General features: G+C 47.6%; 38 protein-coding genes (1 of these 38 running past the window's edge). 13 read left to right on the top strand and 25 right to left on the bottom strand.

The window, feature by feature from the left end; translation table 11 throughout:
- The first annotated feature begins 175 nt into the window (after positions 1-175).
- Together L21SP3_RS08900 and L21SP3_RS08895 are read left to right on the top strand one after the other, a co-directional pair.
- Positions 176-544, top strand: a complete 369-nt coding sequence (locus tag L21SP3_RS08900; protein ID WP_077540735.1) for a hypothetical protein — start codon at positions 176-178, stop codon at positions 542-544.
- A 188-nt stretch (positions 545-732) separates the two neighbouring features.
- Positions 733-3,948 (top strand): glycoside hydrolase family 2, encoded by a 3,216-nt coding sequence (locus tag L21SP3_RS08895; protein ID WP_077540733.1) that lies wholly within the window; start codon positions 733-735, stop codon positions 3,946-3,948.
- Between the two features lie 837 nt (positions 3,949-4,785).
- Here the strand turns inward: L21SP3_RS08895 and L21SP3_RS08890 are convergent.
- From L21SP3_RS08890 to gltX, 3 genes are all read right to left on the bottom strand, one after another.
- The gene (locus L21SP3_RS08890; protein WP_077539482.1) at positions 4,786-6,408 is read right to left on the bottom strand and encodes an IS1634 family transposase; all 1,623 of its coding nucleotides are present in this window, start codon (positions 6,406-6,408) and stop codon (positions 4,786-4,788) included.
- A 622-nt stretch (positions 6,409-7,030) separates the two neighbouring features.
- Complete coding sequence (locus tag L21SP3_RS08885; RefSeq protein ID WP_077540731.1) at positions 7,031-8,155, bottom strand: YibE/F family protein; 1,125 nt, start codon at positions 8,153-8,155, stop codon at positions 7,031-7,033.
- Between the two features lie 72 nt (positions 8,156-8,227).
- A complete protein-coding gene (gltX, locus tag L21SP3_RS08880) occupies positions 8,228-9,862 on the bottom strand; it encodes a glutamate--tRNA ligase (protein WP_161488163.1) in 1,635 nt (544 codons plus the stop codon).
- A 267-nt stretch (positions 9,863-10,129) separates the two neighbouring features.
- Between gltX and L21SP3_RS08875 the strand changes: the two genes are divergently transcribed.
- Genes L21SP3_RS08875 through L21SP3_RS08860 form a run of 4 tightly spaced genes read left to right on the top strand, consistent with a single transcriptional unit; the run spans position 10,130 to position 16,531 of the window.
- Entirely contained in the window at positions 10,130-10,801 is a 672-nt protein-coding gene (locus L21SP3_RS08875) for a CerR family C-terminal domain-containing protein (RefSeq protein WP_077540726.1), read from the top strand.
- Positions 10,802-10,824: 23 nt separating this feature from the next.
- Positions 10,825-12,192 (top strand): efflux transporter outer membrane subunit, encoded by a 1,368-nt coding sequence (locus L21SP3_RS08870; RefSeq protein WP_077540724.1) that lies wholly within the window; start codon positions 10,825-10,827, stop codon positions 12,190-12,192.
- 36 nt (positions 12,193-12,228) lie between these two features.
- Positions 12,229-13,428 (top strand): efflux RND transporter periplasmic adaptor subunit, encoded by a 1,200-nt coding sequence (locus tag L21SP3_RS08865; protein ID WP_077540722.1) that lies wholly within the window; start codon positions 12,229-12,231, stop codon positions 13,426-13,428.
- On the top strand, positions 13,421-16,531 hold the full coding sequence (locus L21SP3_RS08860; protein WP_077540720.1) for an efflux RND transporter permease subunit: 3,111 nt from the start codon (positions 13,421-13,423) through the stop codon (positions 16,529-16,531). The genes L21SP3_RS08865 and L21SP3_RS08860 overlap by 8 nt, the downstream gene beginning before the upstream one ends.
- Positions 16,532-16,632: 101 nt before the next feature.
- Here L21SP3_RS08860 and L21SP3_RS08855 read toward each other — a convergent pair whose 3' ends face one another.
- From L21SP3_RS08855 to darT, 9 genes are all read right to left on the bottom strand, one after another.
- Entirely contained in the window at positions 16,633-21,285 is a 4,653-nt protein-coding gene (locus L21SP3_RS08855) for a right-handed parallel beta-helix repeat-containing protein (protein WP_077540718.1), read from the bottom strand.
- 28 nt (positions 21,286-21,313) lie between these two features.
- A complete protein-coding gene (locus L21SP3_RS08850; protein WP_077540716.1) occupies positions 21,314-22,933 on the bottom strand; it encodes a right-handed parallel beta-helix repeat-containing protein in 1,620 nt (539 codons plus the stop codon).
- A 14-nt stretch (positions 22,934-22,947) separates the two neighbouring features.
- Entirely contained in the window at positions 22,948-24,465 is a 1,518-nt protein-coding gene (locus tag L21SP3_RS08845; protein ID WP_077540714.1) for a sulfatase-like hydrolase/transferase, read from the bottom strand.
- Positions 24,466-24,469: 4 nt separating this feature from the next.
- Entirely contained in the window at positions 24,470-25,966 is a 1,497-nt protein-coding gene (locus L21SP3_RS08840) for a sulfatase family protein (RefSeq protein WP_077540702.1), read from the bottom strand.
- Positions 25,967-25,969: 3 nt separating this feature from the next.
- Positions 25,970-27,844 (bottom strand): LamG domain-containing protein, encoded by a 1,875-nt coding sequence (locus L21SP3_RS08835; RefSeq protein ID WP_077540700.1) that lies wholly within the window; start codon positions 27,842-27,844, stop codon positions 25,970-25,972.
- 280 nt (positions 27,845-28,124) lie between these two features.
- On the bottom strand, positions 28,125-29,126 hold the full coding sequence (locus L21SP3_RS08830; protein ID WP_077540698.1) for a type II secretion system protein: 1,002 nt from the start codon (positions 29,124-29,126) through the stop codon (positions 28,125-28,127).
- A 408-nt stretch (positions 29,127-29,534) separates the two neighbouring features.
- On the bottom strand, positions 29,535-30,017 hold the full coding sequence (locus tag L21SP3_RS08825; protein ID WP_077540696.1) for a 3-isopropylmalate dehydratase small subunit: 483 nt from the start codon (positions 30,015-30,017) through the stop codon (positions 29,535-29,537).
- Between the two features lie 92 nt (positions 30,018-30,109).
- Positions 30,110-31,156 carry a type II toxin-antitoxin system antitoxin DNA ADP-ribosyl glycohydrolase DarG gene (gene darG, locus L21SP3_RS08820; RefSeq protein WP_077540694.1) on the bottom strand — a complete coding sequence of 349 codons (1,047 nt, stop codon included), beginning with the start codon at positions 31,154-31,156 and terminating at the stop codon, positions 30,110-30,112.
- A gap of 12 nt (positions 31,157-31,168) precedes the next feature.
- Positions 31,169-31,804: a type II toxin-antitoxin system toxin DNA ADP-ribosyl transferase DarT gene (darT, locus tag L21SP3_RS08815; protein WP_077540692.1), complete on the bottom strand. Its 636-nt coding sequence runs from the start codon at positions 31,802-31,804 to the stop codon at positions 31,169-31,171.
- A 149-nt stretch (positions 31,805-31,953) separates the two neighbouring features.
- On the opposite strand from darT, the gene L21SP3_RS08810 reads away from it, so the two are divergent.
- The 3 genes from L21SP3_RS08810 to rplU all read left to right on the top strand — a co-directional run bounded on the left by L21SP3_RS08810 (position 31,954) and on the right by rplU (position 34,392).
- The gene (locus L21SP3_RS08810; protein ID WP_077540690.1) at positions 31,954-32,949 is read left to right on the top strand and encodes an NADH:ubiquinone reductase (Na(+)-transporting) subunit F; all 996 of its coding nucleotides are present in this window, start codon (positions 31,954-31,956) and stop codon (positions 32,947-32,949) included.
- A 25-nt stretch (positions 32,950-32,974) separates the two neighbouring features.
- Complete coding sequence (locus L21SP3_RS08805) at positions 32,975-33,913, top strand: tyrosine recombinase XerC (RefSeq protein ID WP_161488162.1); 939 nt, start codon at positions 32,975-32,977, stop codon at positions 33,911-33,913.
- A 125-nt stretch (positions 33,914-34,038) separates the two neighbouring features.
- The gene (rplU, locus tag L21SP3_RS08800; protein ID WP_077540686.1) at positions 34,039-34,392 is read left to right on the top strand and encodes a 50S ribosomal protein L21; all 354 of its coding nucleotides are present in this window, start codon (positions 34,039-34,041) and stop codon (positions 34,390-34,392) included.
- 204 nt (positions 34,393-34,596) lie between these two features.
- Here the strand turns inward: rplU and L21SP3_RS08795 are convergent, their stop codons facing one another.
- The 10 genes from L21SP3_RS08795 to L21SP3_RS08750 all read right to left on the bottom strand — a co-directional run bounded on the left by L21SP3_RS08795 (position 34,597) and on the right by L21SP3_RS08750 (position 47,616).
- Positions 34,597-35,940 (bottom strand): IS5 family transposase, encoded by a 1,344-nt coding sequence (locus L21SP3_RS08795; protein WP_227806747.1) that lies wholly within the window; start codon positions 35,938-35,940, stop codon positions 34,597-34,599.
- A gap of 200 nt (positions 35,941-36,140) precedes the next feature.
- Positions 36,141-37,571 (bottom strand): bifunctional folylpolyglutamate synthase/dihydrofolate synthase, encoded by a 1,431-nt coding sequence (locus tag L21SP3_RS08790; RefSeq protein WP_077540684.1) that lies wholly within the window; start codon positions 37,569-37,571, stop codon positions 36,141-36,143.
- Between the two features lie 407 nt (positions 37,572-37,978).
- Positions 37,979-38,827, bottom strand: coding sequence for a 3-methyl-2-oxobutanoate hydroxymethyltransferase (gene panB / locus L21SP3_RS08785; protein ID WP_077540682.1), 849 nt, complete (start codon positions 38,825-38,827; stop codon positions 37,979-37,981).
- A gap of 3 nt (positions 38,828-38,830) precedes the next feature.
- Positions 38,831-40,216 carry an argininosuccinate lyase gene (argH, locus tag L21SP3_RS08780; RefSeq protein WP_077540680.1) on the bottom strand — a complete coding sequence of 462 codons (1,386 nt, stop codon included), beginning with the start codon at positions 40,214-40,216 and terminating at the stop codon, positions 38,831-38,833.
- A gap of 17 nt (positions 40,217-40,233) precedes the next feature.
- Positions 40,234-41,289 (bottom strand): site-specific DNA-methyltransferase, encoded by a 1,056-nt coding sequence (locus L21SP3_RS08775; protein ID WP_077540678.1) that lies wholly within the window; start codon positions 41,287-41,289, stop codon positions 40,234-40,236.
- 7 nt (positions 41,290-41,296) lie between these two features.
- Positions 41,297-42,076, bottom strand: coding sequence for a restriction endonuclease (locus tag L21SP3_RS08770; protein WP_077540676.1), 780 nt, complete (start codon positions 42,074-42,076; stop codon positions 41,297-41,299).
- A gap of 74 nt (positions 42,077-42,150) precedes the next feature.
- Positions 42,151-44,427, bottom strand: coding sequence for a Tex family protein (locus L21SP3_RS08765; protein WP_077541917.1), 2,277 nt, complete (start codon positions 44,425-44,427; stop codon positions 42,151-42,153).
- An 85-nt stretch (positions 44,428-44,512) separates the two neighbouring features.
- Positions 44,513-45,148, bottom strand: coding sequence for a metallophosphoesterase family protein (locus L21SP3_RS08760; RefSeq protein WP_161488161.1), 636 nt, complete (start codon positions 45,146-45,148; stop codon positions 44,513-44,515).
- Positions 45,149-45,170: 22 nt separating this feature from the next.
- A complete protein-coding gene (gene argC, locus L21SP3_RS08755) occupies positions 45,171-46,184 on the bottom strand; it encodes an N-acetyl-gamma-glutamyl-phosphate reductase (RefSeq protein WP_077540671.1) in 1,014 nt (337 codons plus the stop codon).
- A 451-nt stretch (positions 46,185-46,635) separates the two neighbouring features.
- Positions 46,636-47,616, bottom strand: a complete 981-nt coding sequence (locus tag L21SP3_RS08750) for an alpha/beta hydrolase family protein (RefSeq protein ID WP_077540669.1) — start codon at positions 47,614-47,616, stop codon at positions 46,636-46,638.
- 235 nt (positions 47,617-47,851) lie between these two features.
- Here L21SP3_RS08750 and L21SP3_RS08745 point away from each other — a divergent pair, with 235 nt between their 5' ends.
- The 4 genes from L21SP3_RS08745 to L21SP3_RS08730 are packed head-to-tail and all read left to right on the top strand — an operon-like array spanning position 47,852 to position 53,726.
- A complete protein-coding gene (locus L21SP3_RS08745) occupies positions 47,852-49,471 on the top strand; it encodes a sulfatase-like hydrolase/transferase (RefSeq protein WP_077540667.1) in 1,620 nt (539 codons plus the stop codon).
- Positions 49,472-49,490: 19 nt separating this feature from the next.
- Positions 49,491-50,888, top strand: coding sequence for a sulfatase family protein (locus tag L21SP3_RS08740; protein WP_077540665.1), 1,398 nt, complete (start codon positions 49,491-49,493; stop codon positions 50,886-50,888).
- A gap of 2 nt (positions 50,889-50,890) precedes the next feature.
- Positions 50,891-52,291 carry a sulfatase family protein gene (locus L21SP3_RS08735; protein ID WP_077541915.1) on the top strand — a complete coding sequence of 467 codons (1,401 nt, stop codon included), beginning with the start codon at positions 50,891-50,893 and terminating at the stop codon, positions 52,289-52,291.
- Between the two features lie 22 nt (positions 52,292-52,313).
- Positions 52,314-53,726 (top strand): sulfatase family protein, encoded by a 1,413-nt coding sequence (locus L21SP3_RS08730; protein ID WP_077540663.1) that lies wholly within the window; start codon positions 52,314-52,316, stop codon positions 53,724-53,726.
- Between the two features lie 80 nt (positions 53,727-53,806).
- Here L21SP3_RS08730 and L21SP3_RS08725 read toward each other — a convergent pair whose 3' ends face one another.
- The 3 genes in view from L21SP3_RS08725 to L21SP3_RS08715 are tightly spaced (at most 22 nt apart) and all read right to left on the bottom strand, a layout consistent with a single transcriptional unit that may run on beyond the window.
- Complete coding sequence (locus L21SP3_RS08725) at positions 53,807-54,895, bottom strand: MalY/PatB family protein (RefSeq protein ID WP_077540650.1); 1,089 nt, start codon at positions 54,893-54,895, stop codon at positions 53,807-53,809.
- A complete protein-coding gene (locus L21SP3_RS08720; protein WP_077540648.1) occupies positions 54,892-56,190 on the bottom strand; it encodes an alkaline phosphatase family protein in 1,299 nt (432 codons plus the stop codon). Before L21SP3_RS08720 ends, L21SP3_RS08725 begins: the two co-directional genes overlap by 4 nt.
- 22 nt (positions 56,191-56,212) lie before the next feature.
- Positions 56,213-57,671, bottom strand: partial view of a S41 family peptidase gene (locus tag L21SP3_RS08715; RefSeq protein WP_077540646.1) — the 3' portion only. 791 nt of this gene lie beyond the right edge of the window; only the last 1,459 of its 2,250 coding nucleotides appear in the window; the start codon falls outside the window, past its right edge; the stop codon is at positions 56,213-56,215.

Here is a 57,671-nt window from a genome sequence, read left to right as displayed (position 1 = left end):
ATAAAATCATTTTTATTCAAAATCATCCGTAAAAACTTTAATAGCAGGGCTTTATAGCTATACAAAATATTCTCAAATCCTGCCATAAAAATTCTTCGTGCCATTGGTGTCCTTCGTATTTTAAAACAAATTACCCGCCCAAAAAATTGTATTTATTTTACAACCTAAGTGAGAAATGGGGGTTAAGAAGGTTGAGGAATTTACTGCATACTGCAGCCCCGTAAATACTGCAAAGGCCTGCATTAAATCCTACAGTTTTTTCAGCAGAATATACAAGGCAAAAACAAAACTGGAAAATGCTAAAGCAAACGGAAACTCAGAAGATAGTAAAAAGCTTCTGGAGGAACTAACTATCCTTGAGGGGGCAATAAATCTTGATAAGATAGACCTTCAAACATCTAAGCAGCTTTTAAATATAGCAAAGAAAGACTTGAACGAAGCAATTGAAAAATTAGGCTATGACCGCCTTGAGTTTATTGAGCCTGGAGAAACCTCCCAAAACGTATATGACATAACAAGCCAATTTAATTATATATTAAAATAATAGCTGGTTTCTTATTCGGGAGTATTGTGGCTCGGCTACATCAGCGGGCTTACAAGCTTTTGGGACGGGTATTTTTTTTCTATTTTTTCCTTTTGCAATTAACCGTTCTTGACAATTACAAGAGGGGTAATAGAATAAAACTGTTTATATCCGTTAGTATAAAAGTTACTTTTTTCGTGAGGTGTTACATGAGACGGTTTGTCATATCCGCATTTATCCTTTCTTTTTGCATTGCAGGGTTTGCCGCTGAAGACTGGCAGAATCAGAAGGTTTTCTCGGTAAACAAAGAAGCCCCCCATTCCACGATGACCCCATTCAAAAACCGCTACGAGGCGATGTATATGAGCCCGGAAAAGGCCGTTTACACCAAATCGCTCAACGGGTTATGGAGGTTCAAATGGTCTGGAAATCCATCCGAAAGACCTAAAGAATTCTACAAGCTGCCATACGACGCAAGCGGCTGGGATTTTATCAATGTGCCTTCAAACTGGCAGCTCGAGGGCTACGGAACTCCCCTTTATTCCAACGTAACATATCCTTTCAAGAAGAACCCGCCTTACGTAATGGGAGAGCCGGACAAGAAATACACAAACTACGAAAACAGAAACCCTGTGGGCTCATACAGAAGGACTTTTACCGTCCCGGAAGGCTGGCAGAACAGAAAAATAGAAGTCTGCTTTGACGGCGTTGATTCAGCGTTTTATCTCTGGGTAAACGGCGAGAAAATCGGCTACAGCCAAGGCAGCAGAACGCCGGCAGAGTTTGACATTACCAAACACCTTCAGGCAGGCGAGAACGTTATCGCAGCGGAGGTTTACCGCTACTGCGACGGGTCTTACCTCGAGGATCAGGATTTCTGGCGTTTGAGCGGCATCTTCCGCGATGTAACGCTGTATTCTGTGCCTCTGGTGCATATCAGCGATTTCTGGGCAAAGCCCGAGCTCTGCGAAGAATACAAAGACGCTACGCTTAATGTAAGCGTTGATGTGGCAAATGAGCTGGGCAGAAAAGCCGAAAAAGCCACAGTAACCCCGATGCTCTTCGACGAAAACGGAGAGATGATATGGTCTGCAAGCCTTACCGCAGAAAATATCACCAAAAACGGAACGTATCTTAGCTTCACAGGCGAGCTGGAGAATCCCGCGAAATGGTCAGCAGAAACTCCAAACCTCTACAATCTCATAATTGAGCTGGAAGACGAAAACGGCAAAGCAGTTCAGGCTGTCCGCTGCAATGTGGGCTTCCGCGAGGTTGAAATCAAAGACGGCCAGCTCTGCGTGAACGGCCAGCCGATATACGTCAAAGGCGTAAACCGCCACGAACACGACCCGCATACAGGCCATTACGTGAGCGAAGAGTCTATGATTCAGGACATCAAGCTTATGAAGCAGTACAACATAAACACTGTACGCACAAGCCATTACCCCACTCGCCCTCGCTGGTACGAGCTCTGCGACGAATACGGGCTGTATGTAATAGATGAGGCCAATATCGAATCGCACGGTATGCATTACGGCAAAGACTCCCTCGCAAAAGACCCAAGCTGGGGTCCTGCCCATATGGACAGGATCAAGAGCGTAGTAGAGCGGGATAAAAACCACCCGAGCATTATTATATGGTCTATGGGCAACGAAGCCGGCGACGGAATAAACTTCGAAAAGGCAAGCGCATGGATAAAGCAGCGTGATGATTCAAGGCCGATACATTACGAACAGGCGCATCAGAAGCCGCATACCGATATCGTTTGCCCGATGTATTCAAGAATACACCAGCTGAAAGAATATGCAGAAAACAACGACGACCGCCCCCTGATTATGTGTGAATATGCCCATGCAATGGGCAACAGCGTTGGAAACCTGCAAGACTACTGGGACACAATCGAGAGCTACGATGTGCTTCAGGGAGGTTCAATCTGGGACTGGGTTGACCAGGGGCTCTACAAAGAAACCGAAGACGGCGAGCCTTTCTGGGCCTACGGCGGCGACTACGGCGACTACCCCAACGATCAGAATTTCTGCTGCAACGGCCTCGTTCTCCCGGACAGAAAGCCTCACCCGCACGTATTCGAGGTGAAAAAGGTTTACCAGAATATCAAGGTGAAAGAGAAGGACGCAGACAAGGGCATTTTCACCGTTCACAACAAATACTTCTTCCGCAACCTTGCTGATTTTGTGAACGCTGGATTCACCGTTACCGAAGACGGCAAAAAGATTGCAGGCGGCGAAATAGAGCTTAAAGACATCCCCGCTCAGAGCAGTGCAGATATAGCCCTGCCTCTAAAGAAAATCAAAATGGCTCCCGCTAAAGAATATATGGTGAAGATCAGCTTCACTCTCAAGAAAGATATGAGCTGGGCAGATAAGGGCTATGAAATCGCCTGGGATCAGTTCAGCCTGAAGAGCGGAAGCTATAGGGCACAAGACCCGGAGCAGTTCCCGGAAATCGAAATGGCAGAAACCGACAAGGAGATTCATTTCTCATCAGATAAGTTCAAGGCGGTATTCTCCAAGCAGACCGGCTCTCTCACCGAATACATCGCAGGCGGTATGAAAGTGCTCCAAGGCGCGCTTGAGCCGAATTTCTGGAGAGTTCCAACGGATAACGACGGCGGCTGCAACGCAGGCGGAAGCAAGATGCCCGAGAGGCTCGGAATTTGGAAAGACGCAGGCAAAAACCGCGAGCTCGAGTCTATAACATACGCCAAACTCTCCGAGACCAAGTTTAGAGTGTCTGCGGACTGGAATCTGCCCGTTAAGAATATCAAGCTCTCTGCGAGATACTTCATCTACGGCAGCGGCGATATAATCGTGGATGCAAACCTTTCACGCAGCAATCAGAACATCCCGAATATACCGAGAATCGGTATGCAGGTGAAGGTTAAAGACTGCCTTGAGAATATGACGTGGTACGGACGAGGGCCGTGGGAAACCTATTGGGACAGGAAAACCGGTATGCCAATCGGAATACATACACAAAACGCTGCCGAGCCGTGGCACGAATATATCCGTCCGCAGGAAAACGGCAACAAAACTGACGTTCGCTGGGCTGCCCTGACAAACAAAAACGGCAAGGGGATTATGGTGCTCGGAATGCCCGAACTGAGCGTAAGCGCTTGGCGGTATTCCATGCAGGACCTCGCAGATGCATCCGAAGAAGGGCATCCGTATGCCCTGCCGGACAGAGACTTCATCACGCTCAACATAGACTACAAACAGATGGGCGTTGGCGGAGACAACAGCTGGGGCGCAAGGACACATCCGGAATACACCATGCCGGGAGGCAATGGGTATTCGTACCGCTTCTGCATTAGGCCTTTCAAGGCATCAAAGAAATTCTTCAGCAGCGAATTCGATGTTAATTCTTTCATAAAGGCATCTCAAACACTGCCTGAGGGAAGCAAGTAAATCTCAAAAAAATAGCAATCGCAAAGGACGCCTCAAAACGGGGCGTCCTTTTTTTATGCTCGGATTCAAATGATTGACATCAAAGATTTCGCAGATTTTAACAAATAGGGGACAGTTACCAATTTTTACTCCGCAGATTCCCGCAGGTTTGTTTGATTTACTACGAAGGCCTTGAAACACACGAAGGGGATATGGTTTTGATGAAATTATTATCCACAGATTCCCGCTGATGCCACAGATTTTATTTGGATTATACCACGAAAAAATGATATTTTATTGGAATTAGTGAAGATTAGCGGCGAGTGGCAAGTGGCGAGTTGCGAGTGGCAAAATCATAAGCGAAAAATCTTTTCTAAAAGAATGCTTAGCGGGTCCGCCACGGCGAACGGTGCTGTAATATGAAGAGTCTATTCGTTGTGTCGGCTTAGCGGGCGGCTTGTGCCGCACCGCTGTAATATGAAAAATCATCCCTCAACGCAATAAGCCGGCGGCACACAGCGGAGGAGCGCAAGCTCCCCGCTAGGATAGCGAAACGTGAAGAGCCGGCGGTAAGCGAAAAGAATGCTAGTGGGTCCGCCGCGGCGGACTCCGCTGTAGTACGGGGGATGTTAAACATTGAGCCTGTCCGCCGCAGGCGGAGAGGTATCGGAGTTATCGGAGAAATGCAAGATATTGGACAGGATTAACAGGATTCGCAGGATGAGATGGAGAAACAGCAAACGTTTTGTGGTTTCCTGACTTCGGCGGTAAATTTTCATAAGTCCATGTCAATAAAGGACTCGATTTTTTGCGCAGGCACTACAAACCCTATTTCGGAAGGTTTTTCGGCGGGTGAAATTACATTTTGTAAGGCGTTGTATTGGTGCTGAGATTAACTGTTTTATAGAGTTTTCTTGCGTCCTCGTTAATCTTTGATGGCAGGACATATCTGCACTCTGTTTTCTTATCCCAGAGTATGCTCAGCTGCACGTGGTTGAGGGCATTTACAATCCTCGCCACAGACATCGGCTCAAATCTCAGCCGAACCCTGTAGGCCAGATTTCTCGCGCAGGTTAGAGCGATAAAGCATATCAGTATATGGGCTTTGATTCGTTTCGGCGTCCAGTGGTATATCGGCCGTATCTTCAGATCGTGCTTGCTTATCCTGAAGCACTCTTCAATCAGCCAGAGCTGCCTGTAATGATCTACTACAGCCGAATCATCCATATCCTTAACATTCGTTATAACACCGTGAAGACCATCAAAATTCGCAGCCTCTTCATATTTCTCTTCATCTATCCGGCAATCTATATCGCCGGTAACACGCATAAACTTCTTGTAGCCGTAGTTGCTTATAAGTGATTTGGGGTTGCTGCTCTTTTCAAGCTTCTCCTGGAGCTTTCTTATAGCTTCATCCCTGTCGTGCTTATTCTTTTTAGCGAGTTTATCGCTGTAGGTAACAATAAGCCTTGTATCTTTGCCGTAATCAAAGCTTCTAAGCGGGGCATTGGATTCTGTAACCTTTGCTTTCCATTTATCAGTGAGGCTTTTAAGCCTCGCTGCCACAATATACTCAACTCCCTGCTTTTCAAGGTAATCAAGATTAGCCTTGCTAAGCATTGCGCTGTCTGCGGTGAAGATAACACGCTTGAGGTTGTATTTCTCTTTGATCTTAGGGATTACAGTATGCAGCGTATGCCCTTCATACTGATTGCCGGGGAATACCTCATAACCTACTGGAAGCCCTTCTGATGTGGACAGAAGACCAAGGACAACCTGCGGCTGATTGAACTTCATATCCTTGCTGTAGCCGTTCTTTTTGAGCTCATCTTCTGTAAATGATTCAAAATAAAGCGTGGTGCAGTCGTAGAAAAGAAGACTTATCTCTTCGCCGAGAAGGCCTTTAGCAGCACTGTGAGCACAGTTTTGAGCCTTGCTGATAATATCATCTGTGATATTATCCATCATACGGTAAACGCTGTCTAAAGAAAGGTTAATGCCGAAGTCTTTGGAGAGATCCTGAACGCTGCTGCGTTTGCTCACTGGGTTTGCAAGCCTTGCCATTGTGATATGACGAAGGTTTTTGCCTGCAGACTCTTTGCGTCTATCGAAAAGATTGTTAAAGCCAAGCTCATTGTAGATGCTGCCGAATACCTCATGGATGCCTGTAGTTATGCGTGCCTGTTCCCTGAGATTCTTTAGATTGACCCGCAAAGGCTTATCATCAATGTTTTTGCGGGCAACTATTGCAGCTTCTGCAAGATGCTCAGGCTTGAAAAGTGCCGGCGTTTTCTCGGCCTCAAGCTTGGCCTTCTCGAATTCGGCAAAATCCTTGAGCCGCTTAAGCTCTTCTTCTGTGAAGGCTGTGCCGAGATGACGAACTATACGCTGACGAGGCTGGTTCTTCTCGTTGCGATAACTCTCTACAATCTGTACCGACTGCTTCGGACTGTTTTTTGATGTCTTTACTCGTATAAACATAAATGCAGATTATACGAAATCAAAACATTGTGTCAAAAAAATAAAAAATTAGGCACTACGAGCGAACCGAACTTAACAAACCCTCATAACAGCCTCAAAACCCACTTTTTGCAGAGTTTTCCACAATCATACCGCCGAAGTCAGGAAAAAGGTCTCAGATTACCGGCGAAGAGGAGCTTTAAGATGTGCTGAGGAATTACTAACCACTAATTCACGCTAATTCTCACTGATGATTTTGCCACTTGCTACTCGCCACTCGCCACACGCCACTTGCCACTCGCCACTTGCCACGAATCTGTCCGCTTGTTCTCCGCCTTCGGCGGACAGGCTTGGCAAAACCATTTACCGCAGTCGGAGAGTAAACGGAGGAAGATTTTTTGGGCGGGTAATTTGTTTTGAACCAAGTGGGATTGGTTTAAACCGCGAAGGGCTCGAAGGGCAGGAAGTTTTGTTATAAATTGTTTTATCGCAAGCTCTTACACTCATAAAAATATCTGTGCCATCAGTGCCATCTGTGGACAAAAAATCAATTGAAACCATATCCCCTTCGTGTGTTTCGAGTGCTTAGTGGTAAAAACACAATAAAGACTGCTCGATCGGGTTTATCATCCCCTATACGGCATTACTCCATCTGTGGTTTGGGTTTGTCTGTTTTGAAAAGCAGCCCTGCGACCACAGCGGTAAACGGGGCAACAGCCACAAGCCCGAAGCTGCCCACGAGCACGTTGAGGATCTCTGCTGAAACGAGCTTCAGGTTGAAAAATTCAATCAGCGGCGTTCCCTGCCCCATATAATACATCAGCATAGTTGTATATCCGCCGGAATAGGCGAGCAGGAGGGTTGTTGTCATAGTTCCGATAACATTCCTGCCCACTCTCATACCTGATATGATGTGCTCGGTGAAGTGAATATCGGGTCTTTTATGCTTGATCTCGTGCATAGCGGAGGATATATCCATCGCCAGATCCATCACCGCTCCGGAGCAGGCTATGAAGATTCCGCAAGTGAATATGGCGTTTAAATCCAGCTCCGGGAAACCTGCATAAAGCAGCGATTCAGCAAACGGACGCACCGCCCCGTCCACACTGAACAGATTCGTGAATACCACCGCTAAAACGCTTGCAAACACCAGCCCTGAGAACGAGCCTGCGAATGTGGCAAGGCCGCGTTTGTTCAGCCCGCCCACGAGGAAGCTCACCGAGGCTGTAAGAGCTGCCACTGTAAACACGGAAATCGGGTATGGATTCCAGCCCTTGAGCATGGCGGGGATAAGCAGCTTCCATATCATAAGGGCAGCAAATATAAACGACAGCAAAGCCTTTGTGCCCGTCCAGCCTGCAACGGAAATCAGAAAAGCAGCAAACATCACAGCAAGCACGATTTCCAAATGAATGCGGTAGTGCCCGCGGGTGTAGGTGGTGGTGGAGTCTTCTTTGTAGCGGTATTCGATGAGGATTGTATCGCCTGTTTCGTATATCTCATCAAACTCCATCCTGCCCTGAAGCTGATTTATTGCCTGAAATATCTCTCCCTTATGCTCCCCTGAGAGCACTTCCACCTCAAGCCGCTGGCTTCCGGTGAGCACGATTGAGAACTGCTGGAGATCGCTGTCGTCAACGGAAAGCACCTTTGCCCTGGCATGCTTTGAGCCGCGGTCTGTGTTGGTTTTGAAGCCTGTGGGCACAAAAAGCAAAGCTGCGCAGCACAGGATGAATTCTATTACGGCAGTTAAGTCTCTATTTTTCATTGTTACCTTTCCAAGAGTTTATGGAAATATACACAACTGCCGCAGAAAGCAAAATTAGAATAATGTTTGTGCTCAGAGCTGATAATCTTCAAGCTCTGCAATTGCCTTGTCTATCCTCTCCAGAACGGCAGATTTCCCGAGCACCTCGATCGAATCGAATATTGCAGGGCTGACGGTCCCGCCGGATAGGGCAGCCCTCAGAGGCTGGGCAATGTTCCCGAGCCCAAGCTCATTTTTCTCGCCGTAATCGCGGAGTGCGCATTCGATCTTATCCGCAGTGAACGGCTCTAAAGCTTCAAGCAGCCCGCGCATATCTCGCAAAACGCCAAGCCCCTGCCAGTCGTTTTTCGCTATCACCTTCTTAACGGCTTTGGGGTCGTATTGGATTTCATTTTTATCAATAAAAAAGAGCCTGCATTTGTCGAGAACGTCTCTGAATGTTTTCGCTCCTCTGCTCAGATCAACCGCCTTTTCCAGCAGCCAGTCTTCCTTTTCCAGCAGGGGGCTTGAATTTTTCTCGAGGAAAGTTTTGAAGTGCCTGAGCAGGGTCTTGCTGTCTGTGCGATTTATGTGCTCTGTGTTGAAGGATACAAGCTTGTCTCTGTCGAAGAAGCTGTTTGCCCTGCCGAGCTTATTGAGCGTGAAGGCGTCTTTTATTTCCTCTTTGCTCATAATCTCCTTATCACCGCCAGGATTCCAGCCCAGAAGAGCAACAAAATTGAGCACAGCCTCAGGCGTGTATCCGCTTTTCACAAAATCACGCACGTTAATCTCCGGCAGCTTAACGCCGAGGAAATCTGCAATCTGGTTTACAGCATCCTCATCGGGCACGGCCTTCTTCTTGAGGAATCTCTCAAGTTCTTCTTCGCTTATCCCGCCGGCAGCGGCAATCTCTGCTTTGCTTTTTTCGCTCGCTTTAACAGCTTTCCGAAGTGCGTTCGGCCTCTCCCGCTTGCTGAGCTTCCCGCCGGTATCGCTTACGGTGAGGGAGATATGGGCATACTCCGGCCTGTCAAAGCCGAGAGCCTCCTGCAGGAGGATATGCCCTGGGGTGTTCATAAGGTGTTCCTGCCCTCGGATAATATGGCTTACTCCCATAAGCGCATCATCAACCACAACAGCAAAGTGATAGGTGGGGAAACCGTCGGATTTGCGGATTATGAAATCTGATATCTCCGAGGGATTAACAGACACTGTTCCGCGCACCCTGTCTTCAAACACGATCTTTTTATCCTGCGGGACAGCAAACCGCACAGTAACGGGCCTTCCCTGCTGGCGCGCCTTTTCAGCATCCTCTTCGGTTGGCAGTTTCTCGGGGGTTTTGTATATAAACCCGCCGCTGTCTTTCTCAGCCTTCTCCCGCATTTCTGCGAGCTCTTCAGAGGTTTCAAAGCAGTAGTAGGCCTTTCCAGTTTCCAGAAGACGGGCAAGGTGTTTCTGGTATATATCCATACGCTCGCTCTGGAGGTAAGGCCCGTTTTCACCGCCCGCTTCGGGGCCTTCGTCCCAGTCTATACCAAGCCAGCGGAGGTCTTCGAGAACCTGCTTCATAGCTGTCGAGGTATTGCGTTTCTGATCGGTATCTTCTATGCGGAGGATAAATTTTCCGCCTGTCTTTCGTGCGTAGAGCCAATTGAAAAGAGCGGTTCTCGCTCCGCCTATATGTAAGTAGCCCGTTGGAGAGGGGGCGAATCTTGTAACTGTCATAATAAAACCTGCAAAATACAATAAAATTCCAGCTGCTTTGAAAAAGGGCATTATATTCAAAAAGGTCTGTTTGGAAAGTGCGTAAAGGTTGGAGGGGGGTTATATGTTAGAGGCACTTTTGCGCAACGCTTTATTAAACCGCTGAATAGACTGATTTCCCAGTAATAGATGCTTTCTGCGATTTTTTTTAAAATAATTTGAACAATTTCAAATCAAACGCATAATTCAAATAAGCATTTGAAACAATCGTTTAATCGAAAGAAAAATATGTCTAAGGATCATAAAGAGGTTAAAGAAAGGCTGATAGAGGCCGGAATGGAAGAGTTTTCCGAAAAAGGGTATCGCAACGCCACTATAGCCCGGATATGCAGCCAGGCGGATGTGAATATAGCTTCGGTAAACTATTATTTCGGCTCTAAAGACCGCCTTTATCAGGAGGTTTGGCGGAGGGCTTTCGTAATAGCCCTTGAGAAATACCCCCTCCACGGCGGTCTCGGCGAGGACGCCCCTGCCGAGGAGCAGCTCCGGGCATTTATTCAGGCAAAGGTTTATCAGCTGCTAAACCCGGGCAAACTCGGGGCTGCGGGAAAGATACTCTCAAACGAGCTCAGCCAGGAAACCGAAATCCTGAAAGAAATAAAGCACGAAGTAATCCTGCCCATGGCAGAGCTGCTTGAAAGCATAGTACGCAAAATTCTTGGCTCAAATGCCAATGAGAGTCAAGTTAAGCTCTGCGCAATGAGTATAATCAATCAATGTATAGTTCTTGGCGTAATGAATGCAAAAGGGGCTTTCGGCCCTAAAAACATATTCTCCGGTGTAATACCAGACTCCCAAAACCGTGAGGAAGGGCTTGAGAAAATTGCCGAACATATTTACCAGTTTTCCCTTGCCGGCATAAGAAAGATTGCAGAAAATTGCCCAGAGCATAAAGATTAGTTTCGTTAAACCGGAAAGCAAATATGAGAATAACAATTTTATCTCTGCTCGCCGCTGTTTTTATTCTTGCAGGCTGCGCAGTAAAATCTGCGGATAAAATAGAAACCAGCGGGCAGATTCCAACGGAATTCAGCAGCAGCGGGGGAGCAAAGCTGCCTGAGAAATGGTGGCAGCATTTCAGCGATGAAAGGCTTAGCGGACTGATAGAAAACGCACTGAAGGATAGTTTCACCATACAAGCCGCCTACTCGCGTATGGAACAGGCGAGGCAGGCCGCTGTCAAAGCAGGCGCGGGGAAGCTGCCGGAAGTGAGCTATTCAGCTCAAGGCTCGCGAAGCAGGAGCGAGGCAATGGGACAAACTGCTTATTCGAATCAGTTTTCCGCAGGGCTTCAGGCCTCCTATGAAATAGACCTCTGGAAACGAATTGATTCAGCTCAGAAGGCAGCTGAGAAAAACTTTGAGGCAAGCAGGCAGGATTTGATTGCCTCAAAAATCAGCCTCACCGCTGATATCGCACAAACTTGGTATGCCCTGAAGGCGGGGATTCTCGAAAAGCGGATCATAGAAGAGCAGGTTCAAACCAACCGCAAATCACTGGAAACTGTGCGAATGCAGTATCGCCAAGGGATGGCAAGAGCCTCCGATTTGCACAGCCAGGAGAGGATCCTTGAGGCCGCTCAAGGCAGGCTGATAAATGCAGAGAAAAACGTTAATCTTCTGGAAAACCAGCTTGCTGTTCTGCTTGGCAGAGAGCCGAAGGAGTTTTCCGCTGCACCGGATGCAGAAATCCCCGAGCTCCCGCCGATTCCCGAGGCCGGAATACCCGCTGAGCTTCTCAAGAGAAGGCCTGATCTAATCAGCTCACTGAATGCGGTTCGAGCGGCAGACTATTCAGCCGCCGCAGCTATCGCTCGCCAGTATCCCTCGCTCACTCTAACCGGCTCGGTATCCGGAGCAGACAGCGATATTGAAGATGTTTTCGACAACTGGCTCGGCTCGATTGCCGCAGGGCTTACAGGGCCGCTCTTCGATGCAGGCAGCCGTGAGGCAGAGGCCAACAGGGCAAGGGCTGTGCTGCAGGAGCGAATCAGCATATACCGTCAAAACGTGATTAGAGCTGTGAAAGATGTGGAAGATGCGATTGAAACCGAACAGCGGGAGAAAGAGTATTTCAGGAGCCTGCAGAGACAGCTCGAAATAGCACAGAAGAATACAAAATCTGTAAAGCAGCAGTATATAAACGGACAGCAGGGATATATATATCTGCTCAATGCAATCGAAAACCAGCAGGAACTCGAGGTTTCGCTTGTAAATTCAAGGCTCAATCTTGTTAAGGCAAGGATCTCTTTATGCAGGGCACTTGCTGGAGGCTGGGAGCAGAGCAGCTGATAATTTGGCAAAATCAAACAGGGACATAAGAAAAATATGAAGAAAATACTTAACATCTCAATCAATCTGATACTTCCTCTTTTGATAATAGCCGGCGGTTTGCTGATAGCGAAATATCAGCTCGATAACAAGCCTGAGGCGAGAAAAAGAAAACCCGAGAAACAGGCAAGACTCGTAACGGCTGAGAGCTTCAGCAAGGCGGATTACCCCGCTGAGGTTAGGGCTATGGGAACCGCCCAGCCGGCAAGAACAGCCTCGATCAGGCCTGAGGTTTCCGGAAAAGTGGAATGGACTGCCGAAAGGCTCATACCGGGAAGCTTTGTTCAGGCTGGAAGCGAGCTTGTGCATATTGAAAAAACAGACTACCTCAGCGAGCTTGAGAAAGCCAGAAGCGCTCTTAGCTCTGCAGAGGCCGATTTAGAGATTCAGAAGGGTAATGTCCGCGCTGCAAAGAGCGATTATGAGCTGATGGGCGAGCAGCTCAGCGAACAGGACAGGGCTCTTGTGCTGAAAAAGCCCCAGCTTCAGAAGGCAGAGGCGAGTGTAAAAAGCGCTCAGGCCGCCCTTGCAAGGGCAGAGAAAAATTACGAAAGATGCATAATTCAGGCACCGTTTGATGCGAGGATAAACGAGAAAAACGTTGAGCTCGGGGAGCTTGCGAATACATCAGCCAGAGTTTTCGAGCTTGTGGGCACAGAAGCGGCTTGGATTGAAGTTCTCGTGCCGGAGAAGCAGCTCAAATGGATTCTGTTCCCGAAAAACACCAGGGAAACAGGCTCAAAGGTTGAAATCTACAACGACTCTGTATGGCCCTCGGATGCATCCAGAGAGGGCAGGGTGCTCAGGCTTATCGGCTCGCTCGAAGAAAATGGGCGAATGGCAAGGGTGCTTGTGGAGGCGGAAGACCCGTTCTGTTTGGACAGGCAAAACAACGGCGGGGAGGAAATCCTCTTCGGGGCTTATCTGAGGTGCCGGATTCACGGAAAGATGATTGAAAACGTTTTCCGCCTGAAAAGAAAATACATCCACGACAACAATACCGTCTGGGTAGTGAACGAGGATAATAAGCTTGAAATCAGAAAGGCAGAGATCGTATTCAAAGAACACAGCTTCGTTTACGTTAAGAGCGGAATCACCGAATCGGACAGAGTGGTTACATCAGACATCGCAGCACCAGTGGAGGGTATGCCTCTTCGCATAAGCGAGGCAGCAGCCGAGGAGAACGCCTATGAATAACCCGCAGACCAAACTTACCGGACCGATCGCCTGGATGGCCAAAAATCATGTAGTGGCCAATCTTTTGATGATAGTTTTCCTCGTAGGCGGTTTTCTGCTTTCCTCGCAGATAAAGCAGGAGGTGTTTCCTGAATTCGATCTGGACAGGGTTACAATCACCGTTCCGTACCCGGGCGCAAGCCCTGAGGAGGTTGAACAGGGGATTGTGCTTGTGGTTGAAGAGGCCGTGCGCGGCCTCGACGGGGTAAAAGAGATCACCGCCACCGCTTCTGAAGGTGTGGGCGTGGTAACTGCCGAGCTCCTTGAAAGCGCAGACCAGCAGAAGGTGTATCAGGATATCCAGCAGGAGGTGGACAGGATTATAACATTTCCGGACGATGCTGAGGAGCCGGAGGTAAACCTGAATGTAATACGCAGGCATGTTATCGACATGCAGATCTACGGAGACAGCTCCGAGTGGGTGCTTCGAGAGGTTGCAGAGCAGGTGCGCGACCGGCTTCTCAACAGCGAGGGCATAACGCAGGTAGACCTTTCAGGCGTTCGCGATTATGAGATATACGTAGAGATAGACAAAAACAAGCTTCGCGGCCTCGGGCTCAGCCTCAGCGAGGTATCGAGGATCATAGACACAAACTCTCAGGAGATCCCCTGCGGTACACTTCGCACAAAGTCCGGCGATATCCTCGTGCGGATTATGCAGAGGAAAGACTGGGCGGAGGAGTTTGCCCGGATCCCGATTGTTACAAATGATGACGGGTCTGTTCTTTATCTACGAGACATTGCCGAGGTAACAGACACATTCGAAGATACAAAAAAAGAGGGCTACTTCAACGGAAAACGCGCTGTTGGGATAAACGCTTTCAGAACCGGAAAACAGACACCCATAAGCGTTTCGGAAAGCGTAATGGAGGCAATGCATTCTATAGACAGCACTATACCGCCAGGGATAGACTGGGTTATTACCAGAGACCGCTCTGATATCTACCGCCAGAGGCTCGAACTGCTCCTGAAAAATGCCTTCATCGGCCTTACACTCGTCCTTTTAACGCTGGGTATATTCCTCGAGATAAGGCTCGCTTTCTGGGTAACGATGGGTATTCCGATCTCGTTTCTCGGCGGACTGCTCTTCCTGCCCGGGCTCGGGGTAACGATAAATATGATATCGATGTTCGCATTTATCGTCTCTCTTGGTATTGTGGTTGATGATGCGATTGTTGTGGGCGAGAACATATACGAATACCGAAAACGCGGCGGGAACTTCCTCGAAGCAGCAGTCAAAGGTGCAAGGGAAGTGGCAGGGCCGGTAACCTTCAGCATTATTACAAACGTGGTGGCGTTTATGCCGCTTATGTTTGTCCCGGGATTCGTGGGCAAGATATGGAAGGTGATTCCGCTGGTGGTTTCAACGGTTTTTATAATATCGCTGGTTGAGGCGCTTTTCATTCTCCCCGCGCACCTCTCCCACAAGCACAAGCGTGAGGGCTGGCTTATATCCAAAATTCACAAGTATCAGCAGGCATTCAGCAGGAAATACGAAAAATTTATCACCAATCATTTCGGCCCCCTGCTCAAATTCCTGCTCAGATGGCGTTATGTGGTTATAGCGGCAGGTATAGCTATTTTTGCAGGGATACTCGGCTACGTTCAGAGCGGACGAATCGGGACAATCCTTATGCCTCGTGTGGAGTCTGATTATGCCTATGCCTCCGCAAAACTTCCCTTCGGCGCTCCGCTGGAAGATGCAAGAAAGGTGCAGAATAAATTGGTGAAAGCGGGAAGAGAGATTGCTGAAGAAAACGGCGCAGACAAGCTCTCCAAAGGGCTGTTTTCCGTTATCAGAGGAAACAGGGTTTCTGTGCGTTTCTTTCTTACCGATGCTGATGAAAGGCCGGTCTCAACCACACAGGTTACCCGCCTCTGGCGTGAAAAGACAGGAGAAATACCCGGGCTGGAGATGCTGCGTTTCGAAGCGGACAGAGGCGGGCCGGGCTCGGGAGCCGCGATTACTGTAGAGCTTAGCCACAGTAATATAGACATCCTTGAAAACGCAGGCGAGGCCCTCGCAGAAGAGCTCTCTGAATTCGGGCATGTAAAAGATGTGGACGACGGACATACCCCGGGCAAAAGACAGTACAACTTCAGGATCAAGCCGGAGGGAAGAAGCCTCGGGCTCACAGCAGCAGGAATCGCCTCGCAGGTGCGGAATGCATTCTATGGAGCTGAAGCCGTAAGGCAGCAGAGAGGCAGGAATGAGGTGCAGGTGCGAGTGAAGTATCCCGAAAGACAGCGAGTGAGCGAATACGACATAGAGCAGTTTCTCGTTAGAACCCCTTCAGGCACGGACGTGCCTTTGCTGCAGGTAGCAGATTATTATATCGGCCGGTCGTACACTACCATCGACAGAAAAGAAGGCAGGCGGGTGATTCAGGTTACCGCAAACGTTGAGCCGATAAGCGAAACGAGCAAAGTGCAGACCTCGCTTATGGAAGATATCCTGCCCGAGGTTAAAAAAGACTTCCCCGGGCTCTCTTACGGTTGGGAAGGCCGCCAGGAAGACTTCAACGAAAGTATGAAGGCACTTTTCCTCGGGCTCATAATGGCGGTGCTGTGCATTTATGCAGTGCTTGCTATCCCGTTCCGAAGCTACTGGCAGCCGATCATTGTGATGATGGCTATCCCGTTCGGGATTATTGGAGCGGTTCTCGGGCATATACTAATGGGCTACTCGCTGAGCATTATGAGTATGATGGGGGTGGTTGCCCTTGCGGGGGTTGTGGTGAACGATTCGCTCGTGCTGATCGATTTTGCAAACAACCACAAGCTCGAAGGCTCTACGCCTTTGCAGGCCGTGCACAGGGCTGGGCTGAGAAGATTTCGGCCCATTATGCTCACAACACTCACAACGTTCGGAGGGCTTGCACCGATGATTTTCGAAACTTCCCGGCAGGCAAGGTTTATGATTCCAATGGCTATCTCGCTGGGCTTCGGTATCGTCTTCGCAACCGTGATTACATTGGTTCTTGTGCCATGCCTTTATGTGATGCTGGACGATGTAAAAATCTTGGGCGAAAAGATCAATCGATTCCGCTTTGCAGAGGAATAAAAACCGTGTAATCGTGCAGTTTATGTGGATTAACTTCGATGCGGCTTAAATCGGAGCCGCTTTTCTCAGGCAGTATGTTTCTGCAGCATAGAAATATCCTATTAGCTTCCCATCTCGAAAGCGCCTAAATCCGGCAGGCCTATGATGGGATTGCCTCTGAAATCTTCCTGCACCTCAAGGCCTATTTCAAGGCCAACGCTGTCGCCGGGGAGTTTGGGGATTTCGATACCCGCATCCTGCACTGCATCTGTGTTTGTGGGGATATAATCGAGCGGGTCGGTTCCGCCGAGATTGGTAAATACAGGCCAGCCGTATATCGGAGCTGAATCCTGAATCGGCATACTTGCCGGCCATATATCCTCATAGATATACATATTGTTTTCAAAAATCACATTGCTCACCTGTCCTGAATCCCCGGAATCGTGCGCAGTTTCTCCGTACATGCAGAAGATGTTGTTTGCGATAAGAAGCCCGTCTGCTGTTTTTTCAATCCTGAAACAGGATCTTCCATCACCCTGAGTGTATATCGTATTGTTGTAGATGTAAGTATTAAAAGGGCCTGTCTTTGGATTCCCTGAACCGACATAACCTCCTGCAAATATGGTTTTCCCTTCCTGTAAAGCCCCGTTTTGCCCCTTTACCCTGAAGCCGTCATTAACGCTTACGTTATACCGGTAGCAGCAGTTGTAGTTGTTGCCGAGGATTTCGATGAAACCGCCTTCGTTGTCCATGCTGAAATTGTACTGAACTACCACATCTGAACAGTTAAAATCTATATGCGCTCCGCAGGAATCTGCCTTGCCTCTTGCATGCATAAAACTGTTCTTCTCTATAAGCACATTGTGGCAGCTCCAAGGCCAAATCCCGCTCCCTCTGCCGTGCATTCTCGGGTCAACGTACGCTCCGCTCGCATCAACGGTGTTCCCGCGAACCAGCACATCCCTGCACCTTCCCGGCTGAATTCCCGGTCCGCCTATATCAGTGAGCGTGTTGTTCAATATCTCTACATCCCTCGTATAGCGGCTCTGGTCGCTGGTTTGTCGTGTATGTAGGCCCAGAGCGTAATGGCCGGTTCTTTCTATCTCGCAGTTTTCTATTAAAACACCTTCGAAGTAGGGTTCGCCCCAGCCTTGCGCCATCACTTCTATGCCTTTGCCCATATTCGAGGTTGGATTTTTCCCTCCAGCACTGATTGGCACTTCTGCGAATATATCGTGGATGTAGAGGTCAGAGAGTCTGATGTCTTTCCGGATTTCAGAGCCGGAAGCTGATGCATAAACACCGTATCGCTCTTTCTCTGCGCGGGGGTCTATAGCCTGACCGCCGTCGGAGGTGATTTCAATCCCGCTAACCTCAACAAAGCTTGAATCTATAATTTCTATTCCCGCAAAGAAGCCTTTTGAATCAATTACCGGCTTTTCGCCTTCTCCCCACGAGGATATCTTAATCGGGGCTTTTTCGGTTCCGCTGGAGGTTATCTGGAACGTGCCTTCGAAAGTCTGGCCGGATTTAAACAGGACAGAATCGCCCATATCAAAACTTTGCGTGCTGGCTTTCGAGAGAGTTTTCCAAGCCGACTGCGGGGTCAGCCCGGAATTTGAGTCGTCTCCGTTTTCGCTGTCTAAATAGTATTCCGTGCCCGGGGCAAAGATAAGCCAGCTTTCAGCGAGGACTGAAAAATCCAGCAGATTCACAAAATCGTCTCCGTTTTCCGGAGCGATATCAGCAGAAGGCCTCATTGGAGGCCCGAGCCACTGATGAACCATCATCATAAGATCGGTATGGTCAACGAAGCCGTCCTCATAGATATCAGCATCGCTGTTTTGGCTTGCCTTTATCGTTAGCAGTCTAACGCTGCCTGCCGGTACAGTAATCTCGAGCGAGTCCGGCGGCCTTCTGATTTCGCCCAGAGGCTGCTCGGAGCCCAGCTGGTCGTAAACTTCCCACGCCCCTGATTCGCTGCCCAATCTCAGCCTAACCTCCCGCTCTTTCGGGCTCAGAGTTGCCGAGTCCATCAAAAGCGCATAATATGTCTCCGGCGAATCCTCGCTTTGAATTACCTGCCAGAAGCATTCGTTTTCCACATAAAAAGGCATATTGGTTCGCTGAGTGAGAAGCTCGGAGCTTATCTCTGATTCAGCAAGCATAAGTCTATCGAAGCTCTCCCAGCTTACCCCGTCTGTTTCAAAGGCCTTTTTGCACCAAGGCATTGCCTCAAGCTGCTGCTTGGATTTATACGGCACAGCGAGCGCAAATCCTGAGGGTGAGGTTGGGAAGAAATTGTCCCATCTTCGCTTTGTGTTGAAGAATATGGAGGTTAAGTCGTATTCGGGCACGTCTTTATATGCGTTCCAGCATTCGAGGTTGTTAATTACATAGGCTGAGCTGTCCGGCGAATAATTATTCCAATCGTGGTTTACATCTTCCTTTCTCAGGTGCTCATAATCGGGCTCGGGAAGTGCTGCTGCCACAGGCGAGATCCCCTTTATCTGCTGTCTTGATGGCGTTGACGGGAATGCCCCAGATTCCACTATCTTGAGAAAATTCCACATTCCCTGCCTGTATGTATCGCTCCACCACTGGGTGTTTGGGTCTGTGCCTCTTTGATAAAGCGGGTTTTCCAAGGCGGTAACAGAATTAAAACGGAACACCTCAGCCCCCATGGCGAGCTGCGAAAGCAAATGACGCAGAACGATATGGCCGTTCCGAAGGCCGCCCCATTCGGCCGCTCTGTTTGAAGCAAGCCAGTCTCCGGCGAGATTGCAGCCCCATGATTCAACCTGTTCGGACATCCATAGGCCTACCCTTTCGGAAAAGCTCCAGTCAACAGCATTAACGTTGGAATTTTCTACGCCCGGCATCAGGATGTCCTTGTATGCAGGGAAGTAAGTCGAGGCCTGAGAGGGTGTCATAGCAGAAAAGATTGCCCCTTTCCCGCAGAGCATTATCTTAGCGGGCTCTTCGCCGATCTGCTGGGATCTTTGAAGCACTGCGTCCATGTGAGGCTTATAGGCATCGATTGTATGAAGCTCCTTTGTCCTGGCCATCATATAACATTCGCCTCCAACCACTGAGGCCTCATAGCAGTCTGCAAGATTTTCCGCAGACATATAGAGATTCTGGCCGTGGCCGATTTTGAGGCAGAAATATATCCCTCTGGATGCAAGCTCTGCGCAGTAGGCCACCATACCTTCAGGTGTTATATCCGGGTCGCCTCCGTTTGGTCCGATAACATTTGGACTATGGCTTGCAGCAAAGACAACCCTCTGCGGATTGCCTCCGAGCGTATTCTCCCAAGATTTTATCGCATCTTCAACCATCTGCCCGTGAGTTTCAATGTTTTCCGGAGTCATCTCCCAGCCCAGCCAGCTGGAGAAGTAGTGAATGAACCATATCGGCTTTTGGAAAGAGGCCTGCGAGCCTGAGAAACCCTCTAAATCGTCCCAGAGCTGATCGAGATTTGAATCCACCTCACCCAGCACTCCTCTTCCGTCTATTGTCTGCGCCTGCTGTTTCCAGTTATCGCCTGATAAATCCACTGTGTAGAAATGGTCGTCTCCGGTGATCGGGCCTGCAAGCACGATTTTATCGAGCCCGCCGCTTCGGTCTTCGAGCCTTGCTGCATCGGTGAAGTGGTAGAGCGGGTGAGCGTTTGTGTAGTCTGAAACTTCGCATCTGTTTGTTTCTGGGCTTTTGGACGTGTCGTAATTTACGAGATACAGATCATCGCCGTAAACAGTAAAAAGCTCGGTGTCGGGGTATTCCGCGCCGCCTTTAAAATTTCCCGGAATGCCCTGCTGAAGGAGATATTTGCCTGTGGGCGTAGTCTCATAGGCGTTTTCATAGTCCTGGCCGAGATAGAGAAGTTCGCCGTCATCAACGAATTCTGAAAGCCTCGTCTCTGTAGAACCTGATTCGGGATGAAGCACTCCCCAGTGCGCAGCGATTTCCTCGTCTCCGTCCCCGTCCATATCATAGGCCCAGGGTGTCTGCTTGTCTGTCCAGCCCATTCCTGTATGTCCCCATGCTACCGTCGGGCCGGCATCGTCGTAAAGCGGTTCTTCAATTTGCAAATATGACGGACGCTCGAAAGTGTCGAGGTCGTAAAATTCGATATAGCGGTTCCCTGCAAAGCCCTTCTGAATATAGAACACCGCAATCTCATCACCGCCCGTGCCGTCGAAGTTCCCAGCCGCAATTCGTCTTACAATGCCCTTGTTCGCAGGCGTTTTCGCAGCAAGCTGACTGCCTGCCTCGTCAAGGAAATATACGCTCCCGTCAACTCCGCCTGCTGCGATTATTATCTCGCCTGAGCTGTTTTTGCCCGTCTCGGCGCAGTACATAGCTCCCGAGCCAACAGGCTTTTCGCTTAGAAGCTCACCTTGGCTGGAGAGTATTCTGAGTTTGCCGTCTGTTCCCGGGATTAAAATCTCCTCGCCCGGGCTCTGGCTGTTTGCCTGCGCTGCCTTTATCATAATATTAAAGCTTACGGGCGTTGAGTATTCCCAGAGAAGCGGGCTGCTGCCCTGCGGGTGAAGAGCGGGGCGGTCGTAGGCCTTGATCTTGCCCTGAACGGACATACATACAACGTAATCCTTCGCCCCGACGCCGTCGAAGTCTGCGGCGGTAATGTGGATTATATTATCGCTGCCGGTATTGTAAGGCTGGAATGCGGACTGCGCCATAGCCTGAAAACCAAAAACGCACAACAATAAAAACACAACCCGCTGATTTGGTAAAAAACGCGAGAGCATAGCAATTCCTCAATAAAAATAAGTAAGGTTAATCGATTTCAAAAGCGCCTATATCCGGCCTTCCTTTTATTTCTTTTCCGGCAAAATCGTGCGGGGGCTCAAGCCCTATCTCAAGGCCTGTTTCATCGCTTGGGAGTTTGGGGATTTCAATGCCCTTATCCTTTATCAGCCCTTTGTTTTGAGGAATGTAATTCTGAACCTGCCAGCCTCCGGGCTGCTGAAAATCAGGGCTTCCATAGATTGGGTTCGAATCTTTGATGCCCAAATCTTCCGGCAGGATATCTGGGCTGCAGTAGATGTTGTTCTTGAAGACAACCGGTTCAAACGGGTTTTCCGAACGAGCCTTTTGATTGTCCTGATCGCCCAAAACGTTTACCGTCTTTCCGTTCAGGCAGAATATATTGTTCGCAATCAGCAGTCCCTGAGTGGTGGGTGAGATGGAAAAGCAGGATCTGCTCCCGGGCTTTGTATAGATCGTATTGTTGTAGATATAGGAGTTGTACGGCCCGTGCTTTTCTCTGTTTCGTCCTACGTATCCGCTTGTCCAGAGGATTTTGCCCTCTTGATGTGCGCCTTTTTTGCCTTTCTCGCGGAAGCCGTCATTAACGCTTACGTTGTAGCGGTATGCGCAGTTGTGGTTGTTCCCGAGGATTTCGATAAAACCGCCGGCATTGTATGCGCTGTAGTTATACTGTATAACCACATTCCGGCAGTTGAAGTCTATGTGCATTCCGCAGGAATCGGCCTTCCCGCCTGCCTGAGTGAATTTATTTTTCTCTATAAGCACATCGCTGCACGACCATGTCCAGATGCCGCTGCCTCGTGAATGCATCCTCTTATCTGCAGTTGACCCCGAGCGGTAAACCTTATTGCCCTGCACGAGCATATCTTTTGCCCTGCTGGGCTGGATGCCAGGCCCGCCGATATACTGCAGTCTGTTTTTCAAAACGCGAATGCCGGTGTTGTAGTATTTTTCTTCTTTGTTATTGCAGCTGAAGCTTATGCCGGTGAATCCGGTTTTCCTGATTCGGCAGTTTATTACAGTCAAATCAGAGAGAAATGAATTCGTGTTTCCGCCGGACGAGAACAAAATCCCTACTGCTCTGTTTGATGTTTTGTTTTTGCCGTCTGAAGGTCTCTGTTTGGCAGCGAAGATATCGTGTATATCCAGCTCTTCCAGACGGATCGATTTATGCACCCCGCCTTTATCCGCTTCCACAAGCACAGCGTATCGCTGAGTTTGATTGAATTTCTCCTTCGGTTTGCCGGCGTCGCCTGTGATTTCGATCCCCTTAAGCACAACTCCGCTGGAGTTTTTTATATGCACGCCTGCGAGGTATCCTGCGGCGTCTATAACAGGCTCTTGTCCTTTGCCGTATGGAGCTATCACAAGGGGATTTTCCGCAGAGGCGTTTGCTGAGATTTTGAGCGAGCCGTTAATTTTGCTGCCCCGCTTAATCAGGATTTTATCGCCTGATGCAAATGATTTTGAGTTCACCTTTTCAAAGCCTTCAAGCGGAGAGCTTTCCGAAAGGCCGGAATTGGAATCGCTGCCTTCTTGGCTGTCTATATAATACGTTTCTGCTCTGGCCTGCGATAAAGCAAACGTCAGCAAGACCGCTGCGGTAAAAAATGTTTTAACTTTCAAAGTTTTCTCCGTTTTTAAGACATCTTTAAATTGCCGTTTTTGAGCATAGGCTCTTCAAATTTTTTCATCTGCTCAACAATCGCTTTTTTGAATCTCTGTGCAACGCCTGCATATTCTTTTTTATTGTAGAAATTAATGAGCTCGTCTGGGTCTTTCTCAAGGTCGAAAAGCCAAGGCCTGTCAACAGTAGATAGCACCAGCTTGTATCTGCTGCTAACAGCTGCAGCCCAATTTTCGTTTGCATGGCGGAAGTACACGATTCTCTCAGAATCGACAATCTTCTCATGGCTTGTGAAATCTTTAGAGATGTCCTCGCCGTGGCAGCCTTTGAGCTCGCCTTCAAAACCCATCAGCGAAAGGATAGTAGGTGCGAAATCGGTGTTGGTGTTTGCCTTCCTGACGATTTTGCCCGGCTTAATCTTTCCCGGATATTTGATAACAAACGGTATTCGGGCTGATGTTTCGTATGGCAGGCCTTTGTTGTGGCGGTTGTGCTCGCCCATGAGATCGCCGTGGTCGGAGGTGAAGACAACGATTGTGTTTTCCTCGAGACCTGTGCGTTTGAGGTAAGCGAGGATCTTGCCAACATTATCATCGATGCACTTTACCATGCCGAAATATTCAGCGAGTCCGTTCCTCTGACTCTCAGTAAAACCGTCTGTCCAATTTTTCCCTTTGCTTAACCAGCCGGGAAGGTTTTTGCCTGCATCCAGTGTTCGGGGCTCTTCGAATTTATCCTTATCATACATCTTATTGTAAGGACTTCGCACTTTATCCGGTCCGTGAGGATCGGGTATTGAGCACATAACGCAGAACGGCCTGTCTTTATCGCGTTCTATCGCCTGTATTGTGCGGTCGCAGAGAAAATCTGTGGTGAAGGATTTTTCGTCACCGATTACGCTTTCTTGTGAGGGCAGTTTCCACATCATTGTCAGCTTGCCGTCAACATAGTGCTCCGGCGGCAGTGCACCACCGTTATCTTTAACAATTAGTTTTTTCCAGTGGCCGCGGTTGAACATATACCGATTATCCTGATAGCCGAAATTCCGCTTAGGGTCCCACTGAGGCTTGCCGTAACCGTCCAGATGCCATTTGCCAAGGTACGTTGTTGCGTAGCCCTTTTCCTGCAGCACGTTTGCGAATGTTTTTACGCTCGAGAGCATTGGGATATTGTTCTTTTTAACTGCTGTAGCCTGCGGATACAGGCCTGTCTGCAGAGATGAACGTGAAGGTGAGCATACCGGAGAGCTGGAGTAGCAGCTTGTGGCGATAGCTCCCTGTTTTGCGATGGAATCGATGTGAGGCGTTTCAACCTTGAGCCCCTCGCCCCACATATACGCCTGTTCATTGCTGAGCATATCACGGCAGCAGCCGAGGGTTCTGAAATTGTGCTCGTCGGTGTGGATTATAACCAAATTCGGCCTGCCGGTTTTTCTTGCGCCTAATGTCTTTCCTGCAAGAGCCAGCGCCGCAGCGGAGCACGCGGCTGAACCAATAAACTGTCTTCTTGTAAATCGCCTGTTTTCAGGCATAGCTTTAGCCTTTCCTTGGATTCTTCCATTCTTCAAAAATATATTTATCCGTTGTAACCGGATCTCTCATTTCCTCCTGCCATGCGAGAAGCTCATTTTTCAGCTTGTTTTCAATCTGGCTGTAGGCGGGATTCCCGCTGAGGTTGTTCCGCTCCCAAGGGTCTTTGGAGTAGTCGAACAGTGCTGTTTTGTTCTCTGCGTAATGCACTGCGTATTTGTAGTTTTTGCTTCTGATTATTCGAAGCGGCTGAACTGCGCCGAGGAAGTAGTATTCTATAAATACGTATTCCCTTCCCGCAGGGGCAGAAGTTTTTATCGCCTTAACAAGGCTCCCTGCATCTGATCTGCCCTTGTTTGGCTTCTCAGCTCCAGCCAGCTCGCAGATTGTTGCCGCAAGATCCGCCTGACTCGCAATATCTTTGATCTCTCTGCCCTTGGGTATCCCGGGGCCTGCCAGTATAAGCGGTATGTGCATTTGGGCATCGAATGGCACAGGCCCTTTATACTTGAGACTCTCATGCTCGCCGCTCATATCTCCATGGTCTGCGGTGCGAATTATGATTGTGTTCCTGAACTGCTCGGGATAATCTTTTTTCAACACATTCAGCAGATCGCCTATCTGCTCATCCACCATCTCGTGCAGGCAGTAGTACAAAGCGCGGTATTTCTTCCAGTATTCGAGTTTTTCCCTGCGGGAGAGCGTTTCGTACTTGCCGCTGTTGCCGTAGGGGTATGCCCAGTCTCCCTTTGCAGGCGGAATGCCTTCTATCTTTTTGTCCCAGCCGGGAGGGGGATTGAGCTTATCGCCGAGCCTTTTTAATATCCTTTCAGCTCTTTTTTCCTCCCCGGGCACCCTTTTTATTTTGTCTTTGAGCCATTTTGTTGCTTTATCGGGATCGGGCAGCTCTTCACCTTCGAAGATATAGTTCATATGATAGATATCGTGCGGATTTAGGAAATGCGCCTGATAAAACCAAGGCTTTGATTCATCCCTGATCTTCATAAATCTTTTGAAGTACTCATCCTGACCGGCGTCATCCGTTCCGCCCATCACCTTTCCAACGCCGAGCCTCTTCTTTGGCTCGAGCAGATGCCATTTTCCGCCGTAGCCGTTGAAGTATCCAGCTTGCCGCATCTTATTGCCGAGAAATTCCACGCCTTCTGGGATATGTGCGCAGTAGGTTTTGTTAGTGTTGGCAACGTGCCGCGTCTGGTGGGGGTAGAGCCCTGTCTGGATTGTGCTCCTTGCGGGCGTGCACTGTGCTGTGGTGCAGTAGAAGCTGGAGAATGACGTTCCGTTTTCATAAAGCCAGCGGTTTGCGGGCATATCGAGCAGATCTCTTGTCTGCTCGTCAATCCAGCTTTCCTGATCGGTAACTATAAGCAGTATGTTTGGGCGGGCATCTTTTGCGTTAGATGTTGCCGCCCCGCTGAGCGCGATTGCTGCTGCACTGCTGCCCGCAGCCCTTAAGAAATCTCTTCTTGTAAAACTTTTCTGCATAGTTTATCCTTGCTGTTCGGCTAAACTTTCCGCCTCAGCCTGCTTCAGCGGCCTTGTCCAGACGGATATATCATCCATCATCCCGATAAACGGGCTCACGCCGAGCGAATCGAAGGCCTTTTTGCTGTATCCGAGACCGCCGAAGGAGAGCCTCACGGCCTGATTGAAATATAGCTTTGTATCAGCCCCTTTGAGCTTTGTTTCGCACTTCTTCCCGTCAACATAGACAAGAACCTCCGATAGTTGGCAGCCGTCTTCCGGCATAACAGCAGCTATATGATGCCATTTGCTGTCGTTAAGCCGTTCAGAGCGGGCTAACAGGCTGGATGATTTGCTCGCTTCCACCTGGACGAGCCCATTATTGAGGTTCAGGTTGAGAAAATTCCTTACATTACTGCCCCATATTGAACCTGTGTTTATCAGCACCATTTTTTCGGGTGATTCGGTTTTCACTCTCACCGCATAGCTCACGGCGTGTTCATTTTGAAGTGGCCCCATACCGTAGCAGGCCATCCTGCTTTTCTCTGTGAACCTGCCGGCTTTACCGCTGTATTCGGTTTTCTCAAGGCTTACGTTTGCCTGCACCGCATCGTACTGAACGCCGAATTCGCCTTTGTTCGGTATGGTTTCGGTTGTAGTTTTTATCCCCCTTATCTCTCTGTCCCGAAGGCCGAAAATCGGTCTTTCGTGCAGGTTGCTGAGCTCTTCGAAATCGAAGTGGAATAAGCGGGCATCGATATCAACAAAATCGAGCATACCTTCGCCTTTGAATCTTGTTTTTTCGTCTGACTTATCTATAACGAGGCTGCCGGCTTTTGAATAGCTGCCTTCAAGCACGTTTCGCTTGGGGTTTTCATAGAGGTTTATGTCGATAAGATCATCTGTAATATCGAGCGTGAGGAAGTTCGTGAAAAAGTTCCCTCTGCTCACAAGCTGGATCAGGTCTGATTTACTGTCTTTGGTAACGGTATTGGCGTGCACCTCCCCTGCGAAGTACAGATCAGCCCCGTATTCTCTGAGCACCTTCCAGAACGGATTATCATCGTTGTCATCCATCATCATACCGCTGCTGTTTACCTTGCGAACGGGATAAATCACCGGCAGATGTCCCTGCACAAAGATGTGTTTGATGGAGCTGTCTTTGTTTGCCTCGCTGAGCACGTTTCTGAGCCAGTCGAGGTGTTTGCCGGTAACCGTGCCTGTAACAGAGCCCTCGCCGCCGATTCGCTTGTTTGGATTTTCCTGATGGAACTCGTCCACAGTGATGAAAAGCACGTTTTTATGCTGATATGCGTAAGACGTGTCTTGGTATTTTGTCCCCAGAGGACGGGAGGGGGCTTCGCCTATCGGCTCGTCATATATGAATTCGCCGTTTTCATCATAGTTGAACTCCTTTGCGAATGACTCACGAAACTCAGGCTGGAGCTTAGATACCATACTCCCAGCAGGCCATGGGTTGTCCCCCATCTCGTGATCGCCTACTGCCATAATTATTTTATCGTATCCGCCTTTGGCGAATGCATTTATCATACCTTCATAGCAGTAATGGCCTGCCTTGAGCACGGTTTCTTCGGGGGAGAGGTTTGGGGAGTAATTATTCCTGAAGCGTTTTGTATCCCAGTGGCCTCCGTTGCTGTCGCCCGGGATAAAGACAAATTCGCCTCCGTAATTATCCTTGAGCATTTTTGCAGCTGCTATATCTTCCTTTACAGCCTTCTCTCGGCTGCCGTAATCTTCGCCTCGAACGTGAATGTACTTTTCAGCTGAATGCCAGTCTGAGAGGGTGATAAAGCGCCATTTTTCTCCAGCTCCCGCATTCGGCAGGATTAAGATTGAGGCTATTATGGCCAGAACAAATAAGCTGATTTTGCGTTTCATTTTGTCTCCTAATGTTTTCTGTTATAATAATGGTTCGTTACATCTATATATGTTTGAAGGAGGGCGGGTTTTTACGGAAAAAACAATTTTTTTCCGCTTTCACTTTCATACCAGAGCTCATTGATTGAATTTTCTGAGTTAAACAGTCAGCTAATTTTCCCCTTTGCCTGTTATGCATAAGGGGGCTGCCTTGTTCAGATTGATTGGTTCAAGACAAAAAAAGGCTGCAAGCATATCGCCTGCAGCCTTCTATAATCGTGCTTAAAAGCTAATCAGCTAATTAAAGCTCTTTGATGTCGTTCACAAGAACGTTGTCTTCTTCGCTTTTAACCCTTATGTTGTTCTCGCCTGGAGAAAGTCTCTTGTTAGACCAGTCAGCACCGATTCTTCTTCCTACTGCATCCCACTCATCAGCGCTTCCGCCGTCGAATGCGCAGTAGATATTATCGTTCTGGATACCAACATCCGGCCTCTTCTCGAAAGCAGTGTGCCCGTCAGCAAAAAGAACATTCTGTCCTTCACGCTGGTGTGCGTTAGAGTTGTTGATTTCTCTTTTCCACTTTGTAATGCTTGACCAATCGTCATCCTGCGGGTTCTGGCCGAGATTCAGCTGATCAATCATTGTGATGTAGTTGTCGTTGTCAGGGCTGCTTGAATCTTCAAGGTTGTTGTCATACCAGGGGCTTCTGTCTGCAAGAACTGCCTTTCCAGACTTGCTGCTTGCAGTAAGCGGGTAAGAGAAGTTCGCTGCATCCTGATACGGGTAGTGATAGGCATAGCTGCAGCAGTTTCTCGGGCTCTCTGTATTGTTCGCGCTCAGGTTGCCGTCGCCGTCTCCGAAGTCCCAGATGTCTGTAAGCTCAACGATGTTAGAACCTGCGCCTTCATCCATCTTTTCGCCTGTAAATTCAAACTGATTGCTTGAAGGACAAACAAACTGCTTTGGCGATACGTCCGCTTCACGAATCAATAGATACAGAGATGCAGAAACTGTAACCTCATCGTCATCTGTCCAGTTCTTGTCAACCTGGTTCCAGTCGGTCATGAAGCCCTGAGATGTCCAAGAGTTGTCTCCCTTGCCGCCAGCGATGGGGTAGTCCTCATCGTTGTCGTTGGCATAGAGAACGCAGGCCTTGCCCAGGCCGCTGAGATTCGTACCGCACACAAGCTGCTGTGCCATACGCCTTACCCTGCCGAGTGCAGGCATAAGAATTGCCATGAGCATAGCGATAATAGCGATTACCACCAAAAGCTCAATCAATGTGAAACCTTTTCTTTTCATTGTAATTGCTCCTTACATTAAAATGTACTGAATCTGTCTTATCATTCTCTGGCGAAAACTAATTTTTTACGAAAAATTCCTGGCGTACAGTGAAACAGACTCATTAGTAAAACGCCCGTCAGAGAATGGAACGCCCTTTATGTCTTCGCTTCTTTTATCCGGTAGAAGCAAACGGGGCTTATGAGGAGCAAGAGAGGTGAGATAATAAAAAATAATAACTGAGTATAATGGCTTCTGTGAATTAAATGCTTTCGCACATCTCTCTTCTCTCATCCGCCTAATATATTTTTACCACTTCCCTGTTTCAATGTCAAACACTTTTATCGGCCTTCAGCTGTTTTTTTTTTGATTTTTTGCTGCTTTCTTGAATAAAAAGCCGAATTTCAGGAAAAAACGTTTTGGCAAACCCTAAACTTTCTTGCTGATGTGGTTCAGGAGGCCGCCGTCGCGAACGATTTCCAGAGCAAAATCCGGCAGAGGCTTGAAATCAATCTCACTGCCCTGAGTTTTGTTGAATATTTTGCCGTTTTCGTAGTATATGCTGAGCTCGTCCCCGTCGTTTATATGCTCTGAGGCGTTTTTCAGCTCTATCGGGTAGAATCCGCAGTTGATGCAGTTGCGGTAGAATATTCTCGCAAACGATTCGGCTATTACAGCGCCCAAATCAGCGTTCTGAATTGCCCATACAGCATGCTCCCTGCTCGATCCGCAGCCGAAGTCCTGCCCGCCGACGATAACATCGCCCTCACCGGCCTTCTGCATAAATTCCGGATCCAGATCCTCTAAGCAGTGCTTGGCAAGCTCCTCGCGGCTGTCTGTGTTTAAGTATCTCGCGGGGATTATCTCATCTGTGTTTATGTGGTCGCGTTTGTAAACGTGGGCCTTCGCCATTTCTATACCTCTTAATTTTTTCTGCCTTATATTGAGAATCCGATTATATAAATCTGCTCAGCGATTTCATCATTTTTTTCTGCGAAAACAGATTAACAGCAGCCCTCAACCCACCCTTTATCTTTAAGCACTTCGTAAGCCAATTTTATATGCTCTTTCTTGAACATCTTCTTGCGCTCGTTCCAAGCATAGGTTTTCTCAACCACCTGCTCAATGTTTTTGGCGTTTTCTTTTTCTGCTGCCCAATGGACAGTTGAAAGAAGCTCCATTCCATACGGTGTCTCAAATCCTTGGATTAAATCCACAACCTTCTCAAAACGGGCAAGAGTATTTTTGTGCCCCTTGAGAAAGCTCTCAGCCTGTTTTACCGCATTTGGAATAAGCTCTATCTGCTTATCTGGGTTATCTCCAGCATCGGCATAACCTTCTATAAAGTACCCCTCTATTTCATTGAGAACATGTCGAAGATTTTCAGCATAAGGCCCATATTTCCCCTTGGCGTATCTGAGACGGAGATTTTCACCGGAAAACTGCATAAAATACATTAGCTTATGAATCTCAAGCAGGCTTACAAAAGGATCAATAAACCCTTTTAAGTAGTTGTCCATCAATCCAATAAGGGCAGCCCTGCCAGCTGTCATCTCAGGGCATTTCCTTTTTTTGGCCATTGCTTTAGCTTGAGGAGCACCGGCAGGCTCGTATAGCAAAACTTCAACTTCCGGTAAAGAGGAAAAAGTTTTTTCTATCATAGGTCTGACCTCAGCCCAAGAAAGCCCCCCAAGTCCGCAGCCTAAAGGAGGCAAAGCTACAGAACCAATCTTCAGCTGGCGAACTTCTAAGGCCAGACTTTTTAAGCCAGACTCAATATCTTCAAGCCTGCTTTTGCCTTTCCAGTGCCTTTTAGTGGGAAAATTGATGATATACTTTGGGTTTGAAAAACTGTTTAGGCTGAAGGTAAACATTTTCCCCGGTTTAATTTTATTTTTTTCGCAGGCAGATTTATAGCTCTTGAAATTTTCAGGAAAGGTTTTACGAAATTGCAGCGCAATACCTCTTCCCATAACGCCTACGCAATTAACCGTATTCACAATGGCCTGAGTATCTGCTTTTAGAATGTCGCCTTTTGTTGTTTTTATCATATAAGCCTCAAGCTAATAATACCAGCTAGTTTCAATTGAGACATCAATATTATTTACTTTTTTTGAAACCAGTAGTTTTTGCTCTTTGCTGAATACCCCTATTTTTTCAATGAGTTCAAGGGGAAATAAATCATAGAACAAAAATTCAGCTTGCTTTCGCTCTTTAATTTCCTTGTCTTGCCAGTGTTTTGAATTAACTGCCTGCCAGTTAATATTTTCGTTTATATTGTTTAACTTATTATAAAAATTGGCATAAAAAGTTGAAGCATTTATATCTGTGTATGCCCATTTAACATTATTTTTTTCAGCCCATTCTACCGCATTATGAAAGTCTGCCTGAAGGTGTAAAATTGGTGCTTGCCCACCACTGTATTTAATATTCTCGTGGTTACTCTTATGTAAGATGTAAAGCATAATTGATCTGGGGCAAAAATTAAACGGTACATATTGACCTACTGTTGTATGGGGGTAACATTTAACCTTAATTTCGTGTAATCTTCTGTATTTAATACTTTCCATGCCAACAACTTCAGTGTTAATGTCCATTTTTGAGAGCCTGGCATCCGAATAAACAGCTCTGTTTCTTATAATATTATCTAAATTGTTGATATGAGTTATGTGGTATATTTTCGCATTAGATATGTTCATAAATGCCTCACTTCATACAGATATTATTAAATCTAAACTAACATTTAAATGATGCAAGCAGAAAGTTTGATTAGTTGTAAAATGAGTGATATATGTATAATATGCTGTTTGCAATAAGGGAAACATAAAAAATCAGCGAGGCGGACTAAATGGATGAATTCAGTGTAAAGGTAAACAATGGAGAGAAGATAATACGCTGCGGAGCAGGTGCAAATCTCCGCGAGGTGCTTGCCTCTGGGGGGATAGAGCTTGGCGTATGCGGCGGCAGGGGCGTATGCGGGAAGTGCAGCGTGAAAACGGACGCCGCAGGCCAGCTTACCGACGCAGAAAAGAAGCAGCAGTCCAAGGGCCGGCTGGAAGACGGCCGGCGGCTGGCGTGTCAGGTTGAGGTGCAGAGTGATATTTCCGTGGAGCTTGAGGAACATCTCGAGGGCGTAAACACGTTCGAAGCCGTCTGCCGGCAGATCACCCCGCTCACCGGAGACATAAGGCTTTTCCGCTTCGAGATGAATGAAGGCACTCTGGACTACCGCCCCGGGCAGTATATCCTGCTTACAGCCCCTGCGTATGAATGCTCGGAAACTGCCGTAACCAGAACCTTCTCCCTCGCCTCAGACCCGTCAGATAAATCTCAATTCGAGCTGATAATCCGCCAAACCCCCTCCGGCCTCTGCACAAAATACCTCTTTGAGCATCTGAAGGTGGGTGAAGTGATCGAATTTGAAGGGCCCGAGGGCGATTTCGGCCTTACCAAAAGCAGCAGCCCTGCTGTGATGATAGCGGGCGGTTCGGGGATGAGCTCAATACGCAACCTTCTCTTCGAGATGAGAAACACCCAAGATAAAAGGCCTGCAACATACTTTTTCGGCGCAGAAACTGAAGATGATATCTATATGCTTGATGAGATGAGGGAATTCGAAAAAACAATCCCGAATTTCAAATTTGTCCCTGTGATACATTACCCGGGCAAGAGCTGGCAGGGGCAGACAGGGCTTGTAACCGATGCCTTGAAACAAAGGTGCAGCGATCTGAGCTCTTGCGAGGCGTTTCTCTGCGGAAGCCCGGGGATGATATACGCCTCAATTGACGTTCTGAAAGAGCTGGGCGTTATCGGGCAGAACATTTATTACGATTCATTCGGCTGATATCAGCCGGCAAACGGAGCGGGCAGTGAGCGATTATAGCGAAAAAAACGAAGCGGCAGTAAGCGAATTTCTCGAATTTCTCCGCTGCCAGCGGGGCAGCGCAGAGCTTACAGTAAGCTCGTACCGAAACGATTTGAAAGATTTCGCTGATTTTCTCTCAGAGGAGGAGTTTGGCTCGATTTTTGATGCCGGCCCTGAGATTATCCGTGCATACCTAACCCGCTGCAGCCTTGAAGGGCTTGGCAAGAAATCTGCCGCAAGGCGGGTCTCCTCGCTGAGAAGCTTCTATAAGCATCTGCTCCAGAGCGGTAAGATAAGCATCAACCCGATAACAGGCCTTAGAACCCCAAAACCAGACGGCAAGCTCCCGAATTTCCTCACGGAAAAGGAAATAGACTACCTGCTCAGCGAACAGGACCTCAGCACGTGGCTGGGAGCGAGAGACAAGGCGATACTGGAAGTTCTCTACGGAGGCGGGCTCAGGATAAGCGAGCTTACAGGCCTTTGCAGAAGCAGCTTCAAAAGCGGGGGCAGAATTGTCAAAGTACGCGGCAAGGGCAGTCGAGAAAGGCTCTGCCCGCTGGGCGAGAGAGCGAAAAGAGCGGTTGAAGATTATATCAAGCTCGCCGAGAACCATTTCAGGGAAAAGGGCGGGGCTTTTGACCAAGAGGCGGTTTTCCTGAACAGATTCGGCCGGCGCCTTCAGGACGGAGGCATAAGAAAGATGCTCAAGAAGTATCTGCTGAAGGCGGGGCTCAGCAAATCTGCAACCCCTCACACCCTCCGCCACAGCTACGCAACCCACCTCTTAGACCACAATGCAGACCTGCGGAGCGTGCAGGAGCTTCTGGGGCACAAATCCATCGCTGCCACTCAGGTTTACACGCATCTAACCACAAAAAGACTCAAAGACGTTTACAAAAAAGCGCACCCGAGAGACTCATTCAGCAGGCAGGATAAATGAAAATCTGCCCGAGAGCCAAAAAAAATGAAAAAATCCCCTCTCAGGCTCAAAATAAGGCTTTACAAAAATATTTTTTTCGTATAATCCCACTTTCCTTTATTAATTCAGTAATCAAGGTTTAAGATATGTACGCAATAGTAGAACAAGGCGGAAAACAATATAAAGTGTCTCAGGGAGATGTGATCAACATCGAACTTACCGACCTGGAAAACGGTGCGGAAGTGCTTGAGATGGATAAAGTGCTCTTCGTAAGCGACGGGCAGGAAATCAAAATCGGCAAACCGTATATCGACGGTGCGAAGGTTACTGCGAAAGTAAAATACTTCGACAAGAAAACCGGCGAAGAGGCCGAGAAAACTGCGGTATTCAAGGGCAAAAAGGTTTACCCAACTTATTTCCGCAGAAGGAAGCACAGCAGAAAGAGAGTTGGACACCGCCAGAAATACCTTCAGGTAGTGGTGGATGCAATCGAAGCATAAATGCTTCAAACCAAAATCAAAGCAGGAATACAAGCCGCATCTTGAATGGATGCGGCTTTTTGTTTTTATGTACAGCAAAGATCTGCTTTGAATGCTGAAAATTAGAAGAGCATTTAAACCCGCAGCGAGCAGCAGAAAAAGCGAGATTGAACTAAAAAGTCGTTCCTGAAAAATCAATGATTTTGGGGAAACTAAAAAAATATATCAGGCTAATCGAGTCTTTAATTTGCTTTTCATTGCCAAATTTCTGTAAAATTCAATAATTTTAAGCATAAAAATATAGGCAAAAGTAAACTTCTTTAGAAGTTTACGCATATTGTACCCAAAAGCGCTGCCGAGGGCGTTCATTTTGTCCCCTTCTACACCTTTCAAGAAGTTTCTTCCCAACCTGTTGTCTTCTTTGAGGTGGCCTATCGTTGGTTCTATGCTCGATCTTCTCTTAATCCACCTCTTGATACTTCGTTTCTTTTTTCGCCAGCCCTTTTCTACAATTTCAACATTTCCAATATCTTCGCAGCCATGTTTCTTGTATCCTCCATCAACATAAACATCTCCAAGCTTTTCTCTCCCGATTAAATTCATTGTCTGCTTCAGATTAGCCCGAAGAGTATGGCCATCATAAGGGTTTCCTTCAAAGCCCAACGCTCCTACGATAAAATTATTCTTGGCAGTAGTTACAATTCCAACCTTATTTCCAAACTCATATTTCTTGTGGCTTTTGCCTTTCCCAATGCAGCAGACGTGAGGTTCGTGAATACTGTAGAGTTTATTTTTGCTTTTCTTTGTCTGGGCTAAAAGCTTCTTAGCGGCTTGAAGCAATGTATCAAAAATTATTCTTAACTGCTCATTGCCTGCTATATTCCGCTCGACCTCTTTCGTAATTCGCCGCAGGTAGTTCCTTAATTTCTTCACTTCTTTTTTAGCTCTTTTGAACTGTCTTGCACGTCGATACCTGCCCTGCATTACATACGCCCTTTTCCCAACCCTTTCGTAGCTTTGGCGAAGTTGGAGTTTTGATGCTTTTGCAAGATCTACAAGCTTAATGCGCAGTTTGTGGCAGAGTTTTGCGTCGGTCGGATAAGTGATGTTCTTCTGCTGAACGGTTGTATCTGCAACGAGCTTGTTGAAATCGTTCTTTTTGATAACCTTAAGCTTCAAGCCGGCTTTGATAGTTTCTTCGAGCAGCTCTTCAAGACCATCAGATTTTACCTTATTACGCCACTTAGTCATACTGGTTGGATCAATAGGAGGCTCGTGCTGGAAGTATCTTTCGCCGCAGAAATACTGCCAGTAAGGATTCTCAACCCAGCCGGCAACGATTGCTTCATCGCTGAGATTGAAAGTGTACTTGAGATACTGAAGGCCGACCATCAGGCGAATCGGCTTGGCCGGCCTGCCTGAATCAGGACTGTATAAACTGCCAAACTTTTCTTCAAAGCGAGACCAGTTGACAACCTCTGAGAGTTGGACTAAAGAGTGATCAGGATTTACAAGAGGTTTTAATGGCTGCTGAAAGAGTAAGCCTGCTTTATTGTTTTTTGCCTTCATTATTTTGTCCCAATATTGCAATGTTTTGATAGATGTAAGATAAACACTTGCAATATTATACCATATCTCGAAAGCTTTTCAATCATATAAACCATTATCAGGAAAGAATTTAAGGAAAATTTTAAACTTTTTCAGGGGCGACTAAAAAAGCCCGGAGAAGTTAATCCTTCTTCGGGCTTTTAAGCTTCAGTTATCAAAAACTACTGCTGAGCAGCATTAGCTCTTGCAGCTTCCTTGATTCTGTTGAACCGTTTGATTGCATCGCCAACGAGATAAACGCTGCCTGATATGCAGATTACATCGCCTCTTGTAACGGCGCTTCCGGCAATTTTGAGAGCATCGCCGAGCGAGAGGGAGGTCTGGCACATCCTGCCGGTAAGCTCGTTGTATTCCTCTGCAAGTTCATCAGGGCTTATTGCCCTGGGCGAGGAGCTTCTCGTGAAAATCACCTTGTCCGCCCCGTACTGGAGCTGGTCTAGCATGCCGTGTATATCCTTATCGGCATTGCAGCCGAAGATAAAGATAAGCGAATCGTATGGTATATGCTGTCCGATAGTGGCTATAAGAGCCCTGAGGCTGGCAGCGTTGTGAGCTGCATCAACTATAACCGTCGGTTCGTTGAACACAACCTCCATCCGGCCGGGCATATGCACGTTTTCAAGCCCCTTTACGATATCCTCGTTTTCGATTTCGCAGCCCAAATTTTTGAGCTGATCTATGATTGTCAGAGCAAGCCCGCAGTTGAGAGCCTGATGATCTCCCGGCAGCGGAACTTTAAGATGCTCGAATTTGCTCGTCTCAGACTGCACGCAGATTCTGGTATGAGGCCCGTCTTCTCTGCTGGATTCGAATCTGCTCGAGAAGTCCACATTCACCCCGGTAATCCAGAGCGGGGAGTTTTTGGCCTCAGAATCAGCCTTGATTACCTCAAGAGCGTTCTCATCCTGATCTATCGTTACCACTGGAACGCCTTCTTTGATTATTCCGGCCTTCTCTTTGGCAATCTGTTCGATTTTGTAGCCCAGCTGACGCTGATGGTCTATGCTGATTTGCGTTATAGCAGTAATCAGGGGCTGAACCACGTTTGTGCTGTCGAGCCTTCCGCCGAGGCCTGTTTCTAAAACAACGTAGTCTGCTTTCTGGTTCTTGAAATGAACAAAAGCCATCGCCGTGAGCAGCTCGAAAAATGTAGGCTGAATATTCTCTTTTGCGAGCTTGTCCACTGCAGGCTTAATCTCACGAACTAGGGCAGTCATCTGCCGTTCTGTTATATGTTTATTGTTTACCGAAATCCTTTCATGCATTGAAGTTATGTGCGGCGAGGTGTACAGCCCCACCTTGTACCCGCCTGCTTCAAGCATTCTTGCAAGCATGGTGGATGTAGAACCTTTGCCCTTTGAGCCGGCTATGTGGATGAAATTTTGCCCTTTCTCAGGGTTTTTCATCTCTTTCAGCAGCCTGTACATACGGGTCAAATCGAAGGTCGTAATATTATATCTCAGCAGACGCTGTTTCTCATAGTCGGTATGAGAAAAGATATAATCCATCGCCTCTTTATAACCCCTGATGGTTTTGCCGGCGTCTTTTTTTCGGGAAGAGCTGCACGATTTAGTTTTTGTTGTGCGTGCCATAATTTTATTATCATACCATATATAAATAAAAAGTCAAATTTTTGCAGAAAAACAAAGCATAAGTCTTTGGTTTGAAAGAGCTTATAAGTTTTTAGAAATAAGTAGATTCACCAACGCAAAGCTCTGAGTATTTTTACGGCTTGTTCCAAATCCTGTTCACATATCATGCACGTTAAATGGTTTTTTACAGTATAAATACAGGGCATAATTCAGGTTTGGATATTACTTGCTGAAATGCTTAGTTCTTCAGCTTTTATTCAGGCTTAAGCCTTATCTTTGCTCAAATATGCTTGAATCTCAGGCGTCGGCGATGGTCTTTTTAGCAAGGCCGGCAAGAGAATTGTAACGTTCGCCAGCCCATTAGAGGCTAAGCCTGTTTTTAATGGTTGCAGTCCAGCGTAAACAGGCTACAGGTCTTTCAGCATCTCATCAAGCTTTTGTTTCTCTCGGGGTTTGATGTGGTAGCATTCATTGTCCTGCGGGTATGCGCCTGAAATAACATCCTCGTGATATGCATTTGCAGCAGCAGATATGCTGGCGCCGATTTCGGCGTATTTCCTTGCGAATTTAGGTGAAGGCCCGTCGAACATCCCCATCACATCATTAACCACAAGCACCTGCCCGTCGCAGGCAGGCCCTGCTCCGCAGCCGATCAGCGGAATAGAAAGCTTTTGCTGCATTAGCTCCGCTGTTTCCCTTGCAGCTGCCTCAAGCAGGATAAACCCTGCCCCCGCATGTTCAAGGGCGAGTGCGAGCCTGATAAGGTCTGCGGCATCCTCTGCGTAAGTGCCTTCTGCCTTTGGCCTGCCCTTGAGCCCAATAGACTGAGGTCTCAGGCCAATATGAGCTATAACGCAGATTCCGCTTTCTGCCGCAGCACGCACCGTTTCCACCTGCGGCCAGCCGGATTCAATCTTCACAGCATCTGCCTCCGCCTCGGCAGCAAATCTGCCCGCATTTATAAGCGCCCTCTCTATTGAAGGCTGGTAAGACATAAAAGGCATATCCGCCGCAACGAGCTTATCGGGGGCTCCCCTTCTTACTGCTTTAGTTAGGGCAATGAGCATATCCACAGATATATTGAGCGTGTTGTTCTCTCCCAGAACCATCTGCGAGGCAGAATCGCCTGTCAGCAGCATATCAACACCTGTTTTGCTGAGGATTCGCGCCATTGTGTAGTCGTAGCAGGTTATAAGGGAAAACCGCTCGCTGTTTTTTTTCTTTTCGTATAAGTCTGCAACCTTCTGTTTTTTCATCTTTTACCCTTGCAGTTTTTCTTTCCAATACCGAATCCTCTCCTCAGACTGCGCCTTCCCCGCTGCTCCAGGGCTTGTATAGGCCTTGGCAACATTTGCAGCGGTGAGGCTTTCGTACACATCTTCTTCCACTGCATCAGAGAGCTTCTTGAATTCATCCAGCTCCAGCTCGGCAAGCTTAAGCCCACGTTTCTCGCAAAGGGCTACTGCAGTTCCCACTGTCCCGTGCGCCTGACGGAAAGGTACGCCCTTTTTCACGAGATATTCAGCGAGGCTCGTGGCATCGAGGAAGCCCTCGTCTATACCCGAGGCAATTTTATCCGTACGAAACTGCGTATTAGAAACTATGGCCGCTGCCATTTCAAGGCAGTTTTCCGCGTAATCCGCTGCATTGAAGATATGGATCTTCTCCTCCTGCAGGTCGCGGTTGTATGTGCTGGGCTGCGCCTTGAGCATCATCATAAGCGAGCTCAGCGAGCCGAACACGTTCCCTGCTTTCCCTCGGATGAGCTCAAGCATATCGGGATTTCGTTTCTGCGGCATCATACTCGATGAAGTGCAGTATTTATCGCTGATCTTCACGAAGCTGAATTCTGTTGAGCTGAAGATTATGAAATCCTCTGCAAGTTTGGAGAGGTGGGTCATAATCATCGAGCAGGCAAAAGCGAATTCCGCGCAGAAGTCGCGGTCTGAAACAGCGTCTATGCTGTTTTGAGTTATTCCGGCAAAGCCGAGCTTTTCTGCTGTTATCTCGCGGTCTATCGGCAAAGTGGACCCGGCAGCAGCCCCGCTGCCCAGAGGCGAGATATTCACCCTCACAGCAAGGTCTTTCAGCCTGCCCTTGTCCCGCTCGAACTGCTCGGTGAAGCTGAGAAGGTATGCCGCAATCACAATCGGCTGCGCCCGCTGGAGGTGGGTATAGGATGGCATCACGTCTTCGGTGTATTTCTCTGCTAGCTCAACAAATGCCGTCTGCAGGCCGGCGAGCTTATCCAGCAGCGCGCTGATCTGGTCTCTCATCCAGAGCCGCATATCCGTTGCTATCTGGTCGTTCCGGCTTCTGCCTGTATGCAGTTTGCGGCCTGCGTCCCCTGTCTTCTCAATCAGCGCCGCCTCAACTGCCATATGTATATCTTCCTGAGATACATCAAACACGAAGCTGCCCGCTTCAATCTCTGCCTGTATTTCCAGCAGCCCCTTAACTACCGCCTCACGCTCAGATCTGCTCATCAGCCCCTGCTTCTCGAGCATTTCGCAATGGGCGATTGAACCCTGAATGTCGTATTTGTAGAGCCTTCTGTCGTACGATAATGACTCCACGAAATTCATCGCAAGCTCATCGGGAGTATTTTCCAGCCTGTGCTGCCAGCTTTTCTGTTTATCCGCCATAATTATTAAATTCTTTATTAAACCATTGTCTGTTCTGAAATATCTAACATTTCATAGCCGCTGCAGGAATCGAAAAGAGCATTTGCAGAAAAGTCTTTACTAATATTTTTCTGCGATGTTTCTATTGCCTGAGCAGAGCTGTCTATTCCAATCCAGCTTCTGTTGAGTCTTTCTGCAGCTCTGAGCGTACTTCCAGACCCGCAGAAACAATCTAAAACCGTGCTCGCTTCTATGGAAGATGTTTTAATTATCATCTCCAGCATTTTAGAGTTTTTTTCAGTTGGATAAGTAGGGTATTGGGGGTCCTTGAATTCCCATATATCCTGAACTCTCTTGCCTTCTTTTTCGTCTGCATATATTATTTTTCTCGGGTTGCCGCTGGAAGACCATTCCAGCAGCCCCTGTTTATCCCAGCTTTCCAGAGTTTCCACATCCACCCGCCAATGCCTTCCTGCTGGCGGCTTTATTCCCTTGAATTCCTGCGAAGACCTGCCGTTTTTCGTTTCTCCGGGTGCGTGGATCGGCACTGTAGTATATCGCCTGCCGTTCGAATCATTTTTAGGAAACAACTTTTCCCTGTCTTTCTCAGAATAATCTTCACGGGGTTCGTTCCAGATTGGATTTTTTCCTTTAGAATAAAAAAGTATCATATCCTTTATATTACTGAATCCAGTACGGTTGAAATTTTTGGGATTACATTTTATTCGAGTTATATCATTTCTGAAATTCTCAACCCCAAAAACCTCGTCCATCATTATCTTAACATAATGACCAATCTTGCAATCAGTATGAAGGTATATAGACCCTCTCTCTGATAGCAGCTCTTTTAGAAGGAGCATCCTTTTTCTCAGGAATTCTATAAACTCGCTTCCCTTCACTTTGTCTGAATATGCAAGACTGCCTGTTCTGGATGAACTTACAGTTGAGCTGCGATTCAAAGAAACCTTAAAATCCGTTCCAGTTGCAAAGGGAGGGTCTATATAAACTAAGTCTATACTGCCTTCTAGCCCTCTTTCTTTTATCAGAAGCTCCAAAGCTTCCAGATTTTCGCCTTTTATCAAAAGATTTTTCATTTCAACCTTATAAGCTGTACAAGAATTCTCTAAGCAGCAATGCACTCATTATATTCTTTTCAGCATAAATTTCAGTTAGTTCTGTGTACATTTTATTTTTTCCCGGGATGTACAATACGCCATCCAATACCGCTACAGCAACCGCATCAACCTCAGCATTCAGCGTTGCCAGAGCATCTCTGAACTGTGAACTTTGGTGTCCGCCGAAATCTGTAAGGAATTTTGCTTCTCCGATTACATATTTACCATTAAATCTTGCAACTAAGTCAAGCCCTTTATTGTGATTATATCCTAAATGTTCTTTTGCGAATCGCATCAAATGTACATCACTGCCTTTAAGAACAGCATCTTCATTATTGGAGACAAATTCCTCCAAAGAACAGGGCATGAGACCTAAAGATTTGCTTGCCGCCCATTTTCGAAACATAGGCCCTATCTGGCGGTTAGTTTCTTTTGCCTCGCTGCATTTCTGATAAATCAAATCCAACCCCATCTCATAAAGCCGGCCAGCCAATCTGTTTGTTGTTTTAGGGTTTCTTTCCAAGGCGCTTTTATCTCGCCGCAGGTACGCTACATAACTGTCCTTTATTGGGAATAAATCAAATTCAAGAAGGCGTCTAATCAATTCGTAATTATTGCCCTCATTGAATGCGGCTTCTACCTTGCCCCAAGCCTGCTGGTCTATATCTCTGATACCTTCAGGAATAGTAGGATAAACAGAAAACAAATCATCAAGGTAAGACCTTTGATTCGCATATTCAATGCTTAGCTCAAGGTATCTATTCATATTCCAATCTTTCACGCTTACTTAAGGAAAATCAAAACGGTATTATAAAATTATCGCCTTTATTAAACCTATTGTCAAAGCTCAATATTCAGGCCTTCTCCGAATGTGTTTGGGTTTTTGTTTTTTTTGTCAGGTTTTGGCTTTTTGTTTTCCGGTTTTCTGTTACGTTTGCGGTTTTCATTGCCTTGAGAGGATTGTTTTGGTTTGGCAGGTTTCCCCGGTGCTGCTCGCATACTCAGAGAAATTCGTTTCCTTTCAGGGTCAGCATCAACCACGGTAACCATCACCTTCTGATGAACCTTCACCACATCCATCGGGTCTTTGATGAATTTATCTGCCAGCTCGCTGATATGCACGAGCCCGTCCTGATGCACCCCAACATCCACAAAAGCCCCGAAAGCGGTAACGTTTGTAACGATGCCTGGAATTTTCATCCCGGGCTTTAAGTCTTTTATATCGCTGAGCCCTTCAGCAAAGCTGAAAATCTCGAATTTCTTACGCGGGTCTCTGCCGGGCTTTAGAAGCTCTTCTTTTATATCCAGCAATGTTGGCCGGCCAATGTTATCAGTTATGTATTTGTCGATTTCAATCTTGGAAACCAGCTGCCTGTTTGCAATAATCTCGCTAATGCAGCTGCCTATATCCGAGGCAATTTTTTCCACAATCCCGTAAGACTCCGGATGCACAGCGCTTGCATCGAGCGGGTTGCTTCCGCCTCTAATCCGAAGGAAGCCGGCAGACTGCTGAAAGCATTTATCCCCCACTCCCGAAACCTTACGAAGCTCTTCTCTGCCTGAGAAAGCCCCGTTGGTATCGCGGTATTCGATTATCCTGCCTGCAATCGCAGGCCCGAGACCTGATACGTATGTCAATAGCTGCCTGCTGGCTGTATTTATATCCACGCCCACACTGTTCACGCAGCTGATTACTGTATCGTCAAGGCCTGCCTTGAGCTTCTTCTGATCTACATCATGCTGATACTGCCCCACACCTATGGATTTAGGGTCTAACTTCACCAGCTCTGCAAGCGGGTCCATAAGACGCCTGCCGATTGATACCGCCCCGCGCACAGTTACGTCTTTCTCGGGGAATTCATCCCTTGCCGCCTCCGAGGCAGAATACACCGAAGCGCCAGATTCATTCACCATAACCACCGGAATATCCCTGCCGTGGTCTATAGCCTTGAGAAATTCGCCTGTCTCCCGGCTTGCTGTTCCGTTGCCGTAAGCGATTGTTTCAATTTCGTATTTCTCGCATAGAGACTTGATTTTTTCCTCTGCTTCTTTGCGCTTTGCCTCGCCTGTATGCGGGTAAACCACATCATCATAAAGCAGTGTGCCCTGCCTGCTAAGGCATACTAACTTGCAGCCTGTCCGGAAGGCCGGGTCTAGGGCGAGAACGCTTTTCTCCCCGAGAGCAGGGCTGAGCAGGAGCTCGCGGAGGTTCTCGCTGAACACCTTAATCGCCTCTTCATCAGCGAGCTTTTTGGTTTCCATTCGAATCTCAGTTTCCATTGAAAGGCTAAGCAGTCTTTTGAAGGCATCTTCTCCCGCAGCTCTAACCTGCATTCCCGCTTCATTCTCTGCTGCAACATACCTCTCTTCGATTATCTCAGCCGCTTTATCTGAGGGCGCCTCGATATGCAGGGTGAGCAGTTTCTCAGAAGCGCCTCTGCGCATAGCCAAAACCCTGTGAGAAGGGGCTGTCTTCACCGGCTCAGACCATTCGAAATAGTCCTTGAATTTTTCCGCTTCCTCTTCTTTGCCTTTAACAACCTTCGTTACGAATCTGCCTTCACTGCTGAACAGCTCACGGATTTTCTCACGTATCTCTGCATCCTCGTTTATTTTTTCGGCAATAATATCCCTCGCCCCTGCAAGGGCTGTCTTGGCATCTGGCACTTCCTTCTGTTCTTCGATGAATTTTTCAGCCTCTTTTTCGATGCTTTGATCTGACTGTTTAAGCAGAAATTCAGCAAGCGGCTCGAGGCCTTTTTCCTTTGCCATTGCTGCCCTTGTCCTTCGCTTGGGGCGGTAGGGAAGGTATATATCTTCAAGCTTGGAGAGCGTCTCAGCGGCCATTATTTCGGCCTTGAGCTTGTCAGTAAGCTTGCCCTGCTCTTCTATAGTTTTGAGGATTGTTTCTCGCCTTGAATCCAGCTCCTCAAGCTGAGAGAGCGTATCCCGCACAGAAGTAATCGCCACTTCATCAAGATTGCCTGTGGCCTCTTTTCTGTACCTTGCGATAAACGGTACGGTGCATCCTTCGCCCAAAAGTTTGGCAGCTGATTCAACCTGCTCCTGCCTAACGTTAAGCTGTTTAGAGATTTTAGATACGTGGTTTTTATTCATTTCAAATTCCAAGGTTTAAAAAATGTGCAGCCGATTCTTCTGCGTGCTGCACTGAAAAAATCTAATTGCCACTCCGAGCTGAAGTTCAGCTGTGAAACTCCGCTCCGGAAAATTCGAGGTTATTATCAAGCATAACAGTTGCGAAGCGTCTTTCCAGCCAAGCCCCCGGATTTATATAAACGGTTTTGCCTATTTTCTGGCTGCCCCAAGCCTCGTGAACGTGCCCGCTCACGGCTAATACAGGCTGATATTTCTCAGCGAATTCCCTGATATTCCTATTTCCCTTTCGTGAACTGCTTCTCCCGCAGCGGTCTGTTCCGAATGCAGGTTCGTGCGATATAACCGCAAGTTTGCGGCAGTTTTTCTCAGATGCGATGGAGTTTTCAAGGATGTCGTAGAAGTTTAAAGGCATTCTGCCCCGCTCAACTCCGCTAACTCCTGTAACGCAAAGTCCGCCCGCGTTTCCTGCCTGTCCGTGCACGCTGACGTCGAGATTCTCAATCATACGGGCAATCTCAAATGTGTCGCAGTTGCCCCCTACTGCAAACACGCTCTTGCAGAATTTCTTGATGTGTTTGATAATCGCCTCGCCTTCATCGTAGGAACCGAAGCCGGTTATATCGCCGGAAATCAATACTGCATCGGCTGTTTTGAGCTCTGATTCGAGCTCATCGCTTCGAGGAAAGCGAGAATGAATGTCTGAGAGTAAAACTAATTTCATACTGCTCCTTTCGGAAACGGTATCAAAGCAGGCCTTCCTTTTCATCAATCCCGAACATAATATTCATATTCTGGACTGCCTGTCCGGAAGCACCCTTAACAAGATTGTCTATAGCGGTGAAAACAGCAATTCTGCCCTTAACCGCTGCCGGATATATATGGCAGTAGTTCGTGTTGGCAACGTTCTTCACCTCCGGGGGACTATCCAAAACCTGCACGAAAGGTTCGCATTCATAGAAATCTTTGAATAAATCCTCCAGCTCTGCCTGCGATAAATCTTTTACAGGGCGGGTGTAGATAGAGGATATAATGCCTCTGTCGAAGCTTCCAATATGCGGCTGGAAAAGCACATTAACCTCGTCTCCTGCAACTGCTGCGCAAATCTGCTCGATCTCGGGCATATGCCTGTGCGAGCCGATTTTATACGGACGGATGTTTTCGTTGTGGTTTGGGAAATGCAGTCCGGGCGAGGGCTTCTTGCCGGCTCCTGTTGCCCCGCTTACAGCGCTTACGCATATATCGCTCGGATCTATGACCTGCGAGTTCAGAAGCGGAGCTATACCAAGGATTGAACCTGTGGGGAAGCAGCCCGGATTGGCTGCAAGGTCTGCTCCTTTAAGCTCGCTGCGGTACAGCTCAGGAAGACCGTAAACTGCGCGGGCTATATTGTCTTTGTCGGTATGCGGGGCGTAATGCTCCTGATAAACCTCAACATCCTTAATCCGATAATCAGCGCTGAAATCGACAACCTTAAGCCCCTTTTCCAGCATTTGAGGGACGAATCCCATAGAAACCTTGTGCGGAAGGCAGCAAAGTGCAGCATCTGCTGTATCTGCGAGTTTGTCGAAATTTAACGGCTCGATATCCAGCCCGCAGCGGCCTGTAAGCCGAGGGTGCATACTGCTTGCCGGCACAGAATCATCTGATGAGGCTGTGAGATAGGTAACCTCAGCAAAACGATGGCTGAGGAGTATTTCTATGGTATCTCTGCCTGTATAGCCGGTAGCTCCGATAACTGCCGCACGAATTTTTTTCATAAATTTTCCTAAAATTTGCTTGACTTAAAAAATAAGTTTGATATTTTTATATCAATAATAAAATATCAAACACAAAGCCAACACTACACTAATTACAGACACCTTTTACCATTAGCCGGGTTCAACACACCCGGCTGCTCTTTTTAAATACTAACAAAATTCCATTATCATTCAAGTATTACTATTTTTAATGAATAATCGGTTTATCCCAGACTAAAATCAAATAGATTTATGCCGCTTTGATGTTTATTATCAGCAGGTTACACTGATTTCACAAATATTTATTGAATGTAAAAAATTGTCTGAAAATAATTTATAAAATTCTTCCTGCCCTTAGGGTCTTTGTGGTTTAAAAAAATGAGAATCGTGGCTCAAAACCAATTATTCCATTGCAGGTACGATCTAAAACCGCAGCGCAAGCTAAACTGCCCCTAATTCCAACCGCTTCGGATTATTTCTTTTGCCACTTATCCTTTGGTTCAAGGATAGCGGCAATCTTATCCCCATCAAGCCACTCTTTCGCCTGCGGGTCATTTTTTAAGTATGAATCCCAAAACGCAGTACTCGCTGCCTTTATTATTGTGTGGTGGTTGGGGTTTCTTTTTCCCCATTTTCGGGGCTGACGATCTGTAAATGCAAGGTGTTTTCCGTTATGAAGAACAATCTGATACTTATCCCCCGCCGGCAAGGCTTCATACACCTTTAACCTCTCTTCCGGAGATGCAGTTCCGATTATACTTTGGTCTTTCGTGCCTGTCATAAGCATCCAAGGGCGATTAACAGAGCCGAAAGCCTCATCAGCAGATGAATTCTTGGGCACTGAAGGGCTCAGAGCTATAGCTGCCCTGATTCTGTCATCCGAATAAACCTTTCGCCCATTCCACGCGCTCAGCCCGCTTACTGCCTGTGTGGTAACAGCTCCAAATGAGTGCCCGGACATCCCGATAGAGTTTGGGTCTATGATTTTACCCAGCGAGTCATGCTTTTGCTTTGCCTTCTTTTCTATAAAATCCAGCACAGCCCGAACATCGTTTATTCTGTGCATATAGTTTTTCCCGTTAGCGGCTTGATTAAAGGCTTTCAGCCTCTCTCCAGCTGGCAAGTCTTCCCATATCGAGCTGTCGCTGCCCGGATGCTGCAAAAAGAAGCAAACAAAACCCGCACCAGCCCAATGCCTCCCGAGATATTCACAGCCGTATCTGGAACCGCCCAGCCCATGGCTGAACAATATGGCCGGCCGCCTTGCCTCGGCATTTTCGGGGCGGTAAACCAGTACCGGAATCTCTCTATCTGCTGCGCCATAGCAAACATTAAGCTCCTGAGTTATATACTCACCGCTTTCTCCCTTCAAAAGCGGGTCATACTCAGCCTGCGCTGTTTGGGCTAAACAAAAAGCAGTAATAAAGAGATACATTTTAAGTATATTGATCATTTTTCTGTTCCTTTTTTAGTTATAGACGTTCAAAGCTGTTAATTTGTTTCATATTTTTTATCGAACCTCCGCTTTCAGAAAAGGCAAAATGCTTAAAGTTTATATTTTCAAACCGCTATTTTATTCTTTTTTTGAAAAAATTCATTGCAAGCTGGTATTTAATATTACAGGAATTAATTTTTCGCGTTAAAGAATAAAAAGTGTTCTTTATGTTTAATAATATGGAGCTTAATAAATGGACAATAAGGTTTTAAGCAGAAGAAATTTCCTCAAGGCAGCAGGTGCAGGCGTTATTGCTGCCTCAGCGGGGAGCTACGGAATGGCCGCTCCCGCAAACAGGCCTAATATAGTTGTTGTGCTCGTTGACGATATGGGGTATTCAGATATAGGCTGCTACGGCGGCGAAATCGACACCCCCAATCTCGACAAACTCGCCCAAAACGGAGTTCGTTTCAGCCAATTCTACAATACAGCAAGATGCTGCCCAACGCGTGCAAGCCTAATGACCGGCCTTCATCCGCATCAAACCGGAATCGGGCATATGACAAACCCTCCCGGAACAAGAAAGCACGACAAAGGAGCGGTAGGCTATCGCGGATTTTTGAATAAGAACAATGTTACCATTGCAGAAGTCCTGAAAACCGCCGGCTATCATACATATATGGCGGGCAAATGGCATCTTGGGATGTCCGAAAGGCATCTCTGGCCTCTCCAGCGAGGTTTCGACAGATTCTACGGCATATTATCCGGAGCTTCAAACTTTTTCCGCCCCGAACATCCGAGGGGTATCACACGGGATAATGAACAAATAGAAATAAACGACCCCAACTATTACACCACCGATGCATTCACAGATAATGCGATAAAATTCATTAAAGAGCAGAAAGATCAGGAGCCTTTCTTCCTGTATCTGGCCTACACCGCCCCTCACTGGCCGCTGCATGCGAAAAAGGAAGATGTGGAGAAATTCCGCGGGAAGTATATGAAGGGCTGGGATAAGCTTCGCGAGGAAAGAAACAAGCGTCAGATTGAGATGGGGCTCTTGAAAGACTGGGAAATGGCTCCGAGGGACGCAAGGCCTTGGGATTCGCTCAGCGAGAAAAAGAAAGACGAAATGGACTACCGCATGGCGGTTTATGCCGCTCAGGTGCATTCAATGGACTACAACGTAGGCAAGCTCGTTGACTCGCTCAAGAAGCAGGGCAAGCTGGACAATACGCTTATTCTGTTTATGAGCGACAACGGCGGTTGTGCAGAAGGCGGCGAGCTCGGCGGAGCCCCGCTGGACAGGGTAAACAATCCGAAATACTACGGCTGCATCTCTTACGGCCGTGCATGGGCTAATGCCTCGAATACGCCCTTCAGGCGATACAAGCATTATGTTCACGAAGGCGGAATTGCAACGCCTCTTATAGCCCACTGGCCTAAAGCTACAGCTAAAACAAAAGGCACAATAACCCACGAAACAGGCTATCTGATTGATATTATGGCTACCTGCACCGACCTAGCGGGAGCAAAATATCCCGAGAAATTCAAAGGCAATGACGTGCACAAATCTGACGGCATAAGCCTCGTCCCGGCAATAATTACGGGAAAAAGAGAAGGCCATAAATATATGTTCTTCGAACACGAGTATCATGCAGCCGTGAGGAAGGGCAAGTGGAAAGCGGTTCGCCATAAGCTCTGGGAAGACGAAAACAAATGGGAGCTTTACGACCTTGAAGCAGACAGAACAGAGCTTAACGATCTTGCAGAGAAGAAGCCTGAGCTGGTTAAAGAGCTCTCACAAAAGTGGTATGAATGGGCAGAGAGAGTAAACTGCATTCCAAAGCCGGGCAGAAAAGTAAAACGCTAAATATAAGAAAGGCGATTAAATGAGACGAAGAGACTTTGTAAAATACGCTTCAGCAGCCGCTTTCAGCCTCGGAGCTGGAAGTTTGCTGGAGGCAGCAGGGCATTCAGAGAAGCCGAATTTCGTTTTCATTATGGCAGACGACTGCACATTCCGTGATATCGGCTGCTACGGCGGGCAGGCTCATACGCCCAACATAGACAAGCTCGCAACGCAGGGAATGAAGATGAACAACTGCTTTCAGGCCGCCCCGATGTGCTCGCCTACAAGGCACAACATCTATACCGGTCTGTATCCGGTTAAGAGCGGGGCACATCCGAACCACACCTGCGCAAAAGATGGCACAAAGAGCATTGTTCATTATTTAAGGCCTCTGGGCTACAGGGTTGCACTTTCCGGCAAGCGGCACATACACCCCAAAAGCGTTTTTCCGTTTGAATACAGCAGAAAAAACAACAACCCCGATATGAAGGTAATAGACGAGCTTTTCCACGATTCAAACGAAAACGGCAGTCCGTTCTGTCTGTTTGCGTGTTCAAATGAGCCTCATACGCCGTGGAACAAAGGCGATCCTTCAAAGTATGATTCGGAGGATTTGAAGCTGCGTTCTTATATACCGGATACGCCTGTTGTTCGTGAATCTCTTACCAAATACCTCGCAGAAGTAACATACTTTGATAAGCAGGTGGGGCAGATTCTCGATCTGCTCGAGAAGCACAACCTCGCAGAAAATACTATTGTGATGGTTGTCTCAGAGCAGGGCAATGCCCTTCCGTTTGCCAAGTGGACATGCTATGAAGACGGGCTGGGCTCAATTATGATTGTCCGCTGGCCCGGGAAGGTTAAGCCGGGCAGCGAGAGCAATGCAATCGTGGAATACGTGGATGTAACGCCTACCTTCATCGAAGCTGCGGGAGGAAAAGTTCCCGATGTGATTGAAGGCAGGAGTATGGTGAATCTTCTCACAGGCAAAACAGACAAACACAAGAGATATACTTTCGGCATCCAGACAACTAACGGAATCCATTTCAGCAAACAGCCCTACCCAATCCGGTCTGTTAGGGATGAGCGGTACCGGCTTATCTGGAATCTTATGCCTGATAACAAATTCGAAAATGCTGCAACTGAGAGGTCTAAAGAGTTTAAGTCTATGCTGAAGCTTGCAGAAAATGGCGACAGGCACGCAAAGCACTTTACCCATAAATATCAGCACCGTCCTGAGTTTGAGCTTTATGATGTTAAAGCAGACCCTGCAAACATCAACAACCTTGCAGACAACCCGGGCTATGAAGACACTTTCAAACGCCTCAAGGCAAGGCTTGATGAGTGGATGGCTCAGCAGGGCGATAAAGGCATAGAGACCGAGCTCAATGCAGATAAACGCAAATGGAAAAATGTAAAACAAAACAGGAACAAATAAAAATGAAACGAAGGGATTTTGTGAAATACGCCTCGGCAGCCGCTTTCAGTCTTGGAGCTGGAAGTTTGCTTGAGGCAGCAGGGCATTCAGAGAAGCCGAATTTCGTTTTCATTATGGCAGACGACTGCACGTTTCGTGATATAGGCTGCTACGGCGGCGATGCCCACACCCCCAATATAGACAGACTCGCAAAGCAGGGAATGAAGATGAACAGCTGCTTTCAGGCCGCCCCGATGTGCTCGCCCACAAGGCACAACATCTATACAGGACTGTATCCGGTCAAGAGCGGGGCATATCCGAATCACACCTGCGCAAAGGAGGGGACAAAGAGCATAGTTCATTACCTAAAACCCCTCGGCTACAGGGTTGCCCTCTCGGGCAAGCGGCACATACAGCCCGAAAGCGTTTTTCCGTTTGAGTACAGCGGGAAGAAGCACAATCCTGATATGAAAGCTGTCGATAAAATGTTTTCTGAGTGCACAGAAAAGGACACTCCTTTCTGCCTGTTTGCGTGCTCTAATGAGCCGCATACGCCTTGGAACAAAGGCGACCCTTCTCAGTACGACCCGGATAAGATTGTGTTGCCTCCATATCTGCCCGATACGCCGATTATGCGTAAAAGGTGGGTTAAATATCTCGCTGAGATAACATACTACGATGATCAGGTGGGACATATTCTCGATCTGCTCGATAAACACAAGCTCTCAGATAATACGATGGTAATGGTTGTCTCGGAGCAGGGAAATTCTCTTCCGTTTGCCAAATGGACATGCTATGAAGACGGGCTCGGTTCGATTATGATTGTCCGCTGGCCAGGGAAGGTTAAGCCTGGCAGCGAGAGCGATGCAATCGTGGAATATGTGGATGTAACGCCTACCTTCATTGAAGCAGCGGGCGGGAATGTGCCTGAAGTTCTCGATGGAAGGAGTATGCTGAATCTTCTCACAGGCAAAACTGACAAGCACAAGAAATATACATTCGGTCTCCAGACAACCAGAGGCATTTACTACAGTAAAGAGCCTTATCCGATCCGTTCAGTGAGAGATAAACGCTACCGTCTTATTTGGAACCTGATGCCGGATAACGAATTCCAGAATATGCTCACAGAAAGGCCTTATCCTGAGTTTAAGTCTATGATGGAGCTTGCCCAGAAGGGCGACAGGCACGCCAGGCACTTTACCCATAAATATCAGCATCGCCCTGAATTCGAGCTTTACGATGTAGTCGCAGACCCTGCTAATATCAACAACCTTGCAGACAACCCGGGCTATGAAGACACTTTCAAACGCCTCAAGGCAAAACTCGATGAATGGATGGCTCAGCAGGGCGATAAAGGCATAGAAACAGAGCTTAACGCAAAGAAGCGTCAGTGGAAATATGTAAGAAAACACAAAAACCAATAACTTAGAGAGGTTCGAAAAAAAAATGAAACGAAGAAATTTTCTAAAGTACGCCCTGAGCTCTGCTGTCGCCGCTGCGGCGGGAGGGACGCTCAGCAAAGCGGCTTCGCAGGATAATTCTCGCCCGAATGTGCTTTTGATTATGGCCGACGACTGCACCTACAACGATCTGCCCATTTACGGCGGGCAAAATGCTCTAACGCCTAATATCAACAATCTTGCAAGCCAGGGGCTTGTGTTTAACAAAGCCTATCTCTCAGAGGCGATGTGCGTTCCGTGCCGGTCTGAGCTTCAAAGCGGGCTTTATCCGATAAGCAATGGGGCGAGCTGGAATCATTCTTTTTGCAGGCCGGATATAAAAACAGCTCCGCACTATCTCGACAAACTCGGCTATCGTGCGGGTCTTGCAGGCAAAAGGCATATCAGGCCGGAAACTGCCTTCCCGTTTGAATTCCTCGACGGCTTCGACCAAAACTGCGTTAGAAACCCCACCAACCCTCACGATACCAAGTATATCAAGCGTTTTATGGAAGATGATTCTGCCCCGTTCTATCTTACGGTAGCCCTTGTTGAGCCTCACGTTCCGTGGGTTATGGGCGATGCGAGCCAGTATCCGAATAACGAGATAAAGCTCCCGCCAAACCTTGCAGACACACCGAAAACACGTACGAATTTCGGCAAGTATCTCGCGGAAATAACATATATGGATTCGCAGGTGGGAGATGTTCTTCAAGCCCTTGAAGACACCGGCAAGGCAGAGAATACCCTTGTGCTCTTTACTTCCGAGCAGGGCTCGCAGTTCCCGGGGAACAAATGGACAAACTGGGATACCGGAGTGCATACAGGACTCATTGCCCGCTGGCCGGGAGTTACTCCGGCAGGCAAGCGGACAGATGCTATGGTGCAGTACTGTGATTTCCTGCCTACCATACTCGATCTGGGCGGCGCAAATCCGAATCAGTTTAAGTTTGACGGCAGCAGCTTTCTTGAGGTGATAAAAGGCAATACCGATAAACACCGCGATTATGTGTACGGGATTCACAACAACGTACCGGAAGGGCCTCCTTATCCTATCAGGACAGTCTTTGACGGGCAGTACAGATACATTCGGAATCTAAGCCCCGACAGAATATACATTGAAAAGCACCTGATGGGCAATATGGATTACTGGCATTCGTGGGTGTCTAACTGTTTCAATAATGAAGATATGTACGAGCTTGTGGAGAGATACACCCGCCGGCCCGCAGAACAGCTCTACAACACCGCTGAAGACCCGTACGAACTGAAAAACCTTGCAGAAGACCCCAAATACGCTACAATTAAGCAAAGGCTCAGCGACAGGCTTGATAAGTGGATGGCAGAGGAGAATGACCCGGGCGCTCCAATAGATACGATGGAGGCTCTGGAAGCCTCGAGAGACTTAAACCATATGTACTAAAGCAAAACAACTTTTCTATTTTTTTTTACCTTAAAGGCTCTGACTATTCAGGGCCTTTTCTATGCGCTCAAGAGCGAGCCCTAAAATACTTCGGGGCGAGGCGAAATTAAGCCTAACCCAGCCCGGGGCGTCAAAGTGTACGCCGTCTGAAAGGCCAACGCCGAATCTCTCGAAGTGTCTTTGCGGGTTTTCCAAGCCAGTATTTGTGCAGTCAAGCCAGTAGAGATATGTGGCCTCGGGCTCGCAGGGGCAATCCCGTACTGCTCAAGCCGTTCGGTGATTAGATTGCGGTTTTCTGTGAGATATTCAAGCAGGGCCTTACGCCAGTTTTCACCATGCTGATATGCAGCTTTGGCTGTCTTTATGCCAAATACGTTTGGATGAGATGAGAGGTTTTCCTTGGCATAAGCGAATCTCCGCCTTATCGCTTTGTTTGGTATAATCGCAAATCCTGTCATCATCCCCGCTAGGTTGAACGTTTTAGAAGGAGACATCATCGTAATCGAATTCTGTTCGATATCTTTTCCCAGCGAGGCAATGGGTGTATGCCTGCTTTCACCAAGAAGAAGCTCGCAGTGTATCTCGTCGCTGCAGATAATCGAGCCCGTTTCGAGGCAAATCTCGGCTGCCCTTTCAAGCTCTTTTCGGTTAAAACATCTTCCTGTGGGGTTATGCGGATTGCAGAAAACCAAAAGAGCTTCACTGCCTGCTGAGAGCTTCTGCTGGAGGTCTTCGAAGTCTATCTCCCATTTGCTGCCGCTGAAAACGAGCCGGTTTTTTTCTAAGCTCAGCCCCTGAAACGGCGGAACGCTCAAGAATGGCGGGTAAATCGGTGTATTCACCACGGCTCTGCCTGCTTTTTCCGCTGCTCGGCAGGAGCAGTTTATCCCCGATACAACGCCTGCTGTATAGACAATCCATTCAGGCTGAATCTTCCAGCCGTAAAATTCATCCATCCTTTCTGTGATAATCTCGTCCAGCTCTTTGGCAAGGGTATATCCGAGAATTGGGTGTTCAGCCCTCTGCTTTACCGATTCAAGCACCTGCTCGGGGCATGCAAAATCCATATCCGCCACCCACATCGGCAGACACTCGCTTCTTCTGTATTTATATTCTTTGAGCGCGTAGGTGCCGGATTTATCAATAACTTTGTCAAAATCCGGTTTCATCTTCGCCCGGGGCTGCTTATGCGTTTAATGCCCCTGTCCTTTTCGATAAGCGGAATAATCTGATCTATTGAAAGGTTATCGGGCAGTATCGAATCGTCTTTAAGCCCGGCGAACAGGGCAAAGGAAGTGTCCTGAGTATGTTTTCCTGTAAATATACCCTTTGATGATATCTTGTTTGTTGCGAAAGAGGCTTTGAGGTTGAATCCGCCATTGCCCACTAGCACAATGTCCGGTCCGTGCTTGGCCTCGGGGCCGCTGTATATATTCTCGCCGCGATAGATATCCTTCACAACCTTCTTGCCGTTTATTTTCCAGTGTGCAAAGAGCTCCATAAGTTCTTTTACCACCTTAGGCCTGTCTGACCTTGAAACGCTTCCCTGCGGGTACTTGTCTTTGAGGTTTATGTATATCCTTGCCGGGTCGAGGGCGAAGGCCTTGCTGTGGTAGGCGATATTTTCCCAGCCGGGCTTGCCGGCGAATTCCAGATAACCGTTTTTCGCAAGGAAATTATTTACATATACATCGTAATCAAGCCTCTCGAAGCCGTGGTCGGACATAAGCACGAGCAAATCGTCTTCGTCCATCATTGAGGCAATCTCTCCTAAGATTTTATCGATCCTGCTGAAATGCAGTGTGAAGGCGCTGTTGTATTTGCTCTTCTCGTCTTCAAAAGCATCAAACATAAAGTGCATAAGCCGGTCTGTGCCGGTAAAAACGAGCATAAAGTTTTGCCAGTTGTTGTATTCGTTCCAGAGATACCTATACACAGAGATCCTCGCATCCAGCGTTGCCTCAACATCATCGAGAAAAGCGTTCATCGATTCATGGGCTTTCCTTGAATCCACATCAAGGCGGTAGTCGTAGCTTTTTATGTCGTTGAGTATTGTTGGAGGATAAACGCTCTTGTCGATATCTATCGATACAAAGCCTGAGATATGAGCCCCGTTCATCTTTCTTACAGGGTAGGTAGCGGGTACATTGATTATAACAGACTCTCCCGGCCATTCATCCCAGAAAGGGCTTGCTTTAAGGTTTTTGTAGTTCGGAAAGGTGAGCTGGTAAGAATTCGGCTTGAGCTCGGTAAACCCGTATATCCCGTGTTCGCCCGGGTTCCTGCCGGTAATTATAGAAGACCAAGCCGTACTCGATACTTCAGGTATAGCAGAGGATGTCTGCCGGAACACGCCTTTATCGATGAGCTCTGCCATATTAGGCATAACCCCCATCTCAACGAATTTCTCTATAACCTTTACAGGTACCCCGTCAAGTCCTACCAGAACAATTTTGCCGCTCATTGAAGGCCTCCCTAAAGCTGACTTAAAATTTTACATCCATACCCTCAGCAAGCATCTTGGCTTTCAAAACGATAAGTCCCATCTCAAGCTGAGGATCAGAGTTCACTGTTTCTTCTGCACTGTGTTTTTTCTTTCGGTCTTCCTCTTCGCTGAATACATGACCGTCCTGTACAAGTATGTCGTTGCCCTGCTGAACATCGAAGTAGTCTTCAAATTCGCTTCCGTACATCTCAAGCTTCACATCCGGTGCGATGCCCCAGTCTTTCCTGCCCGCCTCTTCAAGCTGATAGCGGTTTTTTACAGGCTGCCCTGAAGGCAGATAATAGAATGCCATCGTATATTTCAGCTGAGCCCCCTTGCCCGGAGCTGCTGTAACAGTCTGAACGCTACCCTTGCCGAATGTCCTCGAACCAACGAGAGTGGCACGCTCATATCTTGGGTCGCTCAGTGCTCCTGATACAATTTCCGATGCGGAGGCCGAGCCTTCGTTTATCAGAACCACAAGCGGGCAGTCCGGCAGGAATGTTTCGTGCTGGGCAAAATGCTCTTCGGGCATCCCCATTCGCGGCTTGGTACTTACGACCGGCCCTTTTTTGATGAACATATCAACGATATCAACGGCTGTTGAAAGCAGGCCGCCCGAATTGTATCTGAGGTCTAAAATCAAGCCGTTGAGGGCATCTTTGCGCATATCTTCAATGGCCTTTTTCATCTGCTCTGTTGTTGCTTCGGAGAAGCTCGTAAGGCGGATCAGGCCTATCTTGTTTTCCTCGTCTATCAGGTATGACCAGTCTTCCTCTTTCTGCCTCTTCCAGCCTTTAACGGTTGGAACGACAATTCTGCCCCTCTCAATCTTTATGATTTCGGTTTTGTCCGAACCCTTATGACGCACTTTAAGGCTTACGGTCGTACCTTCAGGCCCGCTGATCTTTGAAACAGCGCAGTTGATGCTCATTCCTTCAGTGGACACCCCGTCCACTTCAAGAATAACATCCTCAGCATCAAGGCCGGAGCCGAATGCAGGCGTGTTTGGAAGAAGGCTGTTTACTATTAGCCTTCCTCCTTCCTTGCTTATCTCAACTCCGATACCCGAAAATTCCTGAGTGATCGATTTCTGAAATTCCTTTACGAAAAACGGCCATACGATATTTGTGTACGGATCCAGCTCGCTGAGCAGTGATTCGGTAAAGTGCATTATTAAAACTTCAGAAGGAAGTTTAAGCGTCTTTTTGTTCAAAGCCAGCACTTCATTAAACGCCTGAAACACCTGGGTATGGTAGTAGTTTTCGAGTATTGAAGAGGTGTACTTTTCCTTTATATTCCGCACACCTGCAAAGTAATCGTTAATCCCACTTCTGTCGTAGCTTACTGCGATGTCTTCATCCGGGAATGAAAGAACCTCCGCAACCGTGATGCATCTGTCCAGCCCGGCATGCAGCATTTTTTCGAAATCCAGCGGGGTAATGTATGTGTACGTAAGC

Source organism: Sedimentisphaera cyanobacteriorum (assembly GCF_001997385.1).
Lineage (GTDB): Bacteria > Planctomycetota > Phycisphaerae > Sedimentisphaerales > Sedimentisphaeraceae > Sedimentisphaera > Sedimentisphaera cyanobacteriorum.
Note: the sequence above shows the minus strand (reverse complement) of the source record. Positions and strands in the feature narration are given on the sequence as shown.

Bases quoted from the DNA above. Each gene is read 5' to 3' on its own strand.
- L21SP3_RS08835 (WP_077540700.1), bottom strand. From the start codon at position 27,844: ATGAAACGCAAAATCAGCTTATTTGTTCTGGCCATAATAGCCTCAATC.
- L21SP3_RS08725 (WP_077540650.1), bottom strand. From the start codon at position 54,895: ATGAAACCGGATTTTGACAAAGTTATTGATAAATCCGGCACCTACGCG.
- L21SP3_RS08875 (WP_077540726.1), top strand. From the start codon at position 10,130: ATGTCTAAGGATCATAAAGAGGTTAAAGAAAGGCTGATAGAGGCCGGA.
- L21SP3_RS08810 (WP_077540690.1), top strand. From the start codon at position 31,954: ATGGATGAATTCAGTGTAAAGGTAAACAATGGAGAGAAGATAATACGC.
- L21SP3_RS08840 (WP_077540702.1), bottom strand. From the start codon at position 25,966: ATGCAGAAAAGTTTTACAAGAAGAGATTTCTTAAGGGCTGCGGGCAGC.
- L21SP3_RS08895 (WP_077540733.1), top strand. From the start codon at position 733: ATGAGACGGTTTGTCATATCCGCATTTATCCTTTCTTTTTGCATTGCA.
- darT (WP_077540692.1), bottom strand. From the start codon at position 31,804: ATGAACATATCTAATGCGAAAATATACCACATAACTCATATCAACAAT.
- L21SP3_RS08900 (WP_077540735.1), top strand. From the start codon at position 176: ATGGGGGTTAAGAAGGTTGAGGAATTTACTGCATACTGCAGCCCCGTA.
- L21SP3_RS08745 (WP_077540667.1), top strand. From the start codon at position 47,852: ATGGACAATAAGGTTTTAAGCAGAAGAAATTTCCTCAAGGCAGCAGGT.
- L21SP3_RS08830 (WP_077540698.1), bottom strand. From the start codon at position 29,126: ATGAAAAGAAAAGGTTTCACATTGATTGAGCTTTTGGTGGTAATCGCT.
- L21SP3_RS08790 (WP_077540684.1), bottom strand. From the start codon at position 37,571: ATGGCACGCACAACAAAAACTAAATCGTGCAGCTCTTCCCGAAAAAAA.
- L21SP3_RS08770 (WP_077540676.1), bottom strand. From the start codon at position 42,076: ATGAATAGATACCTTGAGCTAAGCATTGAATATGCGAATCAAAGGTCT.
- argC (WP_077540671.1), bottom strand. From the start codon at position 46,184: ATGAAAAAAATTCGTGCGGCAGTTATCGGAGCTACCGGCTATACAGGC.
- L21SP3_RS08760 (WP_161488161.1), bottom strand. From the start codon at position 45,148: ATGAAATTAGTTTTACTCTCAGACATTCATTCTCGCTTTCCTCGAAGC.
- panB (WP_077540682.1), bottom strand. From the start codon at position 38,827: ATGAAAAAACAGAAGGTTGCAGACTTATACGAAAAGAAAAAAAACAGC.
- rplU (WP_077540686.1), top strand. From the start codon at position 34,039: ATGTACGCAATAGTAGAACAAGGCGGAAAACAATATAAAGTGTCTCAG.
- L21SP3_RS08890 (WP_077539482.1), bottom strand. From the start codon at position 6,408: ATGTTTATACGAGTAAAGACATCAAAAAACAGTCCGAAGCAGTCGGTA.
- L21SP3_RS08885 (WP_077540731.1), bottom strand. From the start codon at position 8,155: ATGAAAAATAGAGACTTAACTGCCGTAATAGAATTCATCCTGTGCTGC.
- L21SP3_RS08775 (WP_077540678.1), bottom strand. From the start codon at position 41,289: ATGAAAAATCTTTTGATAAAAGGCGAAAATCTGGAAGCTTTGGAGCTT.
- L21SP3_RS08765 (WP_077541917.1), bottom strand. From the start codon at position 44,427: ATGAATAAAAACCACGTATCTAAAATCTCTAAACAGCTTAACGTTAGG.
- darG (WP_077540694.1), bottom strand. From the start codon at position 31,156: ATGATAAAAACAACAAAAGGCGACATTCTAAAAGCAGATACTCAGGCC.
- gltX (WP_161488163.1), bottom strand. From the start codon at position 9,862: ATGACAGTTACAAGATTCGCCCCCTCTCCAACGGGCTACTTACATATA.
- L21SP3_RS08740 (WP_077540665.1), top strand. From the start codon at position 49,491: ATGAGACGAAGAGACTTTGTAAAATACGCTTCAGCAGCCGCTTTCAGC.
- argH (WP_077540680.1), bottom strand. From the start codon at position 40,216: ATGGCGGATAAACAGAAAAGCTGGCAGCACAGGCTGGAAAATACTCCC.
- L21SP3_RS08720 (WP_077540648.1), bottom strand. From the start codon at position 56,190: ATGAGCGGCAAAATTGTTCTGGTAGGACTTGACGGGGTACCTGTAAAG.
- L21SP3_RS08870 (WP_077540724.1), top strand. From the start codon at position 10,825: ATGAGAATAACAATTTTATCTCTGCTCGCCGCTGTTTTTATTCTTGCA.
- L21SP3_RS08860 (WP_077540720.1), top strand. From the start codon at position 13,421: ATGAATAACCCGCAGACCAAACTTACCGGACCGATCGCCTGGATGGCC.
- L21SP3_RS08795 (WP_227806747.1), bottom strand. From the start codon at position 35,940: ATGAAGGCAAAAAACAATAAAGCAGGCTTACTCTTTCAGCAGCCATTA.
- L21SP3_RS08750 (WP_077540669.1), bottom strand. From the start codon at position 47,616: ATGATCAATATACTTAAAATGTATCTCTTTATTACTGCTTTTTGTTTA.
- L21SP3_RS08855 (WP_077540718.1), bottom strand. From the start codon at position 21,285: ATGCTCTCGCGTTTTTTACCAAATCAGCGGGTTGTGTTTTTATTGTTG.
- L21SP3_RS08735 (WP_077541915.1), top strand. From the start codon at position 50,891: ATGAAACGAAGGGATTTTGTGAAATACGCCTCGGCAGCCGCTTTCAGT.
- L21SP3_RS08845 (WP_077540714.1), bottom strand. From the start codon at position 24,465: ATGCCTGAAAACAGGCGATTTACAAGAAGACAGTTTATTGGTTCAGCC.
- L21SP3_RS08865 (WP_077540722.1), top strand. From the start codon at position 12,229: ATGAAGAAAATACTTAACATCTCAATCAATCTGATACTTCCTCTTTTG.
- L21SP3_RS08730 (WP_077540663.1), top strand. From the start codon at position 52,314: ATGAAACGAAGAAATTTTCTAAAGTACGCCCTGAGCTCTGCTGTCGCC.
- L21SP3_RS08825 (WP_077540696.1), bottom strand. From the start codon at position 30,017: ATGGCGAAGGCCCACGTTTACAAACGCGACCACATAAACACAGATGAG.